Here is a 49,390-nt window from a genome sequence, read left to right on the forward strand (position 1 = left end):
TCACCGACAACGGCGGAATCTTCGGACCCGGACGACTCATACCGAACCAACGACGAATCTTCGACTCAGGTCACTAGCCTCGGCGGGTTCGTCGGATCGGCTGGGCTGCGTACGGCAAATCGGCCTGGCCCTCAGCCGGACTGGGTGGCAGGGGCGGGTCCTTGCGCCAGGTCAGGGTGATGGCGGGGTCCGCGGAGGCGTCGCCCCGCTACGAGGAGGATTGTCAGTTGTCCGGCATTCGCGGAGACGCTGATGCAGAGCTGGACCGACATCTCGCTCGGCCGGGCTGCTTGGATCGCGGTCACGACGCTCTGGGAGATGCATGTCAGTACGTCGGACACTTGCCCGTAGTCGATCGGACCGGTGCGGGGGACAACACCGCTATCTGCTCCTCGGAGGCCGTACCGGCCGGCAAGGCCCGCGGAGATGCGTCGGCCGCGGGCGGGCACACCAGGGCGAGAGTGCCGACGGTGCGCTGCAGCGCACCAGCCGCGCGGCCCCCGCCGGCCGGACGGCGGGGTGATTCTCATGTGCGCCCCGTGTCGCGTGATCGGTTCTGTCGGCCAGGCGGGGAACGCGAGCCGGGGGCAGCCCGCACCTTGCGGTGCTGCCGCAACGCATCGTCCACGCGTTGCAGGTCACGAAGGTGCCGTACCAGGCGTTCGTGGACGTCGGAAGGGCCCGGCCGAGGCCTCCTGGGCCTGAGGCGGCTGCGCCGACGGGGGTGAACCGGCCGGGTCGGCGGGGCTGGGGCCGCCGCGGGTGAGGCGACTGCGCCGACGGGGCGAGCTGACAGCCCGCCCGTCAGCAGGTGACCGAGCTCCTTCCAGGGAGCCGCTCCCGGGTCCGCGCCGGGCGGCGCGGTGACGGGCTCAGTATTGGTCCACCTCCGGGCTTCCCACTTATAGCCCTGGTGGGAGACGGTTCTTCCCGCCGCATAGGCCGTACCGGCGGCCCAGGCGGTCTCGGTGCCGGGGGCGGTGCCAGCAACCTTGCCGTCGTTGTCGAAGTCCAGTCGGGTGGTCTGCTCGATCCACGGCAGGCTGTGGGCGACGCTGGCGAATCTGCCCGGCTCCGGACACCTCCCGACCTGCTTGCCGTCGATCATCAGGGGGCCACCGGAGTCCCCGCCCCTTGTGATGCCGGTGATCCCCGTGACGCACACGCTGGGCCCGCGTCGGCTGTCCTTGCAGGGACCGCCCACTTCGGTGACCTCCATACGCGCGGTCTTCAGATTGTCTGGCAGCCTCCCGGGGGTCTCGGTCCCTCCCCAGCCGTAGATTTCTCCCCTGGAGGCGACCGCGGGGTCGGCGTCGCCGAGCCTGAAACCGGAGCAGGCCCGGCCTCGCCGCTCAACTCAAGCAGGGCGATGTCGGCATCCTGCCACGTGTGCTTGGCCATAACCGAGAGGGCCGTGGCCTCGCTCCGCTTCAGGCTCCCCACGCGGACCGTTATCACCTCCGGAGACTTGTTGTTGAGGCAGTGGGCCGCTGTGAGAACCCACTTGGCGTGGATGAGCGTTCCCCCATAGCTGGCATTGCCTAGCCTGCGCGTTTCAGTTGCGGCCGTGTCCGGATCTTGAACGGAGAGACGAAAGTGCCTTATGAGCTGGGATGATGAGGCTTGTCTAGGGCTTCTGTCACCACAGCAGGAAGGCACTTTCTGCGTGCACACTACCGGGTCGCGTCCCAAGCTTGTCATCTCGGCCGACAGTCGCGGAGTGGTCATCCACGCTGGATCGCGCCTGCTGGCCGATCTCGCCGACGCAACGGGCTGACCGGCTCCTTTGCCGACGCGCTGCGCCGGTTGCGGCCGCGCGGCACCGGCCACGATCCGGGCCGGGTGGCGGTCGACCTGGCGGTGATGCTCGCCGACGGCGGCGAAGCTCGTTGAGGACGTCATGATGCCCTTGACCGCGGCCTCGCGGGGTCTCGGTCTCGAACTGCTCGGCGGTCTTGCCCTGGATCTCCAGGGCAATAGCCGACCTGACCCTCCTGCGCGATCAGCGTGAAGTGTTCGGTCCGGCGGCCCCCACCCCCACCGCTTGGTGCGTCCTCTACATGAGGACCTGGAGTACCCGACCGCGCGTCGGGCCCCAGCCATGCCCACCCGGCGAGAAACAGCCGACAGCCACGGTCATTGCGACCAGTTCGGGTCAGCCGAGCCAACTGAAACGGGGAGGTAAGGAATCAATGAGCATAGATATCTGCCTCCGCGGCGGGGCATACGCCAAACCAGCGGGACTGCTCCCTGCTGATGTTACTGAAGTTGTGCACGGCACCCTCGGGAATCCTGATGTATTCGCCTGCCGAGACCCGGAAAGATTCCTCGTCCACGATCCACTCGAATTCGCCGTCGAGGACCCAGATGTACTCCGCGCGGTCGGCGTGGGTGTGCGGGCCGGGGCCGCGAAATCCGGGCTCGGCGGTGAACTCCACGACAACGCAGTCGTCCATGATGCCGGGCAGCCGGTCCTTGATGACGACCGAGGCGCCTGGCAGGGTGATGATCTCGCCCTCTCCGGCTTTCAACACGTTGGTGGTCGGCATGGCGCTTCCCCCCTGTCGTAGGGTGATTCCGCGACAGCGAACTGGGCGGGTTGATTGTGGCGTGGATTGACGAGCCGCGTCTACGGCACTATTCAGCCGCAGGGGGTAATGAACACTGAATCCCAGGACGACTCTTCAGCATTCGGGAGGCCGTTTACGGATCAGACGTCCCCGGCGGGGACCGTACGCTCGCCTCACCTGCTGGATGCTCTCGTTCAGTTCGGCAACCCGCCGGTCCAAACCCATATCCCTGCACAGTGCTCTGGCCTGCTCCCATACCGCGACGGCCCGTGCCGGATCGCCGCCCTCGAGCGCCGCTTTGCCGATGCCGCTCAGCGCCGTGGCCTGTCCTAGCCTGTAGCCGATCTGTTCGCAGAGGTCATGGGCTGCCTGGTAGTGCGTGACCGCGGCCTCACCGTTGCCGACCGCTTCTTCCAGGCTGCCCAGCCCGAGCAGGGCGCCGGCCTGGCCTCGCAGGTTTCCGATCTCCGCGCAGATCGCCCGGGTGCGGGCGTAGTCGTCCCGGGCCCTGTCCCAGTCGTGGGTGACGCGGGCGACCTCCGCCAGGCCGTACCTGGCGTTCGCGAGGCCGCGGCGGTTCCCGATGGTGCGGCAGATGGCTTCGGCGTGTTCGAAGCGCTCTCGCGCCGCCGGATGGTCCCGTGCGCCTTGCTCCACCTCTGCCAGGCCCAGGTAGGCGTACGCCTGTGCGTAGAGGTTGCCCGAGTCCTCGCTCAGGGCGAGGGACCGGCCGTAGTGGCGACGGGCGGACTCCAAATCGCCGAGCGCCTGTGCGACCTCCCCCATGCCCCGCAGGGCATCCGCCTGGCCCGGCGCGTCATCGGCCTCGCAGCAGACGGCGTGCGCGGCCCCGTGGTACTCGAGGGCGGCGCCGAACCGCCCCGCCGTCCGCTCGATCTCCCCGAGGCCGTAGAGGGCACGGGCCAAACCTGCCGCGTCCTCCAGATCCCCACAGAGCGCTCGGGCGGCCTCGAAGGAGTCGCGCGCTGCGCCGACGCGGCCCGCGAACCGTGCCACTTCGCCGAGGCCGAGCAGCGCGGCTGCCTCGACCGTACGATCCCCCAGCGCGCGAGCGGCCACAAGGGCGGTCTCGTAGAGCGCTCCGGCGTCATCGGCGTACCCGAGCAGCAGCAGAGGGCCTGCCGCGACGGTGAGGCCGAGGGCATGCACGCTCCGGCTCTCAACGGCGGATCGAGCGCAGGCGACGATGTTGGCGTGTTCCGCGACCAGCCATTTTCGGGCCGCGGAAGGGGAGAACGGGGCAGCGCGTGCCTCCAGCTTGTGGTCTCCGCCCGGGTCCGGCGTGCCGCTGCCGGCAGGTGCTCGGGCAGACAGGGGGGACAGCACCCGGTCGGCTTCCGCGGCGCGTTCGGCGTAGCGCCTGAACAGGCGGTCAAGAGCAGCCGCCCGCTCAGGGGGCCGCTCATCCTGCCGGGCACGGTCGCGCGCGTAGTCCCGCAGGAGATCGTGCAGCGAGAACCTGCCATTGTGCAGTTCCTGGACCAGGTTGTCCCCGAGGAGCTCCTCCAGGAGCCACTCCGTGGTGTCCCGGGGCAGTTGTGTGAGCTCCGCGGCGTCCGTCACTGTGGCGTCCTGGCCAGGGTGCATGCCGAGACGCCTGAACAGCCTCCGTGCGTCGGGTTCAAGTGCCTCGTAGGACACGTCGAATGCGGCGCGCACGTCCCGCTCTGAGCTGCGGAGTGCGCCGAGGCCACCGTGGGCACCGGTCAGTTCGGTGATCAGGCCGGACAGTCCGAGCTGCGGCCGACGCCGCAGCCGGGCGCCGGCGATCCGGATGGCGAGCGGTAGGTAGCCGCAGAGCCGGACCACCTCGCGCATCCGCTCGTCATCCTCGTCAGCCACGGGGATCGCTCCCGCGATGATCCGCTCGAGCAGTTCCACGGCAGAGGACTCATCGAGCGTGTCCACGGTCATGAACTTCGCTCCCTCCAGATCGATCAGACGGCGTCGGCTGGTGATCAGAACGGCGCATCCGCTTTTGCCCGGCAGCAGGGGCGTGACCTGTTCGGCGGAGATGGCGTTGTCGAGGATCAGCAGGGCACGGCGGCGAGCCAGGGTTGCACGCCAGAGTGCAGCGCGCTGTTCCAGCCCGGCAGGCACCTGTTCGGGCGCGATTCCGACCGCGATGAGCAGTGACTCCAGTGCGGTGTGCGGCGGCACCGGGGACCGGTCCCGGCTGAACCCCTGGAGATCGACGAAGAGCTGGGCGTCGACATGGTGGGCGGCCATCCGGTGCGCCGCATGCAAAGCGAGTTCCGTCTTGCCGACCCCGCCCATGCCGTCGATGGAAGCGACGCAGGCGGCTCCCTCATCCCTCGCGGCATCGAGCAGTTCCCTCAGCGCGGTGTCCCGTCCTGTGAAGTCCGGCACCGATCGTGGCAGCGTATTGACGACGGAGGTGACGGCTGCGGTGCCGGCCGCGGTCAGGACCGGCAGGTTTGCGGCGTCGTCCACTCCGAGCATCGCCCAGAAGGTCTTCCGTGCCTGGGGAGGCAGCAGTTCGAGCGCGGTCAGCGGGGTCACCGTCAGCGAGTTCTGCCCGGCCGCCACGTTGTGGCTGCGAACCACGCCGACCACCGTTTCACCGCAGACAACGCCCGCTCCCGACATGCCTGCCCACGGCGACCCCGCATCCGCACAAGCTCCCGCGCCGAGTCCCGTGTCCAGCAGGGAACCCGTGGTGATCCGAGGTGTGCCCGGCTGACGGTTGCCCACGAGAGTCAGCAGCCCTTCCGTTTCGCAGGACGGCGCCGAGTAGGCCAGACCCTCAGCCGTGGGGATCGTGCCGTCCACCTGCGCTGTGCGCCGATATTGGTTGTCTCGGCGCCAGCGCGGGAATCCCACCGTGCAGGCCTTGAGGACGCCGACAGAGGCCCGGTCGACACGGGCCAACGTCAGCGCGTCGAGGCCCTTTACCGGCTCGGTGAGGGTGAGCAGCGCGAGATCGACGGCCGACGACCCCGGTCGCAGCACCGAGGCGACGCTGCGGGGTCCGTCCGCGCATTGGACTCGGTGGTCTGTTCCCTCGGTCACGTGGTGGGCCGTCAGAACCGTACGGTCATTGACAAGCAGGCCGGACCCCACTCCGGTGTGTCCGTCGTGCGTCCTGAAGTGGATCAGTGCGATCCTGTCAGTGTTCAACGCCCTTCATCACTGCTCGGGGACTCGGGACGGTCAAGGTCCTCGACGTCGGAGATGAGCTGTTCGCCATCATCGAGACGGTTCCGCTGCAGGTCGTGCAGGATGGGTGTCAATTGCAGTCGCAGTGTCTGGAGGGAGGACAGCTCCCTGCTGCGCTCGCCGCCCAGGGTGAGTACCTGCCAGCGGACGCCGGCCGATCCCTTGCCGACGCGGGTCACTCCCACCTGGACCGTCAATTCCACCGGCTCCGGCTTGAACCGGATATGGCGGTCACGGCCGCTGAGCCAGGCCCGTTCCAGATTGTCGCGGAGCGCCTCGATCGCCTCCGCAAGGTCGACCCCGGTGCCCTCGCCGCTTTCCCTCACCCGCGCTCCTCGGGATGTACCGATGCTGACGACGCCCAAGTTATTCCCTGATCCGGCCTTGCGCACCCCGCTGCAGGCGCACTGTTACTTTCGCAAGATTCGAGCTTCTGCCGCGTCATTAACGGCAAGAAGTGAGCGTTTAGAACCGAGTTTGACCGAACCACAGATGTGTTCTTGTGTCCGGTCTTCATGATGCGGAAGGCTGCCGGGCGCTGACCACATGAGGGGATGGCGTCGGCAAGTCGAAGTGGGGGGCCGTACGATGACTCTAAGTTCGCTTGAGAGGTCGCATGTTGTTATCCACTCGTGTGCCGTAGGGGCGGCCTTCTGGTCCGGTGCGTGGGGGAGCGTTCCCGTGCTCGGGGTGACCCCGGATACGACAGGGCTCCTTGTGATATGCAGTGTCATGGGCGGACTGCTGGCCCACGTGAACGGACACCAGTCCGACCGCTGGCGGTTCATGGGGGTGGCCACTGCCGCTGGGCAGTATTTCGCCGGAGCCTTGATCATCAAGGGCTTGTCCTCGTTCATTCCCGTCTTCGGGACTGCCGTGAACGCAGGCGTATCCCTAGTCACCGTGGAAGCGATCGGGTGGGCTTTCTACCTCATCCTGAAGGACGGCGCCGATCCGTCGGTGCTCTCGAAGAGCGAGATCGAGGACTACCTTAGACGCGGCAAGAAACTGAGAGAGGAGAACTCTCGATCCGGCAAGTTCGCGTGGATGGACAAGATGTCCGCAGAGGACAAGAAGAGGCACGCGGACCTCGCGAAGGAACTGACGAACGCCGACCTCAACCCCGAACGCCGTAAGGAGATTCTCCGGGAGCTGGAGCTCCTCTTCGAGGCCTATCGCCCTCCGGGCGACGAGCCGCAGGGGGCATGAGGGACATGCACCCCGAGGCCGCGGAGCGTCAGCTCGCACGGATCGGCCAGGAACGCAGCACTCCCGGTCGCGTTCAGCGATGCCAACAGGGTCCTGGCTTCTGTTCGCATACGGCGACGGACGCTTCCGAATGCGCCGATCAGCGGCCGCCCCGTGACGAGTTCCTCGCAGAGCGCGGAGGAGAACGTCCCTGCCAGACCGTCTTCGACGGACCCCAGGTTTCGCGGTGATCGGCTTGCTGCCCGGGTCCAGGAACGCTCCGACGAAGGCCGCGTCGCCGACCGGACTCCGCGGCCCGGGGAGGCGACCTCGCAGGCGCTGAGCACGACTAGCATGCTCGTTTCACTTGCGGTGGTGTCGAGTCTTGATCAGAAAAGCGAAAGTGCCTTTCTGAGCTGGGAAGATGAGGCTTGTCGAAGGTCTCTGTCATCACAGCAGGAAGGCACTTTCTGCGTGCACCCTACCCGGTCGCGTCCCAAGCTCGTCGTGTCGGCCGACGGTCACGGGGTGGTCAGCCACGCCTGATCCCCCCTGCTGGCTGATCTCGCCGATATCACTGGCCTGACCAGTGCCTTCACGGACGCACTACGTCGGCTGCGACCGCGTGGCACCGGGCACGATCCCGGCCGGATCGCGGTCGATCTCGCCGTCATGCTCGCTGACGGCAGCGAGGCGATATCTGACCTGGCCCTGCTGCGCGACCAGGCGGAGGTGTTCGGCCACGCCCGCCTCCACCCCGACCGCCTAGCGGCTGCTGGCCAGCATCGACTCGGCTGCACTCGCCCGCCTGCGCTCGGCCAGGGCCACCGCGCGGGAGGTCGCCTGGCTGCAGGCCGCCGACACCAGAGCAGGGATACCCGCAGCCCGCGCGGGCGGACGCGATCTGCCCGGTCTTGTCCTGGACCTCGACGCCACCCTGGTGACCTGCCACTCCGAGAAAGAGCGGGCAGCGGCGACCTACAAGCGGGGCTTCGGCTACCACCCGCTACGGTGCTTCCTGGACAACACCGGCGAAGCTCTGGCCGGCCTGCTCAGGCCCGGCAACGCCGGTGTCAACACCGCCGCGGACCACATCACCGTCTTCGACCAGGCGCTTGCCCAGATCCCCGACGCCCACCGCCACGGCACACCCATCCTCATCCGCGCGGACAGCGCCGGAGGAGCAAAAGCGTTCCTGGAGCCCGTGCAGGCCCTGAGCTCACGGGGGATCCTCACCCACTTCTCCGTCGGATAGGCCGTCACCGAGCCGGTCCGCCAGGCGATCCGAGCCCTGCCCGAGCAGGTCTGGCATCCCGCACTCGAGCAAGACGGCACCCTGCGTCAGGGCGCGGAAGCCGCCGAGCTGACCGGCATGATCGACTTGGCCGGCTACCCGGACGGCACACAGGTCATCGTGCGGCGCGAGCGTCCGCACCCCGGTGCCCAGCTGTCGCTGTTCGACCTAGACGAGGGCATGCGCCACCAGGTCTTTCTCACCGACACTCCTACAGCGAGGGCTCCTTGCAGCACCTGGAGGTCCGCCATCGCGCACACGCCCGCGTCGAGGACCGCATCCGCAGCGGCAAGACCACGGGCTTCGGCCGCTTCTCCTCCCGCCACTTCCAGATCAACGCTGCCTGGCTGGAGCTGACCCTGACCGGCGCCGACCTGCTCGCCTGGACTCAGCACTACTACTGAAAGGCGAGTTGGCCACAGCCGAGCCGAAGAAGCTCCGATACCGACTGCTGCACACAGCCGCCCGCATCACCCGGGGCGGTCGCCTTCTCCGTCTGCGCATCTCCGCAACCTGGCCCTGGCGAAACGAGCTGACCAGCGCGTTCGCCCGCCTCACGGCCCAACCCCGGCCAGCCACCTGAACCTTGACAGCGCCCCTGCCCGCCCACGGCCCAAGGAACCTGGAGCACCCGACCCGCGCGTCGGGCCACGGCCATGCCCGCCGACAACGACCCGACAATGCGCGCCCGAAGCCACTACTGCACACCCGCTCACCCACCCGAAGCGAAACAGGGAGGCTAGCTGCAGATGAACCATGCCGACCGGGCCGTTGTCGGCCGTGGCGGCCTCCTCACCGTCCTTGATGGCAATGGCCGAACCGCAGAAGGCCGAGACGACCGCGAGACCGGTGGCCAGCCAGACCGCAATGAATCCATGATTACGACGCACGAAGTGTCTTTTCGACGAGGGCTCATCGCGAGTACTGGGAGGCTCATGGGCTTGGCCGCCGAATCCGCATCTGGGAGGGGTAAGCGGCCGCGGTACGTCACGAAAGCCCGTAACAGGTGCTGTCCCGTTGAAGAGACACACCTGGCCGTGCCATCCCGCCAAACCGCGATGAGGCGCACGCACATGCAGAAGACGCCGCTGTCGGCGTACACGTGAACGTGCATGGCCGCGTACGGATGAACGTGCAGAGTTCCTGATGTGCTGAGGTTCGGGATTCGGCACTCTGCTACCTGTTGGTCGAGGTCGCAGAGATGGGGTGGCCGTGGTCCTGGATCCGCAGCGCTGGCTGGAACTACGGCGTTTTCGTGGCCTGGTCGAGTCCGGAGCCATGAGCCTGACCGAGGTCGCCAAGGAGACCGGCCTGAACTGGCGGACGGTCAGCAAGTATCTGTCAGCCGATGGACCCGCCTCGCCTCCGCGCCGGTCGCCGAACGGCCGGTCCCGGGCCAGGGTGATCGACGAGTTCGCGCCGCTGGTCGACTCGATGCTGCGGGCGGAGATCCTGATGAAGGCCGCTGTCATCCACGAGCGGCTGGCCGCGGGGTACGGGTTCACCGGCAACTACCAGCGGACCAAGCTCTACGTCCAGGAAGCCCGGCCCCGGATCGCTGAGGAACTCGGCATCACGCCGAAAGAGCTGGCGGGCATGCACCGCCGATTCGAGGTCATCCCGGGCGCCCAGGCCCAGGTGGACTGGGGTGACGAAGGCAAGATCCTCGCCCACATGGGCATCGCGAAGGTCTACTCCTTCCACATGACGCTGTCGTACTCACGCGACCCGTTCTGCTGCTTCACCACCAGCCAGGACCTGCAGACCTTCTTCAACTGCCACCGCCGCGCGTTCGCTCACTTCGGCGGGGTCCCGATGACGATCGTCTACGACCGGACCAAGACCGTCGTCCGACGCCACGTCGCCCCCGGCGAGGCGGTCCCGCTGCACCCGGAAGCGGTCGGCTTCGCCGGTCACTACGACTTCGACATCGACGTCCTGGCCGCCTACCGGCCCACTGGGAAAGGCCGCGTCGAACGCCAGGTCCTCATCGTCCGCGATCACGTCCTGTCCGGCCGGGCCTTCTCCTCCGTCGAGGAGATGGACGCGGCCTTCGCCGCCTGGGTGCCGCAGCGGCGGGCCCAGACCCACAAGACGCACCGGGAGGTCATCGGCGAACGGGCGGCCCGTGACCACGCAGCTCTCAAGCCGCTGCCGCCCACCCCCTATCTGGTGGCCGAACGGCATCTGCGGCCGGTCGGCAAGGACTGCCTGGTCGCCTTCGGCGGCAACCTCTACTCGGTGCCCGCCCGCCGAGTCCGCCCCCGCCAGCTGGTCGAGATCCGGGCCACGAAGTCACAGATCATGGTGCACTCGACCGCCGCGGACGCCAGCGGCGAGACGCTGCTGGCCATGCACCCTCGGGCGGTCGGCCGCGGCGTCCGGGTCGTCGAGGAGACCCACTGGGACGGCCTGCCCACCGGCAAGGGCCGCCGCACCACCACCGGCGACGTCCCCCAGCCCCGGCGCGAACGTCCTCTGGGCGAGGAGGCCGGACCGCTGCAGGCCCTGCTGAACCGGGCTGCCGCCACCCGCATCGAGGTCGGCCGCCGTCCACTGTCGGTCTATGACGAACTGACCGGCACCCGTCCCTTCACCACCCACCCGAGCACGAGGGAAATGTCTTGAGCGAGCTGGTCTCCACCCGCATCCGCAACACAGCCGGCAAGCTCGGCCTGCCCCACCTGACCGAGACCATCAGCGAGTACATCCGCGGGCTGACGAGGGCAAGATGGGCTATCTCGACTTCCTCGATCTGGTGCTGTCCGAGGAACTTGCCGTCCGCGACGACCGCCGCTTCCGCCAGGGCCTGCGGCTGTCCCGGCTGCCCCACCACAAGACTCTGGACGAGTACGACTTCTCCTTCCAGCCCGACCTCGACCCGCGCAAGGTCAAAGACCTCGCCACCCTGTCGTTCGTCGAGGCCAAGGCGAACGCCGCCCTGCTGGGGCCGCCCGGGGTGGGCAAGACGCATATCGCTGTCGCCCTGGCGGTCGCGGCCTGCCGGGCCGGCTACTCGATCTACTTCACCAGCCTCGACGACATGGTCCGCCACCTCAAAGCCGCCGAGGCCGCCGGCCGTTTGACCAGTAAGCTCGGCACCTACCTGCGGCCCAGCGTCCTCGTCGTCGATGAAGTCGGATACCAGCCGCTGGAACGAGCCGAGGCGAACTTGGTCTTCCAGGTGATCTCGAAGCGCTACGAGAAGGGCTCGATCATCCTGACCTCAAACAAGACCTTCAGCGAATGGGGACAGGTGTTCGGCGACGAGGTCCTGGCCACCGCCATCCTCGACCGCCTCCTGCACCACTGCGAAGTGATCTCCATCAACGGCCCCAGCTACCGCCTGAAGAACCGCCTCAAGGCCATCGAGCGAGAGACCGAAGTCGCTTAAGCGCTGCCGCCCAAAGACCACGGGGCACGCTCTAGTGGCGGCGGGCCAGCAAGTGGGCGTCGAGGAAACCCCGGTCGGAGGCCGGGTCGTGGAGCAGCCGGGCGAACGTGGTGAGCCCGGCCTCGGCCAGCAACTCGGCGAACCGGTCCGCCGGCCAGCTATAGGCGGGCGTTACCTTGTGGTCGAAGCGGACCGGCTCCGGTCCGTCGGTCGCAAAGAACGAGACCAGCAGCAGGCCGCCCGGCGCCAGGACACGCACCTGCTCGGCGAGCAGCGCAGGCAATTCTTCAGGCGGGGTATGGATCATAGAGTAGTGGGCCAGCACGCCGCCGAGCGCGCCGTCCTCGACCGGCAGGTCCTCCATCCGCGCCTCGTCGAACCGCAGCGCAGCATGCGCCCGCCGGGCGTGGTCGACCATGCCCGGAGAGAGGTCGAGCCCGAAGGCGTCCAGCCCCAGGTCGTGCAGCATGGCTGTCAGATGTCCCGGGCCGCACCCGACGTCCGCTGCCCGCGGGTTCCCCGTCCCGCGCACCAGCTCGGCAAAGGTGCCGATCATGTTCCGCGAGAACGGCTGCGTCTCCAACCGATTAGCGAACAGCGACGCATACAGCTCGACGACCCCGTCGTAGGCCGCCCTAGTGTCGTCCTGGTGCTCCATCACGGCAAGCGAAGCTAACATCCGCGCACGTTCGCAGCTTCTCCGGCCCCGTGCCGGGGACAGGCCCTAACAGCTCTGCACATTCATCTGTACGCGGCTCTGCACTTCAGCTCGTACGCCGACAGCCGCATCCTGTGCATCCGGGGTGACGGAAACTGGTGCAGCATTGGTCGGCGAGATCCGGCAACGCCAGAGCCCGACAGGGGCTGAGCCCGGTCTCGGCACCATCCCTGACCCTTACGAGGGCCCGCCTATGACGATGACGGACTCAACTACCCTCGACACGGGCCCTTCAGGGAGGACGGTATGGAGCCACTGGAACTCCGTCGCGCAGTTGAGGCAGGACGGGCGACCGCTTCCGAACTGGGCTTACAGGTCGACGATGTGATCGTCATCCACAACTCGGACCGCGTCGTGCTGCGCATGATCCCGTGTGGTGTTCTGGCTCGGGTTGCGCCTTCGGAGCATCTGGCTGCTTCTGAGTTCGAAGTAGAGGTTGCTCGCAGCCTGGCCGACGCCGGCGCTCCGGTGGCTGAGCTCGAGCCTCGGGTCGAGCCCCGGGTCCATGTGCGTGATGCCTTCGTCATCTCGTTCTGGACCTACTACGAGCCTGTGGGATCAAAGATCACGCCGGCCGACTACGCGGACGTACTCATGCGGCACCACGCCGCTCTGCGCCAGATCAATCTGGACGCACCGCATTTCAGCGATCGAGTCGCTCGGTCCCTGAGCGAGGTGAACGATCGCGAGCGCTCCCTTGAGCTGCTCGATTCTGACCGGGAATTCCTCAGCAACACACTCAGTGGTCTGAGCGCTGCTGTCAGCATCGGGAAGGCAGGCGACCAGCTGTTGCACGGCGAGCCGCATCCGGGCAACCTCTTGAACACGAGGAGAGGGCCGCTCTTCGTAGACCTCGCCACGTGCTGCCGTGGGCCGATCGAGTTCGACCTTGCCCATGCCCCCGAGGACGTGGCCAAGCACTATGCGGGAGCTGACCCAGACCTGATTCACCAGTGTCGCGCCCTGAACTGGGCGATGTTCTCGGCCTGGCGCTGGCGCCGAAACGACCAAATGCCCGACCGGAACCATTGGAGGGTGGAGGGGCTCAACCGGCTTCGTGCCGCATGCTTGCGAATGTCGGGTACTTGAGGCAATGGGCAGGTGCGGGCTTCAGAGGGGCAGGGCGCCCTTGAAGCGGGAGTTGGGCACGTCGGGACGAGTGGTGGCGAGCCATCCATGGCCGTGGGTGCCGGAAGCGGGCATACGGCCGGGTTCAACGGACAGGTAGTCCGCCGCCGTCATGGCGTAGGGGACACCCTCGGCGTATTCCTCAGCCTCGTCCTCGTCCGCGTCTTCCCTGTGCTCCACCTCGAATGGCAGAGGTTCTCCCTGGAACTGCGGCTCGTCGTAGGTGCCGAAGCTTCGCACACTGCGGCCGTCACGGGATACGTACCAGTTCTCGGCGCGGTTGTAAGGGTCGAGAACGTAGAGGTGGGCCTCACCGCACCGCTCGCTCAGCCTGTCCGCCAGCGCAAAGCCGTCGAGCTGGTCGATGAACGAGTTTCCCCACAACATGCACCAGTTCTGAATCGGAACCTCCGAGAGCCACGTCTCGAAGGCCGGCGTGATGAACACGCGGTAAGCGGTCTGTGTCTTGCCCTGGGACTCCTTGAACTCGATGGAGTCTTGGGATTTGGTGGCGGCTGCCACGCCCATGACCGTAGTCGCCGGCCGTAGGTCGTGGAGGCCGAGAGCGGCTACGGCGTCGTCGAGCCGGTCCGCCGGGAAGGCCAGCCAGCGGCCGGCCTCCGACGGGACCCTCACAGGGCGCTCGTCCTTGAGCCTGATATGCACGAGGCGTTCCACAGCACGTCGGTCACGCTCATCCAGGTGCTCGGCACCCCCCAGGTCCAGCAGGACTGTCAGAGCGTCGCTGCGCAGACGTCCGGGGCCCTGTCGCCGGATCTCCCGCAGGCGCGGCAATGCTTCGTCACCCAGCCTCTGGAGGACGGACTCGGCCCCCCACTTCAGTCGGGACGGGTCGCGCTCTGCGGCGTAGGGCAGCAGAGTGTCGACCGCCTGCACGCCGAGGGCCACCAGACGGTCCTCCGCAGCCTGCCTCACGTTGCGATCATCGTCGCAGAGGTCCCGAACGGAAGCGTTGGTGCCATCTGACATAGTGCACAGCCTAGTTGTGCGGAGGGTGAGGTCGAATTTCCCCTACTCATAGGAGAGATCGGGCAGCTGGGTTGTCTGGGACGGGACTACGGGACTACTGGATGCGCCCAAGGCCGTTCGTCGGAACTGCTGCACGCGTCTCGATCAGCCCTTCCCTCTTGAGTCGGTCGTGATGGGCTGGCTGCCATGCTTCCAGGAGCCCTTTCGGCTCTCCTTGCTTGTTGGGCGAGCCGGTATTCGTCGGCCTCGGCGATGAGTTGCTGAAAGCGGATCCGATGCAAGTCGAAGTGCATTTCTCCCGCCCTACTGCTGGAGCTCCATGACGTCGGCGATTACGCAGCTGACGTTGTCGGGGCCGCCGGAGGCGTTGGCGAGGGCGATGAGTTGGCGGACGGCCTGCTCGGGCTCACCGATCTCGGAGAGTACTCGGTGGATGTCTTGGGTCGGCACGACGGTCGACAGGCCGTCGGAGCAGAGCAGATACCGGTCTTCCCGCTGGGCGTCGTGAAGGCGCATGTCGGGGGTTGCGTCGGCTCCTGGGCCCAGAGCTCGGACCAGCAGCGACCGCTGAGGGTGGGAGGCAGCTTCTTCCAGGCTGAGGCGTCCTTCGTCGACCATCGACTGGACCATGGTGTGGTCGTGGGTGATCTGGAACAGCTCTCCGCCGCGCAGGAGGTAGACGCGGGAGTCTCCGATGTGGACGAGGGCCAGCTGTGATCCGGTCCAGAGCATCGCGGTGAGTGTCGTGCCGGTGCCTTCGGATGCAGAGTCGTGCCCGGCGATGTCGTGCACGGCTTGCTTTGCGTGTTCGATGACGTCTTCGAGGACGTTGAGGAGGTTGCCGACCGGGAAGCTGCCGGTTTCGAGGCGCTTGAGCGCGTCGATGGCGGCTGCACTGGCCGGGGCTCCTTGGCTGCCGCAGCCGTCGGCGACGGCGAGGAGCCGGGGCCCGGCGTAGGCGGTGTCCTGGTTACTCTCACGGACGAGGCCGGTGTCGGAGAGAGCGGCGTAACGGATTCCCAAAGACTTGGTGGTCGGGGACATGATGGGGTCCTTCCGTGACAGGTGGTCGATGAGGAAGGTGGCCAAGTCCCGCCGTGCGGCGGTGTCGGCCTCGACCTGGGCCCAGAACGCGCGGACCTCCTGGGCTGCAGCGACTGCATTCAGCGTGCGGACGTGCTGGATGCGGGCCAGGGGCATGCCCAGGCGGCGGAGCCAGGCGACCAGTCGGGCCTGGTCCAGCTGTTCCGGTGCATAGAGGCGGTAGCCGGTCACCGGGTCGACGCGGGCGGGGGTCAGCAGGCCGAGCTCGTCGTAGAGACGCAGTGCCTTCGGCGACAGCCGGGACGCCTTCGCGAACGCCCCGATGGTCAGCAAACCCATGCTCGCTCCTCCTCATGCCGAGCGCGTCGCCCGGCCCCACTGATGCTGTGGGCTCCCCCAAGGTGAAGGTCAACCAAGGTTCTTGCGCAGCCCGTCCGATGGTCTCCCACTCCGCTGGCCTGGGCTTGCTCGGCCAGGGCTTTGGTGTGGGCGAGGCGGTCGGACTCGCGCCGGTGCGGCGGCCGATGAAACGGGTGGGGACCGAGTAGGTGTTGCAGCGGACGACGAGGACTAGCCGAAACGGTTCACCCGCGGAGGGAACCAACGTCCAGTCTTGAACACCCCGCGGGGCGGAAGCCGCGGCAGCGGCTCTTCCGGGGCGAAGGGCTCGCCGAAGGTGCGGGTCTTCGACCGCGAGCGCCGGCTCCCCTCGTCATCTGGGTCCCACCGGTCGAGCATGGCGTTCAGCTCGGTCAGCAAGGCGACCTCGAGACGGGGACGGAGTGGTTGCGGCGGTCGTAGCGCCGATCTGCACCTCGACCCGCCGTTTTCGTGAGCGCTTTCGTTGCCGGGGCAGCAGCAGAAAGCATCCATGCCCCAGGGTGAGGGGAAGGCCGTCCAACGGTCGTTCTGCACTCGGGTTCTGGACCTTGCCCAAGACCGCTGACCGCGGCCCGCGGCACGCGGCACGCAGGTCGTCGTAACAGATGCGACCGCAGGCTGTGCCGCCCAAGCACCCGGAATGCGTGTACGTGCCGGATGAGCCCACCGCGCATCAGTCAGGCTGTCTGTGCCGACCGATCTGGCCGATCGCTCCCAGCGGGAAGGGGGTTGCCCGGCTCTCCTGCTGGAATTGGCTTGTCGGTGGTGGGGTGATCGGAGGCCGACCGTCTCACCGCACGTAGCGCACAGAGCGATGAATAGCACATCCTTCACCTGGGATATAAAGGAGCGGCGCCTACCTCAAGGCCCTCGTGCGGCCGGACGACCTTCTCGTCGCCAACGCGCGGTTCGAGTCCACGAACTGGAGCTCCATCGCAGTGGGGCCACCGCTGGGCGGGGCGGCGATCGGCCTGTTCGGGCCGGTCACCACGGTGGTGGCCGACGCGCTCAGCTACCTGCTCTCCGCGCTGGGCATCACCGCCATCCGCGGCCAGGAAGAAACGCCGCGAAGAACCGCAAAGAGCCCGGTCCGGGCAGGCGCACTGCTCGACGGCTGGCGACACATCATGGGCCACCCCGGTCTACGGCCGCTCTACCTCAACCAAATGCTCGTCGCCGGTCTGATCATGGCCACCGAGCCGCTGCTGGCCGGGCTCCTGCTTCGCCAACTCGGTTTCCCGCCTTGGCAGTACGCCCTCGCCTTCGCCGCACCCTGCCTCGGCGGACTCATCGGCTCGCGATTGGCCCGCCGTGTCGTGGCCCGCTTCGGCCGGCACCGGGTCTTCCGGACCGTCGGCACCCTGCGCGCCGTCTGGCTGATCGGCCTGGTCTTCGTTCATCCGGGCGTCGTCGGCCTCGTCACGGTAATGGCCAGGCGAGTTTCCAGCCCTTCTTCACCAACCGCTCGCGCACGCGCCGCTGTGCGTCACGTGCAGTGGCTTCGGGGACGCCGGGCACGCTCCAGCGGAGGCCGAAGCTACGGACGTCGTTACGTGCCTGACCGATGTGGGCAATGCTCCTCAGCCCTCGGTCCACGGTGTGACGCATGAGTAGCGGTACCCAGGTGACGTCGGGAGCACCTACGAAGTGGGGGCGCGACCACGCTACCGGTCACACGTGACTGCCCGTCACATGTGCTGCATCCACACGTTGGGCTCCACGTAGATGCCCTGATCGCTGTCCTTGTCGACATGGAGCAGGCTGAGCCCCTGCGGGATGACGTAATCGCCCGGCTCCGGGAAGGCCATTCCCGTCCACTGCTCCCATTCGGAGACCGTGCCGGTCATAGTCTGCGAGGCCGGGGCGGCGGCGATGATGCGCGCGCCGAGACGTTGGTGGGTACGGATCCAGGGGTCGAGCGAGGTACCGTCCGGGCGGGTCCATCCCATGAATGACTCGATAGGCGCCAGCGGATACTGCGACTTCAAGGTTGGGCGAACCGGGGCGAGCACCCGCGGCCAATTCTGCTCCACGGCGAGTCGCCGCAGCGCAGTGAGCGTCTCCCCGGCCAGGCCGCGGCCCTTGAGGGAGGGTGTGACCACGGCGCCGCAGATCACCAGGGTGTCGGGCTCGATGCCCTGCTCGCGGTTCTCGACGGCGCGAACAATGGCGTCCGTGTAGCCCGAGGGCAGCGTCTTCGCATTCCCGTCCCAGCGGATCGGTATCCCCCAGCCGGTGGCGACCGGCACGCCGCGCTCGTCGACGAGCATGAGGTTGAGCTCCATGAACCACTCCCGGACCCGGCCGATGTACTGCTTGGCCAGCCGGTCAGCGGTGATGAACTCTGGGAATCCCTCGCTGAACAGCTCTTCCAACTGCTCGTCGGGCCACTCGTGCGCGTCAAACAGCTCCGTGATCAACTTCATGGGCGGTTTGTAGCGCATCTCAGCTCACACTGGCTAGGCGGACCGGCACCGCGATGTGCTGTGCTGCGACGCTGCCTGACCGAGTGGGGCTGACTCAGTTCAGGACTGAAGGCGAGGACCCAGATCTTCTGAGTGGCATCACACGCGATCCTCCGCAGGCGGCTGGAGCCCGACCTGTGGGCTCTACCAGCGCCTCTCGTATCCGGCACTGCGTTTGCCGACCGCAGGTCCAGGGTGTGAGCTGGTGGGAGGTATGGCAATCACGGACTGGGTGGTGTCGGCCATGGGACGGCCCGCGTTGTTCGACGACACAATGCTTGAGGATCCCTACGCACGGTATGCGCTGCTGCGAGAGACAGATCCCGTGTACTACGCGAGTCAGGTCGGAGCGTGGATCGTCACTCGGCATGACGATGTCGAGCGGGTTCTCAAGGACCCGTCCTTCTCGTCAGTGATCACCTTCGAAGCCTCTGCGGCGACGCGCGACCCGCTACGGCACCTGTATGCCTTCGTCCACTCCAGCCTCGTCTTCTCCGACCCGCCCGATCACACCCGCCTGCGGCACCTGGTGAGCAGAGCCTTCACCCCAGCCAGTGTTGGCCGTCTGCGGCCTTGGATCGAGCAAACCGTGGATGAACTGCTCGACGGGGCCGAGCCCCGGGGCCGGATGGATTTCGTCGCCGATTTTGCCGCGCCCCTGCCCCTACGGGTCCTCGCAGGGGTGCTCGGCATGACGCTCGACCCGGTGGAGCAGCGGCGGCTGAAGGACGCGTGTGACAACTTCCTTCTGCCATTCGGACGCGACCCGGCAACCCTCGCGGACGACGAGACCGCACGGGCCGCGCGCGCCGGCGACGCGCTGGCCGGGGCTGTACGGGAGGCCCTCGATCAGGCGCAGGACCGTCCGGAGAGCCTGCTGTCCACCCTTGCCGGGGCCTCGGAGGACGGTGACCGGCTCAGCCGCGACGAACTCTTCGCGACCGTGGTGCTCTTCCTCATCGCCGGTCACGAAAACCTCACCAGCCTGCTGTCCAACGGACTGGTCGCCTTGCTGCGTCACCCCGGCCAGCTGCGGTCGCTGCGGGACGACCCCACGCTCTGGCCGGCGGCCGTGCGCGAGCTGCTTCGTCTGGTCGCGCCCAACCAGTTCATCCGCCGTTCCGCCACCATGGACTCGCGAATCGGTGACGTGAATGTGCGTAAGGGCGATGCCGTTGTCCTGGTGCTTGCGAGTGCCTGTCGTGATCCCTCCGTTTACCCCGACCCCGACCGGTTCGACATCAACCGCGAGAGAGAATGGCCGATTGCCCTCGGCCGCGGCATCCACTACTGCGTCGGTGGACCACTCGCCCAGATCGAGGCCGAAACCGCGTTCAGCCGCCTGTTCACCAGGCTGCCGACCATTCGCCTGGACACGGAACACATCGAGTACGCCAAGAACTTCAATGTCAGGCTCGTCGCACGGCTTCCTGTCACGTGGTGATGCAGCCTGTCAGCCGAAGAACCTGACCCGCCAGGCGGGGTGGCTGGCGTCGCCCGCCGGAGTCGACACTGCGAGGGTGACGACTCGCCAGCAAGTAGAGTGCAGGCTGCTTCATTCGAAGATCAGGGGGACTTGTGGCATTCCCGTTCGACCCGAAGGATCCGCTGCCCGTTCCGTTGTCCACGGACGCGGCGGCGGACGTGCTGGAACAGCGCCGGGCGCTGCTGCCCGAATGGATTGAAGCCAGTCGAGCCCTGCTCGTCCGGCTGGGCGAGCTGTCCCGATGGGACCCGCCCGAGATGCTTCTGGAATCGCCGAGCCACGGCCTCATGCACATGAGCACGATCAGCTCCTGTGGAGACCTCGCTCCGTTCGAGATGATCGGCTACAAGCCCTTCGACCTGTATCTGACCGTGTACTGCGCCGAGTACATGTTCAGCGACGTCGGCGGCACCTGGGTACTCGACGAGGACACCGGGTCGCCGACCTTGGGCCGTTTCCTCATCGGCGGTTACGACGGCGATGCGACGGTGGACGTGTATGAGGCCGTGACCGCGTTCCTGAAGGAACCCGAGGGCCGTCAGCTGAGCTCGCTCCTGGAAGCCCTGCAAGGGGCCATGGGCGCGCCTGTGGGCGTCCACGACACCTCATACCCATGAGGTGACCTTCCGGACGCGACCGGGAGAACGGTTGGGTAAGGCCGGTCTCCCGGGATCAACGTCGGCAAGTCGTTCCGCTGCTCCGGCGCGGTGAGCGGCAGAAGGTGATGGGTGGCTCCGGGGAGCAGTGCCACCTCGAACTGTGGTGGATCCGCGAGGCTGGTTCGGCACGTGGTCGAGTGCGGCATCAACGAGCGGTTGCGGCGTACTGGTTCGCCCACAACTCGAACACCCGTACTCGCCGACCGCAGGTCGGATTCACGGTCTCATGGACCGGATGCATCCCCAGCTTGGTCGTGATCCGTTCGGAGGCGGCGTTGCCCGCTTGAACGATGCTGACGATGCGCTCCAGTCCTCGCTCTTCGAACCCGAACCGTACTGCGGCAGTAGCGGCCTCGGTGGCCAAGCCCTGTCCCCAGTGGGAACGTCCCAGCCGCCAGCCGACCTCGACCGTCGGCAGCACCTCCGGCAAGTAGGTCGGCACCGAAAGGCCGGTGAACCCGGCCAGCTCACCAGTGGACCGGATCTCCACCGCGAACAGACCGAAGGTCTTTGATTCCCACTCCCCCTCCCATGCCTGGATCCCGTCGCGCGTCTGCCGCTCGTCACGGACGCTGCCGTCACGGATCCACCGCATGACCTCGGGGTCGGCATTGATGCCGGCCATGGGCGCAACGTCATCCTCGCGCCAGCGACGTAGGATCAATCGAGGAGTCTCCAGTGTGACCATCCAATTATTTTGGATCACGTCACCGGGCAGGGCCGGCTGGGGTGCAAACCGGGGTGAGCACTCGCCGTACAGCGGTCCCCTTCAAGGGCGGCTTCCGTCGGCCGTACGGGATGAAGGGTCAGTGGGGGAATGCCCGCGGCGGTCGCTGACGGGGCAGCGTGGTGCGGAACTCCTCGATCACGGAACTCACCTGGCGCATCAGAGAAGTCCGTTCCAGCAGACCGAGGTAGAGATTGCGGCGGGCCAGTCCGGGCAGGTCCACACAGAAGTACAGTGCCATCAGCGGGTTGACGAACAGCTCACCGTCCTTGGTTCTTTCCGTGAACCGGACGTCGCCGAAGTCACCACGCACGGCGGCGGCGACGGATCCGTTCACGATGCTCGGGTGGCTCGCGGTGTGGCGCTGGGCGTGCGCCACCGCGTCGAGATACAACGCGCCCTCCCGCGCCGCCCCGAGCAGCGAGAAAGCGCCGAGATAGGCGCCGTCCCGGTCCAGGGCGGCCAGGTTCTCCAGCACGAGCGAGTGGTTCACACCGTGATACGCGTCCACTCCGAAGCCGAGGCAGGCCACCAGCCGATGCGGGACCTCGTCGAGCCCGCCCACGGCGGCCAGGCTGGCCATGTCCTCCTCCGGGGTGCCGAGGCCGTGTTCGTCGCCGCGCATCAGGATGTCGGTCCCGCCGTCCACCAACACGACCGCGTCGACACCGCCGAGATGCGTGATCAACTTCCGGTAAGCCGCCCGCAGCGGACCGACCCCGATGCTCGGGAAGGCGTACACGGTCGAGGGCAGATCCTGCGTCACGAGCCACTGAGCGAGGGTCCGTTCAGGGAAGTAGTCGCCGCGCAGGGGTGTGTCGGGTCCGACGGCCGCGACGTCCTGGTCCACCCAGACATCGAGGTCCAGGCCGTACAGGTCGGCGAAGGACAGGTTGGCGAGGTGCACCTCCTTGCCCGCCGACCACAGCGCGAGCGCGAGCGGCAGACCCGCGTATACGTCGAAACCGCCACCCGCACCGGCGATGAGCACCCGTCGCGCGTCGCGCAGGCGGGTGAAGAAAGCGGGCTCCCCCAGAGAGATCACCGCAGGACGGTAGCAGGAGGGCGAGCCGGCACCCAGCCCGAATTCACCCTGCAGCACCTGCGGCCTGACGCTCACATCGGCGTCTGACTTCTCGTCACAGGCTCAGGGAAGCGGAGTCGCTGGGGCTGAAGGTGCGGCGGTAGGTGGCGGGTGAGACGCCGAAGGTCGCTCTCATGTGGGCGCGCAGGGAGTTCGCGGAGCCGAAGCCGGAGCGGTGGGCGACCAGGTCGATCGACAGGTCGGTGGTCTCCAGCAACTGCTTGGCCAGTTCCAGGCGTTGCGCGGTGAGCCACTGCACGGGGGTCATGCCGACCTCGTCCCGGAATCGGCGGGTGAAGGAGCGCAGGCTCATCCGGGCGTGTTCGGCGAGGCGGTTCAGGGAGAGGGGTTCGCCGAGGTGCTCCAGGGCCCAGGCGCGGGTGGCGGTGGTGGTGGCGACGGTGGGTTCGGGGACCGGGCGGTCGATGTACTGAGCCTGCCCGCCGTCCCGCCAGGGCGGTACGACGCACATGCGGGCGGCGCGGTTGGCGGCGGCGGCGCCGTGGTCGCGTCGGATCATGTGCAGGCACAGGTCGACGCCGGCGGCGACGCCCGCGGAGGTCAGGACGTCGCCGTCGTCCATGAAGAGGACCTCCTCGTCGACCTTGACGCGGGGGTAGGCGCGGCGGAACTCGGGGGCGAGGTTCCAGTGGGTGGTGGCGGGCCGGCCGTCGAGGAGTCCGGCGGCGGCCAGGACGTAGGAGCCGGTGCAGATGGACACCAGGCGGGTGCCGGGCCGGATGCCGGCGATGGCCGCGGTGACCTCGGGCGGCAGTGGGCCGCCGCGGCCCAGCTCGGGCATGGCGTGCGTGGGCGGGACGATCACGGTGTCGGCGGCGGCCAGGGCCTCGGGGCCGGCCGCGGGCTGCACGGTGAACCCGGCGTCGCTGAGCACCGGGGCGCCGTCGGCGGTGCAGACGGTGACCTCGTACAGCGGGCTTCCGTCGGTGGCCAGGACGGCGCCGAAGACGCGGGAGGGGATGCCGAGCTCGAAGGGCGGGACGCCGGGCAGGGCGAGGACGGCGATGCGGTGCGGTCCTGGTGCCGCGCCGGCGCGGACGAGGTGGTGGTCGGTGGGCGGCCACTGCTTCTCGCTCATGGCCAGATCCTGTCACATAGTGGCCAAACGGCCAACACCGTGAGGGGGGCGGGTGCCGGATCGTGGACTGCGTCGCGCCGGGAACGGTCCGGGCGGCCACCTTCGATCGAGATGAATGAGTGAGGCGGACAGCATGCGTGCAGTGGTCGTGGAGCAGTGGGGCGGTCCGGAAGTGCTCGTCGAGCGCGAGGTCGCCCGGCCCGAGCCGGGGCTGAACGAGGTCCTGGTCCGGGTCCACGCGGCCGGAGTCAACCCGGTGGACTTCAAGACCCGGGCCAGTGGCGCTCTGATCGAGTGGGGCGAGATCCCGGCGGTCGGCTGGGACGTCTCCGGCACCGTCGAGGCCGTCGGGCCGGGCGTGGGGATGTTTCGCCCCGGGGACGAGGTGTACGGCATGCCGATGTTCCCGCGGCAGGCCGGCGCCTACGCCGAGTACGTCGTCGCCCCGGCCCGTCACCTCGCGCCCAAGCCGGCGAACCTCACCCACGTCGAGGCGGCGGCGCTGCCGCTGGCCGCGCTGACCGCCTGGCAGGCCCTGGTGGACACCGCCGGTGTGCGCGCCGGTGAGCGGGTGCTGGTGCACGCGGCGGCCGGCGGGGTCGGCCATCTGGCCGTGCAGATCGCCAAGGCTCGTGGCGCCTACGTCATCGGCACGGCCAGCGCCGGCAAGCACGACCTGCTGCGGGAGCTCGGTGCGGACGAGGTGATCGACTACCGCACGGTCCGCTTCGAGGACGTGGTCGAGGACGTGGACGTGGTGCTGGACGGGCTCGGCGGTGAGAACGCCGAGCGCTCCGTGACGGTGCTGCGGGCGGGTGGTCGGCTGGTCACCCTGCCCGGACCGGACGACGTCCCTGCCGACCTCCCCGATCACGTGCGGGCGATCTGGATGCTGGTCGAGCCCGACCACCTGGGCCTGCGCGAGATCGCCGCCCTGGTGGAGAAGGGCGCACTCAAGCCCGTCGTGGAGACCGTCGTACCGCTGGCCGAGGCCGCGAAGGCGCACGCGATCGGCGAGCAGGGCCGCACCACCGGGAAGATCGTCCTCAGCGTGGACTGACCGCATCCCGCCGGACAGTGGTCAAGAGTGGCCACTCGAGCATGTCGGAGCCCTGGGCGCATCGGCCCAGGGCTCCGGGCGAGTGAGGTCAGTTGGCTGCGGCGGAGGGACGGGACGCGGTCTGCGATGAGACCGGGAGGGCCCGATTCTCCGTCAGGAGGTCTTCGCTGCCGGGCCGGTCATCTCACTGCGAGGGGCGAGTGCCTTCCAGAAGGCGTAGTGGTGGTCGGCCGCGAAGTCGGTCTGGCCGGTGCGGCCGGAGGCGAGCCGCTGCACGTACGGGCTACTGGTCGTGAAGCGCTTCCAACGTGGCGTTCCGTGCCCGTTCACGTGCCCGGTGCTCGCGAACCGGCTCCAGTAGGCGATCACCGTGTCCGACAGGCCGGCTTGCTCGGCGTCGAGTGGCTCGAACAGGTCGTTCTCGAAGAGGTAGGCCAGGTCGATCATGTGGCCGCTGCCGAGCGGGAAGCTCTTCGGCCGCGGCACGTTCTTGAAGTAGGGGGCGTCGGCTTCGGCGAAGTCGTAGGCATAGACGGGGGTGTGGCGGGCCAGCGCGCGCTGGGTGTCGAGTGCCGCGGTCGACCACTCGGAGTCGGTCAGTACGGCCGACAACGCGGCCCCGGGCGCCGGGTGGTTCGCGACCGGGTACTCGGCCAGGACCGCGGGAGCGTCCTTCCCGAACTCCTCGGTGACCTTCTCGGCGTACCCCTCGGCGGTCAGCGGCTCCCCCGTCATGATTTCGTCGAGTCCGGCCAGTCCGCTCATCTCGTCGTGAGTGGAGCCGTGCAGTACTGGCACACGGGCGAACCGGCCGGCGGCGATCGCCCGCGACGGGGCTTCGGGCAACAGCGTGCCGTCCACCACTGGCCGGTAGCCTTCGTGCCCTGAGGCGGACGCCTTGATGAGCTCGGCGGTGGATCTGCGCCGCAGGCAGGAGTCCGCGGTGCGGGGCTCGTCGCAGCCCGCGGATTCGGCGACGGCGCGGCCGTTGGTCTCCGCCTGTGCGCGGGTGACCGAGCCGTCCGGTCCGACGCAGCCCGCACTCTGCACGATCGCCTTGCTGAAGAGCCCGCGGGCTCGGGGCGAGACCAGCTGGGCGCAGACGCTGTAGCCGCCGCCCGACTGCCCCATGATCGTGACGTTCCGGGGGTCGCCGCCGAAGGTTCCGGCGTTGCGGTTGACCCATTTCAGTGCGGCCTGCTGGTCGAGAAGGCCCAGGTTGGCGGGTGCGCGCAGGCCGGGTGCGGAGAGGAAGCCGAACGCTCCGAGCCGGTAGTTGATGGTCACGACCATCGCTCCCTGCCGCGCTGCGGCCAGCTTGGCCGCGCGGTAGGTGGCGCCGTCGCCGTAGGTGAAGCTGCCGCCGTGGATCCAGACGATGACCGGCAGCCTTTCCGTCGTCCGCCTGGCCGGAGTCGTGACGTTCAGGTAGAGGCAGTCCTCGCTGCCGCCGTCCTCGATCGAGATGGGCTGGTCGGTGGGCTGCGCGCAGGCGCTTTTCGGGGCGCGGGCGTCCAGCGGCGACGACCAACGGCGGACCGGCTGAGGCTCCTTCCACCTGCGATCGCCGGTGGGCGAGGCCGCGTAAGGAATGCCCTGGAAGGTGCGGACTGCGCCGGCGGGCGTGCCCTGGACCGGGCCCTCGGCCGTCATCACCCGGAGGGGGACGTCTTGGGTGCTGGGGTGTGCGGAGAGTGAGCCGGCCGTGATCAGCGTGGCGGCGAGTGTGGCGGAGACTGTGGCCGCGGCAAGGACCGCTGTGCGGGGTTTCGTGGTGCTCATCTGGGCTCCCGGGCTCGGTGTGGTCTTCGGCGCTCGGAACGGTAGCCAGGATTTGGGCAAACGCGCAAGACGTTTGCCTAAGGCGGATGCATAAGGCGTTTGCCTGAGGCGAGCGCCTGGTGCAAACGCGCAGGTGGTTGCTATGGTCCGCGTCATGGGAAACCGGGAGAAGCTGCTGGAGGCCGCCAGGCAGTGCCTCTTCAGCAAGGGCTACGAGCGCACGACGGTCCGCGACCTCGCCTCCGCGGCGGGTGTGAGCATGGCGGCGATCGGCTATCACTTCGGCTCGAAGGAGGCGCTGCTCAACCAGGCGCTCTTCGAGGCTCTCGACTCGGGGGGCCAGGCCTTCGGGCCGGCGGCGGGCGACGACGACCTCGGCGCGCTGTGGCGTCGCCTGATCGAGGCGTTCTCAGCCAACAAGACCTTCTGGATCGCCAATCTGGAGACCGTGCTGCGCGCACAGCGCGATCCGGAACTGCGGGAGCAGATGGCCGCCGGACTGCAACAGGGACGCAGCGGCATGGCGCGAGAGGTCACCGGAACCGCCGAGGCCGAGCTGTCCGACGCGACGATCCGCAGCCTCGGCTCGGTGCAGCTCGCCCTCGTCAGCGGCCTGATGATGCAACATCTCACCGACCCCGAGTCCGCGCCCACCGCCGACGAGGTCCTGACGGGTCTGCGGGCGCTGGCCGCCCACCTGCCCGAGGAGGCGTGAGACCGCTCCCCCGAGGGCCGGGGCGATGGGCCGACCACTGCTAAGCCGGGGGCCCAACTCGCGGAAGCCGCCCCCCTTTACACGTCTTGTATCGAGTGTTTGACACAAGATGCCGACCAGGGCATCTTGTACCCATCACTTGACACAAGAGGATCCGGGGGGATCTCCATATGCTCGACACCGTCCCGCTCCGGTCCCGTTTCCTCGACCACGCCGACCACTACGCCCGCTGGTCCGGTCTGGCCATCGGCATCGTGGCGGCACAGCAGTTGGTCACGATGGAGAGCGGCGACATCACGATGCCCCTCGTGTTCGCCATCACCGCTTTCGGCCTGTGCGCGGTGGGCGGTGTCCTGTTCGGCGACGCCCTGACCCTGCGCACCCAGGAAACCGTACGCTCCGCGAGTCTCACCCCGCGCCTGGTCCGCGACCAGGTTCCGCCCCGCATGGCGCCGTTGCTCCTTGTGCAGGCGGCATCCCTCGTCACCCTGCTGGTGATCGGAGCGGTCACCGCCTCCTCCGAGCCCGACCGGATCGGCAGAGCGGGGCGTGTCATCACCGTCACCTGCGAAGGGCTGCGCACCTCCCTCGGTCCGTGGCCCGGTCTGTACTACAGCGGCCCGATGTTCGCCGCCCTCGCGGTCGGAACCCCCATCTGCGCCTGGGCCCTGCGCCGCATCGCCCACGGCCCGGGCGACGACCAGCAGCGCCGAGACCGCGCGTGGGCGATCACCGGAGCCTGGGGGCTGCTGGTGTCCAGCCAGGTGCTGCTCGTCGTGGTGATGATCTTCGTCGCGCTCACGGAGAATGCCTGCGCCGGTCCCCTGGGCGCCGCCACCCTCGTGGTCACCTTCCCCCTGGGCCTGCTGAGCCTGTTCTCCTTCGGATGGTCCCTGGTCACCGTGGTGGCACCCCGGGCGGTCGACGACGAGGCAGCGGGCGAGGGGGGTTTCGCCGGTGAGTGACCCTGCCGTACACGTCGACACCACCAGCCAAGTACCGCCGTACGAGCAGATCCGTGCACAGCTGGCCGCCCTGATCCGGACCGGCCGGCTGGCCGAGGGCGAGCGGCTGCCGACCGTACGTCAGCTCGCCGCCGACCTCGGTCTGGCGCCGGGCACCGTGGCTCGCGCCTACCGCGAGCTGGAGGGCGCCGAACTGATCCGTACCCGTCGTGGCGCGGGCACCCGGGTCGCGGCGCTCCCGTCCGCGCCGTACGCGCACGATGCCGGCCACCTCACCACTCTGGCCCGGGACTTCACCTCCGCCGCCCGAGCGCTGGGCGCCGACACGGACGACATCCTGGCCGCCGTGCGCGACGCCCTGGACCCGGGGCCCGCCCCCGCTTCGGCCACCGCCGACAGCGGAAGAGGCGGCCCCGAGACGGTCGAGGCGTCGGCACACGTCACAGGCTTGAGCAGCAAACGTTAGTAACTGGCCGTCGTCGAACGGCTCTAGGAACGGGTTGCGGTCGCGCAGTCGTTGTCCGTGGGCGTCGTGCCGTCGCTCGTGTCGATCGGCTTGCTGCGGTCGTACGGATCGACCCGAGTGGGGTCGGCGGGCTGCTCGTCGGCCGTGCCGAAGGGCGGCACGAAGTAGCCGGTCGGGGCCGAGCAGCCGCCGTTGGTCATGTCGAGCGTGTACGAGACGAGGGACATGGTGCCCGGTTCGGTGATGACCTTGGCGGGGTCGTCCCAGCTCATCACCACCTCGCGCCGCACGATCGTACGGACGACCTCGGCGTCCCGCCCGCTGTCGCCGGCCGGGGTCACGGGATACACGAAGGTGACGTCCGCCGTCACCTCGACCGCCCCCCGTTTCCCCTCCTGATACATGAGCCGGCCGCGCGTCTTGACCACGTCACCGACCAGCCGGGTCTGCCCGGGCCGGAAGCGGCTGAACAGCAGCAGCGGGTCCGTCTCCGGAGTGGGCGCCGTCGACGAGAGGGCGGTGCGGAGATAGTCCTGGACGTCCTGCTGGTGCGGGTTCAACAGGGCGATCGCCTTCGTGGGCCGCTCGCCACGCAGCACACGGGAGTCGAGCCCGGCGGCCACCAGGAAGTCCCGGCTCTGGCGCAGCGCCCGCTCGACCTGAGCAGTGTCCATCCAGCCGGTCGCCTTCGCCGGCGGCACCGTGATGCCTGCCGCTCCGTCCGCCCAACGGGCCGCAGGTGAACCCCGGAAGGGTTCGGCGAGGGTAGGGCGCCCACTCGGCCCGGCTCCGGGCGCCTCCCGCGGACGTTGCGACTCGGCGGCCAACGGCCCCCCGTCCTGCCCGGCGTCATCACCACCGAACCAGCCGACGACCTGCTGCGGGAGCAGCGCCACGGCCAGGAGGGCCACTGCGGCCACCAGCCCGGTCACGTACCAGCCGGTCCTGCGCCGGGGCCGGGCCGGTGAGCACGTACGCCAGCCCTCCGGCTGCCCGGAGCGCTCCCGCAGCCGCCGCCCCACCTCACGAGCACGCGCCGACGGCTCCACCGGGGCCCCGGCCGCGCCCTTCACCGATTCGCTGAGGAACCGCTCCCACTCCTCGTCGGGCACCGACGACCCGTCCTGCCCCCCAGACCCGCTCACACCGACTCCGTCCTCGCCTGATTTGCCCGATGCCCGATGGCACGCGGGCCCTTTCGCTCGACCCTCTGATCAATGACATGCACTGTCGATCGAGAACAGTCCGCATGATCGCATGCGCTTGCTGCCGCCTGCCGGGCGGTGGGGGAAGTCAGGGTCGGCGGGCCGTCCGCTACTGACCGGCGCCCAGAAGTGGTTCGCAGTCCGGCGCGCAGTGGTGGTTCGCTGCCGCCGATGTCAGGCCTTCCGGATCCGGTCGGCGATCTCCGGCCTCGCCGCGAACCCGGCCGCCCTGTATGTGGCGACGCCGCCGACGTTGGAGCTCGGCGTGCACACGCGCACGCTCGACGAGCCCAACTCCCGCAGTGCGGCGGCCCCGGCGACGGTGATCGCCCGGCCATGGCCGCGCCCGCGGTGGTCCGCGTGGACGCCCATCGGCTCGACCAGTCCCGGCTTCCCAGGGCCGGCCGACCAGACCGTCACCACCGCCGTGGCGTTGCCCTGGTCGTCGTAGGCACCCAGGCATCGGGAGTCGGCGTAGAACGGTGCCGCGGACATCTTGTGCCGGTATTCACGCGTGGGCTTCGTGGTGTCGAACGCGGACCGCAGGACGTCCGCGAAGTCCTGTGCCTGCTCCGGGCCGATCTCCTTGATCCGCACGCCGGGGTCCTCCACCGCCTCGGCGAGGTCGCGGAAGAGCGGCGTCCACGGCTCGTCGACGCCCCAGCCCTCCTCGGTCAACAGGTCGTGGAGCAGCACACCTTGCGGCGCCTCGACGGACACCGCTCCTTGCGGCAGCACACCGCGCTCGGGCAGCGAGAAGTCCTCGACGAGCCGCCGCGCCAAGTCCTCGTCCTGTAACGCGTCGGGAGCGACCGTCATTCGCACGAGCGTCGGCGAATCCAGCATTCCGACGGCGAGGATCCGTCCGTCCCGGCTCCAGGTCCGCATCGCCGCGGCCGTCTCGGCCGTCCCGAACCGGTGGTTCCAGCCGATGTCCCCGGGATGCAGCTGCATCGGTGCTTCGTCGTGCTGCCACTCCCGCAGCACCGCAGTGGCCTGGTGCACTCCGTCGGCCGTCGGCGTCCTCAGCTCGATCGTCATGGACGGGATCCGACACTCCGGTGTCGGCGGCGTGCAACCGATTAACCGACCGAACGCTTCCAGGTGGTCGGCCGCTCCCCCGGCACTGCGGCGCGACAGCTTGCAGCGCTACCCGCTCGCGCCCCACGAGGCCGACGCACTGCTCGGCCGATGTGCATGTCGCGATATAGCGCTAGTCTTCTGGTCGCGCCGCCGGTTGCGTCGCGCCGAGACGTTCGACAGGAGCAGGACGGAAGCATGTCGGGAGAGAATTCACCCACCGGGAAGCCCTCCGGATCCGGCTCGTCGCCCGAGCTTCGGGCCTCTCATGCGGACCGGGACCGGGTGGTGGATGTGCTGCGGATCGCCGCGGGGGACGGCCTGCTGACTGCGGACGAGTTGGACGGACGCCTGGAAGCCGCCCTGTCGGCGCGGACTCTGAGCGAACTCGCCGTGCTCACCGCTGACCTGCCGCCCGTATCGGCTACCGGTGCCATGTCTGAGGCAGAGGTCAAGGACGTGGTCCGGATCGAGCAGGTCCACAGCAGCCCTGTCGAGCGGCTGGGGCGCTGGGTGGTGCCGCGAAGGATGGAGCTCGCGGTGTACTGGTGCGAGGTGACGCTCGACTTCACCGAGGCCGTGATCACGCAGGACACGTTGCGGATCGATGTGGACATGGCCGGGAAGACCCTGACGCTGGTCACGCGGCCGGGCGTCGTGGTCGATACCGATGGTCTGCAGCTCGTGCACAGCAAGGTCAAGTACCGTCAGGATCCGACTCGTTCCGCTGCCTCGGTCACTCTGCGAGTGGAGCTCGTCGGTCAGAAGGCCCATGGCCGCGTGGTGGTGCGGCCTCCGCGTCGGACGTTCGGGGAGTGGCTGCTGCGCAGGCCCAAGTCGCTTCCTGCGGGCGATTGACATCAGTACCCCCTGCTGACGCGTCGTGCAAGGTCACGAAAGCGCCTACGAGGTCGCCGTCACGGGCACGTCCGGTTCCGACGGCGGTCTGGGGCCCGCCGCTCGCGGCAGGCTCAGCACCATCGTGAGGCCGCCGCCCGGAGTGTCCTCGGCTTGCAAGGTGCCGCCGATGGCCTCGGCGAAGCCGCGGGCGACCGCCAGGCCCAACCCCACTCCGGCACCGCGCGGGGCGTCGCCGTAGCGCTGGAAGGGTTCGAAGATGCGGTCCTTGGCCTCGTCGGGGACACCGGGGCCGCGGTCGACGACACGTACCTCGACCCGGTTCGCGATGGCGCTCGCCGAGACCAGGACCGGGGTGTTGGTGGGGCTGTACTTCACCGCGTTCTCGACGATGTTGGCGACGGAGCGTTCCATGAGGCCGCGGTCCACGGCGACCATCGGCAGCGTTTCCGGGATGTCCAGATCGACGCTGCCCTCGGGGACGCCGCCGAGGGCCATCGGGATCACCTCGTCGACGTCGGTCTCGCGGATGATCGGCGTGACGGTGCCGGTCTGGAGGCGGGACATGTCGAGGAGGTTGCCCACGAGGAGGTCGAGGCGGTCGGCGCCCTCCTCGATGGCTGCCAGCAGCTCCGCCTGGTCCTCCTCGGACCATTGGACGTCGTCGGAACGCAGGGAGGTGACCGAGGCCTTGATGCCGGCGAGGGGGGTGCGCAGGTCGTGGCTGACGGCGGCGAGCAGGGCGGTGCGGATGCGGTTGCCTTCGGCGAGCTCCTTGGCCTGGTCGGCCTCCTGCTGGAGACGCCGGCGGTCCAGGACCACGGCGGCCTGTGCGGCGAAGGCGGCGAGGACCCGGCGGTCCTCGGCCGGCGGTACCCGTCCGGTCAGCGCCAGGGCCATGTGGTCGCCGACCGGCACGTCGACGTCCGCCTCCTCAGGGGTGGCACATGGCCGGGGTCCCACGCTCCCGGCGCACGTCCAGGGCGCCACGTCGTTTGCCCGCTCCAGCAGCGCCGCCGATTCCATGCCGAAGGTCTCTCGGACCCGTTCCAGCAGTTCCTCCAGGCTGGTCTCGCCGCGCAGGACGTTGCCGGCCAGGAAGGAGAGGATCTCCGACTCCGCTCTCAGGCGGGCGGCCTGATGGGTGCGGCGGACGGCGAGGTCGACGACGGAGGCGACGGACACCGCCACCCCGACGAAGATCGCGATGGCGACGATGTTCTTGGGGTCGGCGATGGTGAGGGTGCGGACCGGCGGGGTGAAGTACCAGTTCAGGAGCAGCGATCCGGCCGCCGCCGACGCCAGCGCCGGAAGTAGTCCGCCCAGCAGCGCCGCCGCCACCGTGGCCGTCAGGAAGAGCAGCATGTCGTTGGCGAGTCCCACGTCCGGGAAGACTCCGCCGAGCAGCCAGGTCAGCAGCACGGGGCCGCCCACACCGACCAGCCAGCCCCAGATCAGCCGGGACCGGCCGAGGCGGGCGCCCCGGTTGACCGGGAGTCCGCGGCCCTTGCCCGCCTCGTCGTGGGTGATCAGGTGGACGTCGAGGTCGGGTCCGGAGTCGCGGGCGACCGTGGCGCCTACGCCCGGTCCGAAGACGTACTGCCAGCTCTTGCGGCGGGAGACGCCCAGGACGATCTGGGTGGCGTTGACTCCGCGGGAGAAGTCCAGCAGCGCGTCCGGTATGTCCTCGCCGACGACGTGGTGGAAGGTGCCTCCGAGGTCCTCGACGAGCGTGCGCTGGACGGCGAGTTCCTTCGGGGAGGCCGCGGTGAGGCCGTCGCTGCGGGATATGTACACGGCGTGCACCTCACCGCCGGCACCCTTCTCCGCGAGCCGCGCGGCGCGGCGGATCAGCGTCCGGCCCTCCGGCCCGCCGGTCAGCCCTACGACGATCCGCTCCCTCGACCCCCAGATCGTCGACACCCGGTGTTCGCTGCGGTACTCGGTCAGATAGGCGTCCACCCGGTCGGCCACCCACAGCAGCGCGAGCTCGCGCAGGGCGGTGAGGTTGCCGGGGCGGAAGTAGTTCGACAGGGCGGCGTCGACCTTGTCGGGCTTGTAGATGTTGCCGTGTGCCATCCGTCGGCGCAGCGCCTGCGGTGACATGTCGACCAGCTCGATCTGGTCGGCCCGCCGTACGACCTCGTCGGGGACGGTCTCCCGCTGCCGTACGCCCGTGATGGACTCCACGACATCGCCGAGGGACTCCAGGTGCTGGATGTTCACCGTGGAGATGACGTCGATCCCGGCGGCCAGCAGTTCCTCGACGTCCTGCCAGCGCTTGGCGTTGCGGGAGCCGGGGACGTTGGTGTGGGCGAGTTCGTCCACGAGTGCCACGTCGGGTCGGCGGGCGAGGACGGCGTCCACGTCCATCTCGGTGAATGTGGTGTCCCGGTAGTCCAGCTCCCGTCGCCGTACCTGTTCCAGCCCGTGCAGCATCACCTCGGTGCGCGGCCGGTGATGGTGCTCCACGATGGCGACCACGCAGTCGGTGCCCCGCTCCACACGGCGGTGCGCCTCGGACAGCATGGCGTAGGTCTTGCCGACGCCGGGGGCCGCGCCGAGGTAGATCCGGAGCTTGCCGCGTGCCATGTCGTCCCTCGGTCAGCCTTCGAAGCGGTAGCCCATGCCGGGCTCGGTGATGAGATAGCGGGGGTGGGCGGCATCGGTCTCCAGCTTGCGCCGCAGCTGCGCCATATAGACCCGCAGGTAGTTGGTCTTACTGCTGTGGGACACCCCCCCAGACCTCCTGGAGCAGGTGCTTCTGCGTGATCAGCCGTCCCGGGCTGGTGACCAGGATCTCCAGCAGATGCCACTCGGTGGGCGTCAGGCGGATGTCGTGCCCGCCCCTGTTCACCTTCTTGGCGAGCAGGTCGATGGTGAAATCGGCCGTCTCGACGAGCGTCGTCCCGGGTGCGTGCGAGGCGTCCTCGGTGCGGCGGACGGCGGCCCGCAGCCGGGCGAGCAGTTCGTTCATGCTGAAGGGTTTGGTGATGTAGTCGTCGGCTCCGGCGTCGAGCGCGGCGACCTTCTCCTCGGACGCCCGGCGGGCGGAGAGGACGAGGACCGGTACCCGCGTCCAGGACCGCAGGGCCTTGATGACGTCGACGCCGTCCATGTCGGGCAGTCCCAGGTCGAGCAGGACCACGTCGGGCCGGCGGGTGGCGGCCAGGCGCAGGGCGGTGGCACCGTCCGGGGCCGCGTCGACGCCGTAGTGGCGCGCCTGAAGACTGATGACGAGGGCCCGTACGAGCTGCGGATCGTCCTCCACCACCAGCACCCGAGTCATGGGTGTACGCCTTTCCTGTCCTACGTCGGGCTTGTGCACCGCGAGCGGTGCAACCGGTCTCCTCCCTAAGGGAGTTGACGGTCGGGTATCTCTCCCGGACCGCCAACTCCCCTGTGTGTCGCGTAACGCCATCAGCTCTTGGCCAGGAGGTCCTTGAGCGCGATGTTGAGCTCCAGGACGTTCACCCGGGGCTCGCCTATGAAGCCCAGAGTGCGTCCCTCGGTGTGGTCGTCGACGAGCTTCTGCACCTGGGCGACCGGCAGGCCGTTCTTCTCGGCGATCCGGTGGACCTGGATGTCCGCGTACTGCGGGGAGATGTCCGGGTCCAGGCCCGAGCCGGACGACGTCACGGCGTCGGCGGGCACTTCGGCCTGCTCGACCTTGTGGTCGGCTGTCGAGTTGTCCTTGACGACGGCGGCCTTGGCGTCCTTCACCCACTGGATGAGCTCGTCGTCGTCGCCGGACCGGTTGGTCGCGCCGGACAGGATGAGCTTGTACTGGGTGTTGACGCTGTTGGTGCCGAGGCCGTTCTGCGGGCGGCCCTGGAACCACTTCAGGTCGGGCGCCGGGGTCTCCTCGCCGTTCTTCAGCGGCAGGTTGTAGGACTGCCCGATCAGGGACGAGCCGACGACCTTGCCGGTGTGGTCCTTGACCTGGGAGCCGTTCGCCGTGCTGTTGAACAGCCCCTGCGCGATGCCGGTGACGACCAGCGGGTAGATGACGCCGGTGACCAGGGTGAGCACGAGGAGAGCACGCAGGCCCGCCCCGAGCAACCGGGCAGTGTTCGTAACGGAGTTGTTCATGTCCTTCATCCGATCCCGGGGATCAGCGAGATGAGCAGGTCGATGAGCTTGATGCCGATGAAGGGCGCGATCAGGCCGCCGAGACCGTAGACGGTCAGGTTGCGGCGCAGCATCTTGTCCGCGCTGACCGGCCGGTACTGCACGCCCTTCAGAGACAGCGGGACCAGCGCGATGATGACCAAGGCGTTGAAGATCACCGCGGACAGGATCGCGGAGTCCGGCGAGGACAGGCCCATGACGTTGAGCTTGTCCAGGCCCGGGTAGACCACCGCGAACAGCGCCGGGATGATCGCGAAGTACTTCGCGACGTCGTTGGCGATGGAGAACGTGGTCAAGGCGCCCCGGGTGATGAGGAGTTGCTTGCCGATCTCGACGATCTCGATGAGCTTGGTCGGGTTGGAGTCGAGGTCGACCATGTTGCCGGCCTCCTTGGCGGCCGACGTGCCCGTGTTCATGGCCACGCCGACATCCGCCTGGGCGAGCGCCGGCGCGTCGTTCGTGCCGTCTCCGGTCATCGCGACCAGCTTGCCGCCCGCCTGCTCCCGTTTGATGAGGGCCATCTTGTCCTCGGGAGTCGCCTCGGCGAGGAAGTCGTCCACGCCCGCCTCCTCGGCGATCGCCTTGGCGGTGAGCGGGTTGTCGCCCGTGATCATGACGGTCTTGATGCCCATGCGGCGCAGTTCCTCGAACCGCTCCCGCATGCCGTCCTTGACGACGTCCTTCAGGTGGATGACGCCCAGAACGCGGGCTCCCCGGTCGTCCTCCACGGCGACCAGCAGCGGGGTGCCACCGGCCTCGGAGATGCGGTTGGCGACCGTGTCCGCGTCGTCGGCGACGGAACCGCCGCGCTCCTGCACCCAGGCCATCACCGAACCCGCGGCGCCCTTGCGGACCTTGCGGGACACACCGTCCTCGGTGAGGTCGACGCCGGACATCCGGGTCTGTGCCGTGAAGGTGATCCACTCGGCGCCGGCCAGCTCGCCCTGGTGACGCTCGCGCAGGCCGTACCTCTCCTTCGCCAGTACGACGACGGAGCGGCCCTCGGGCGTCTCGTCGGCCAGCGACGACAGCTGGGCCGCGTCGGCGACCTCGGCCTCGGTGACACCCGTGACGGGGACGAACTCGGCGGCCTGACGGTTGCCGAGGGTGATGGTGCCGGTCTTGTCGAGCAGCAGGGTGGAGACATCGCCGGCGGCCTCGACCGCACGGCCGGACATGGCCAGGACGTTGCGCTGGACCAGGCGGTCCATGCCGGCGATGCCGATCGCGGAGAGCAGGGCGCCGATGGTCGTGGGAATCAGGCAGACCAGCAGGGCGACCAGCACGACCATCGTCAGGTGCGTGCCCGCGTAGTCCGCCAGCGGCGGCAGCGTGGCGCAGGCGAGCAGGAAGACGATCGTCAGCGAGGCGAGCAGGATGTTGAGCGCGATCTCGTTCGGCGTCTTCTGCCGGGCCGCGCCCTCGACCAGGTTGATCATCCGGTCGATGAAGGTCTCGCCGGGCTTCGTCGTGATCTTGATGACGATCCGGTCGGAGAGGACCTTCGTACCGCCGGTGACGGCAGACCGGTCACCTCCGGACTCACGGATGACGGGCGCCGACTCACCGGTGATCGCCGACTCGTCGACGGAGGCGACGCCCTCGACGACGTCGCCGTCGCCGGGGATGATGTCGCCGGCCTCGCAGACCACCAGGTCGCCGATCTTCAGCGCGGTGCCCGGAACCCGCTCTTCACCGGACCCGCCGAGCCGACGAGCCACCGTGTCGGTCTTGGCCTTGCGCAGGGTGTCGGCCTGCGCCTTGCCGCGGCCCTCGGCGACCGCCTCCGCGAGATTCGCGAAGATCACGGTCAGCCACAGCCAGGCGCTGATGGTCCAGCCGAACCAGTCGCCCGGGTCCTTGAAGGAGAAGAGCGTGGTCAGCACCGACCCCACCAGGACCACGAACATCACGGGGGACTTGATCATCACCCGTGGGTCGAGCTTGCGGAAGGCGTCCGGCAGCGACTTGACCAGTTGCTTCGGGTCGAACAGGCCGGCACCCACGCGGCCCTCGGCGGGCTTGTGCCCGGTGGGTACGTCGCTGTGCGGCGCCCGGGTCGGAGTGGCTGTGGACATCGAGTCCTCTTGGTTCTCAATACGGGTCGTCATGACGCCAGCCCCTCGGCCAGCGGGCCCAGCGCGAGCGCCGGGAAGTACGTCAGACCGGTGATGATGATGATCGTGCCGACCAGCAGACCCGTGTACAGGGGCTTGTCGGTGCGCAGCGTGCCCGCAGTCTCCGGCACCGGCTTCTGCTCCGCGAGCGAACCGGCCAGCGCCAGCACGAACACCATCGGCAGGAAACGGCCGAACAGCATGCACAGGCCCAGCGTCGAGTTGAACCACTGCGTGTCCGCGTTCAGACCGGCGAAGGCCGAGCCGTTGTTGTTCGAGGCGGACGTATAGGCGTAGAGGATCTCGGAGAACCCGTGCGCCCCGCTGTTGGTCATCGAGTTGCCCGGGGTCGGCAGCGCCATCGCCGCGGCGGTGAAGACGAGCACCAGCGCCGGGGTGATGAGCATGTAGCAGGCCGCCAGCTTGATCTCACGGGAGCCGATCTTCTTGCCCAGGTACTCGGGCGTACGGCCGACCATCAGACCCGCGATGAACACCGCGATGATCGCCATGATCAGCATGCCGTAGAGGCCGGAGCCGACACCGCCGGGCGCGATCTCGCCCAGCATCATGCCGAGCATGGTGATGCCGCCGCCGAGTCCGGTGAAGGAGGAGTGAAAGGAGTCCACCGCGCCGGTCGAGGTGAGCGTGGTCGACACCGCGAAGATCGACGAGGCGCCCACGCCGAAGCGGACCTCCTTGCCCTCGTACGCGCCACCGGCGATGTCGAACGCCGGGCCGTGGTGGGAGAACTCGGTCCACATCATCAGGGCGACGAATCCGACCCAGATGGTCGCCATCGTGGCCAGGATCGCGTAGCCCTGCTTCACCGAACCGACCATGACCCCGAACGTCCGCGTCAGCGCGAACGGGATGACGAGGATCAGGAAGATCTCGAAGAGGTTCGTGAACGGGGTGGGGTTCTCGAAGGGGTGGGCGCTGTTGGCGTTGAAGTAGCCGCCGCCATTGGTGCCCAGCTCCTTGATCGCCTCCTGCGAGGCGACCGCGCCGCCGTTCCACTGCTGCTGCCCGCCCATGAACTGGCCGACCTCGTGGATGCCGGAGAAGTTCTGGATGGCACCGCAGGCGACCAGCACGACCGCGGCGAGCGCGGCGATCGGCACCAGGATGCGGACGGTGCCGCGCACCAGGTCGGCCCAGAAGTTGCCCAGCTCACCGGTGCGCGAGCGGGCGAAGCCGCGCACGAGTGCCACGGCGACGGCGATACCGACAGCGGCGGAGACGAAGTTCTGCACGGCCAGACCGGCGGTCTGCACGACGTGGCCCATGGCCTGCTCGCCGTAGTAGGACTGCCAGTTGGTGTTGGTGACGAAGGACACGGCGGTGTTGAACGCCTGGTCCGGGTCGATGGACGCGAAGCCCAGCGAACCGGGAAGCACACCCTGGAGCCTCTGCAGCAGGTACAGGAACAGGACACCGACGGCCGAGAACGCGAGGACGCCGCGCAGGTACGCGGGCCAGCGCATCTGGGTGTCGGGGTCGGCACCGATGCCCTTGTAGATCCACTTCTCGACGCGCCAGTGCTTGTCGGAGGAGTAGACCTTGGCCATGTAGGTGCCGAGGGGCTTGTAGGCGAGCGCCAGCGCCGCTATCAGGGCGAGCAGCTGGAGCACGCCCGCGAGTACGGGACCCATCTCTTGTCTCAGAACCTCTCCGGGAAGATCAGGGCGAGGACGAGATAGCCCAGCAGGGCGACGGCCACGACCAGGCCGACGATGTTCTCGACGGTCACAGCTTCGTCACCCCCTTGGCGACGAAGGCCACCCATGCGAACGCGGCGATCGTGGTGACGACGAAGGCCAGATCGGCCATCGCGGACTCCTGGAGTGAGGTTCGGAAAGTACGGACGCTTAGAGGAAAGCGCCTCTCTGGCTGGATCCGGTCGTCGTTGACGGCTCCCTTACGGCGGCACCCGCGGCTTTGACGGGACTTTTACGGCCCCTGTTACGGCCCCTGTCCCTGAGCGGTGCTCGAGTGCCGCAGATGCCGCTGGTGACGCTGGAGACGCTCGCCGACGGCGTAGGAGGGGCCGATGCGCGACTGGTACAGGGGTTCCGCGTGCAAAGGATCCGGAAGGCTCCGGTGGTAGCGGGCCGACCGTTTGCTGAGCTGTTTCAAAGAAACAGAAAGGGAGATCCGGCTTGTAAGGAACAAAGGGGGCGGTCAGGAGGTCGGCCGATGTCAACCGGGACACTTCTGGCGATCATCATCCCCATCGCGGCGGTGATCATCGTCGTAGCCTTGGCAACCTTGCTGATGATGCGCCGCCGAAAGCTGCGCGAGCGCTTCGGTCCGGAGTACGAACGCACGATTGAGGATGCCGACAGCCGCACGGCCGGCGAGCGAGAGCTCAGGGCCCGTGAGAAGCGGCACGACTCACTGGAGATCAAGCCGCTGGACAGCGAGGTCAGGGATCGATACACCCGGGAGTGGACCAGCGTGCAGGAAGAGTTCGTGGACCAGCCTGAGGAGGCGGTGCACGACGCCGACCAGCTGGTGACCTCCTTGATGCACGAACGTGGCTATCCGACCCAGGACTTCGACCAACAGCTCAAGGACCTGTCGGTCCAGCACAGCCGCACACTCGAACACTATCGGGCCGCCCACGATGTCGACGTGCTCAGCCGCCGGCACGAGGCGACCACCGAACAATTGCGGGGGGCCATGGTCCACTACCGGGCCCTGTTCGACGATCTACTCACCGACGGCGGCGAACCTCGCCGCGCCGCACCGGCCTGAACCGCTCAACCGGCCGGGCCGCCGCCCAGACCCGGTGCCTCAGGCCTTCCGGGAGCGGAGGAGACATGCAACAGAAGCACACACCGGATGCCGCCACCGCGAGTGGCCTGTCCACGGACGACCTTGCACAGCCTCGCGACAGGTCCACTCACGAGGAGGCCGCGGGAACGCCTGCCGACGTGCCGACGTTCCCCGGGGAAAGCACTGCCACGCCGATCAAGCGCACGGGTGACGAGGCCACGGGAGCCGACGCCGGCGCTCGTGAGGAGGAGGTGGCGGCAGCCGACGATCAGGTCACCCGACGCCAGGACGGGGCCCATTCCGAGGAAGAGGCACCCCAGCTGCTCACCCCGGAAGACGAAGAGGGTTTCCGCACGCGCTGGCACGACATACAGAACACGTTCGTGGACGATCCTCGCGATGCCGTGCACAACGCCGACGCACTCGTCGCCGACGTGATGCAGAGACTGGCCACGACATTCGCCGACCACAAGCAGGAACTGGAAGGACAGTGGAACCGAGGTGAAGAGGCGAACACCGAGGACCTGCGCCAGGCCCTGCGCCACTACCGCTCGTTCTTCAACCGCCTACTGGTGACCTGACGGCCCCACCCCGAACGCCCCACTCACAGGGCGGGCGGTCTCGTCGACCCGTGAGTCGACCATGTCGGCAGCCCCACGCATACACCCTGCCGCGGACAGGTCGATGACGACCGTGTCGGGGACCGGTGACGTAGTCGAACCGACCGACGAGGTCGTTGGAGGAGGCGGAGAACAGCTCGCCGGTGACCCGGTAGACGACCGTGGAGTTGTCGGGGTCCATGATCGCGGTGACCTCGGCGAGGTGGGCGACACGTTTGGCGAAGATGACCATCGCGGTGATGCTGCCGATGACGACACCGATGGCAAGGTTGTGCGTGGCAACCACACACGCCACGGTGACCACGAATCGTCGCCCTCTGAGATCGCCCGGTGGCGATCTCTGCACGAAAGGGGGTCGCGGTGTTGACGCGCAGCACGCGAAGGTCCGGGTCGAAGAGGTGGAGCCCGATCGGGGGCCGGCTGGTCGTCGATCGGCAGGAAGACGGCCGCCCGGTCGGCGGGAAACGCGGCCACTAGATCCCTGGGGTACAGCAGGACCTGCCGCGTCGCCCGCGGCGCACGTCCGTGGTGCGATGGAAGTGGGGGCGGAAGGAGAGCGATCATGCCCGCAGCGAAGCGAACGAGTGTCGCCGCCTCGGTGTCGGTCCGCCCGCTGGTCGAGCCGGACCTGGATCGGGCCGACGAGATCTTCAGGGTCGCTTTCGGGACCTTCCTCGGGGCCCCTGATCCGAAGACGTTCTTCGGCACCGCCGACTACGTCCGCACCCGCTGGGCGGCAGATCCACACGCAGCCTTCGCAGCGACCGTCGAGGACGAGGTCGTCGGGTCGAACTTCGCCGCCAACTGGGGCAGCGTCGGGTTCTTCGGCCCGCTGACCGTACATCCGGATCTGTGGGACCAGGGCATCGGCATGCGCCTCATGGAGCCGGTCATGGCCTGCTTCGACACCTGGGAGAACCGTCACCTCGGCCTGTTCACCTTCTCGCACAGTCCCAAGCACCTCGAGCTCTACCGCCGGTACGGTTTCTGGCCCAGATTCCTTACAGCCATCATGAAGAAACAGGTCACCGTCAGCGCCGCAGTCCCCGGCCGATTGCTGTACGGCGAGCTGACCGCCGCAGAGCGGTCCGACGCACTGAGCCTCAGCCGCGCGCTGACGGGGGCCGTGTACGAGGGCCTGAGCCTGGAGCGCGAGGTCATGGCCACACAGGCGCAGGGGCTCGGTGACACCGTCCTCCTCGAAGGCGCCGACTCCGACCTGGACGGTCTGGCCGTCTGCCACTGCGGAGCGGGGTCGGAGGCCGGTGAGGACGTGTGCTTCGTCAAGTTCGGCGCCGTACGCCCTGGCCCGGACGCCGGCGTCCGGTTCGAACGGCTGCTAAATGCGTGCGAGCAGCTGGCCACCGAGAACGGACTGGGGCAACTGGACGCCGGAATGAGCCTGGCCCGACAGGATGCCTACCGGCGCATGGTCGACCGCGGTTTCCGTACCTGGCTGCTGGGCGTGACCATGCACAAGCCCAACGAACCTGGCTACAGCCACCCGGACGCCTACGTGATCGACGACTGGCGCTGAGTCCACCGCCATATGAGCCGGCATTCACTCCGCGGCGACCGCCGCGCGCATCGCTGGGCGGTGGGCTCGGGCTTCCGGGCGCCAGGTGGTGACCAGAGCAAGGGCCAGGAGCAGTTCGGCGATGTCGCCGCCGTAGTACATGATCTCCGCACCTCCCTGGACCTGGCTGATGGGCGCGTGGACTTGGACCCAGAAGCCGCCGTACATCAGCTGGGCGATCACCGCGTGCCCCGCGATGGCGACGCCGAGGTAGACCAGCCGTGCGCGTACACCTGGCCGTCCTGGACCCGGGTCCGGACCGGCGATGACGTAGGCGAACAGAATCCCCGACAGCAGGAAGTGCGCGTGCAGCGGCCAGTGCGCCACCGGATTGCTCGAGATCGCGTTGTAGAGAGGCGTGAAGTAGAGCACGGCGAGGCTGCCCGTGGACAGCGCCAAGGCGACCAACGGGTGAGCGATCACTCGGACGGGCGGGCTGTGCAGTACGGCGGTCAGGCGCCGCCCTCCGGCCGCGGGCAGCGTGCGCAGGAGGAGGGTGACAGGGGCTGCCAGAACGAGCGCGAGCGGCGCGTACATGCCGATGAGCATGTGCTGCACCATGTGGCCGCGGAAGTCCTCGTGGGCGAAGCGCACCATCGGCGGCAGAACCGCCACGCCGAGCAGGAAGATGCCGGCCAGAAAGGATGCCGTCCGCCATCTGCTCCAGCCCAGGGCGCTGTTACGGCGGCAGGCGCGGCGAGCCAGCAGGACGTAGGCGACGGCCGCGGCGAGCAGCGCGAGCGCGGGCAGCAGTGACTCCAGGTCGTTGCCGGGCGTCGTGTGGCCGTCCACGGGCATGTTGTGGTTGTGGTCCATCAGGCGCCAAGGCCGTCACGCTGCTCGCCGGCGTCGAGGGGCCGGCCGCTGCGCTGGAGCAGGAAGCCACCGACGACCAGAACGGCGCCCATGAAGAGGAAACCGAGGTCCCACCAGACCTGGCCGTCACCGGCGTACACGTGATGGATGCCGAGGATGTGATGGTCCATCACACCTTCGACCAGGTTGAACAGGCCCCAGCCGACGAGCATCCAGCCCCACAGGACCCGGGAGCCCCACACCCGCAGCCGATGGTGGGTGACCCGCGAGTACAGGATCGCCAGTCCGATCAGTACCGCGAGCCAGCAGACGGTGTGGAAGATACCGTCCCACAGGGTGTTCATCTCCAGGCCGGAAACGGTGTGAGGGTTGTAGTACCTCAGCCCGATGCGGTCCTGATTCGTGCTGCTGAGCATGTGGTGCCAGCGCAGCAGTTGATGGAGCAGGATCCCGTCGAAGAAGCCGCCCATTCCCACCCCGAGCACGATGCCCGGCCCGCGCAATCTCACAGTAGGCGCGATGCCCGCCCGAGCCTCATCCGCAGTGTTGGCCATCGCTCGTCTCCGCTCCTCGCCCGGGTACGTACGCGACAACTTCTCAGAGCAGCCGGGCGATCCGTAAGCGAGCAATCTTGCCAGGAGCGCCGTTGACAAGGATCGAGCCACCCCGGCTCGGGCTGTAGGGGGCCGATGCGAGAGGTGGCGCTATCGCCTGCCAGGTGTTCCTTCGTGCCTGTCCAACTCGGTCAGCAGTCGGCGCAGTGAGTCTCGGGTGGCGCGGATTTCCTCGACGGGAATGGCCGCGAACAGAGCGCGATGGAGCGTCGTGGCCCTGTCATTGAGACGGGCGAGTGACTCCTCACCCCGAGGCGTGAGGGTGAGGAGAGGGGAACCTCGGTGATCCGGGTTGGCCGTATAGGCGGCGAGTCCGAGCGAGGCGAGATCGTTGGCGACCCGCTGGATGTTCTGGCGACTGACACCGAGGCGGCGAGCGGCCTGCGGGATGGTCAGCGGTTCCTCGGACACGACGCTCAGGACCTGCCATCGGGCTTGGGTGAGCCCCTCGGCAGCCGCGGTCTGATCACCCAGCCGACGCAGCGCCCCCGCTGCCTCCAGTACGTCCGCGATCAGCAGGGCTGTCTCGTCGGGCATCGCACACACTCCTCTATTGACAATAGATTGTCAGTCTAGCAACATGTTGCCTGTTACGGAAACACCCACCCCGAGGACAGGCCATGCCCAAGATCGACCTCTACCGCAATGTTCATATGGGGCAGCGAGCGCGACTCTTCACCCTTGCCACCGAGCTCGGCGCCGCGGACATCTCGTCCAGCGGCTGTGCCGCCGATCAGGCGGACCGCTGTCTCGCCATGACGCGGGAGCTGCGCGAACACGCCGACCACGAAGACACCTTCATCCACCAGCTGCTGCGGGAACGAGCACCGCAGGCAGCGGACGCGCTGGAAGCCGAGCATGTGCGCCTGGACGCGGCCTTCGTCGCCCTCGACGAGCGGGCGCGCGAGCTTCCGAGCGCACCGGCCGAGGATCTGCCGGAGGCGCAGCACGCGCTCTACCTGGCCCTGAACGACTTGATCAGTGCGTACCTCGCGCATCTGCACGCGGAGGAGACCGTCGCGATGCCGGCACTGTGGAGTCATGCCGGCGCCGAGGAACTGGAGGCGGTGATGTCCGCCTTCCGTGCGTCCCGCACCCCCGAGGAGGCCCTCACCGACCTCCGCAGGATGCTGCCCGCCCTGCCGCCCGCGCCCCGGGCCGCGATCGTCCGCGATGTCGTGGAGAACGCCGTACCCGGCCGGGCGGACGACACGCTCGCCGCGGTGTCCAGCACCCTCGGCCCCGACCAACGCCACCGGCTGTACGAAGACCTCGCCCCGGTCCGAGACGTCGTCCCGACGGAACCACTGCCCCAGTCGGCCGGCTGATTACATTTCAGGCTGAGCGCATATCGCTTGCCGATGGGCGCCCAGCGAGGAGCTGCAGGACGGACAGCGCCAGGACGGCTGCCGCGACGGCGAGCAACGCACGTCCGGTTCCCCATGGCAGCATCAAGGTGCCCACTACTCCCCCGACGACCATCCCGCCCACGGTGGCGGTGAGGCGCATACGTACGCGCCGCTGCCTCGTGTCCACACCGTGCAGCGCGTGCGGTCGCGTGACGACCTCTGCGATCAGCTTCACCATGGACGTCTGAGCAAGCAGTGTCGGCATGTCCGATACGCCGACCAGCATCACGGTGACAGCCCGCATGCCCATCGCGAAGGCAACGACGGCGATGACCCCCAAGTCCGGGTCGTCCGTCAGTGAGCCGGTTCCGTGACGCCACAAGGCCCACGCTCCCGCCGCCCCCAGAAGCAGCGACTCGGAGACGAGCGCCGCCGAGAGCCATCCTCGTCCACGGCTGTCGAACCGCCGAGACGCCGCAGCGGTCGCCGCCGCGCCGCACGCGAACGCAACCAGTGCTGCGGCGGGCCGGGCGACCGGGAGTTGCCCTTCGCCGGCCAGGGCGAAGGAGAGAAACAGCAGGTTGCCCGTAGTGAGCGCCGCGAAAAGGTGCCCCATGGTCAAGAAGGTGATCGCACCCACCGCGCCCGCGACCACGGTGAGGCCGGCCATGATCACGAGGCTGCGCGGATCCGTTGCCTGCGCCGATGGCACGGTGGACGTCTCGTCGGGCATGGGTCAGTCTGACCGGATGCCCGGCCCGCCTCTCCCGGCGACACGCCGGCGCACAACGACCCGCGGACACCCGCTCACGGAACACGGCGCTGCCGCTCGCGTAGGCCCCGCTCCAGCAAGTACACCTTGAGGGAGGCAATCGATCCATGGATCCCCGCGGTTGATGGGTACTCGGCGGCCTCACGTCACGCCGTGGTCGACAGACCCCCGCGTTCCGCCGCCGCACGAGGGGAAGGGAGATCCGCCGCATGACTACCCACGATGGCGGTGTGGAGGGCGCGTCGCCCACGACGGGAAAGGGGCAGGACCCCGAGGCCAGGGCCGGGGCCAGGACCGGGGCCAGGACCGGCGCCGGGGCCGATGACGAGGCCGTCGGCTCGTCCGTCCTGGCCATGGCGCGCGATCTGGCGCCGGAGACCGTGGTCCTGCGACGCGAGCTGCACACCTGGCCGGAAGTGGGCCTGGATCTGCCGGGCACCCAACGCCGGGTGCTCGCCGCGCTGGACGGCCTCGGCCTCCACATCAGCACCGGACATCGGCTGTCCTCCGTGAGGGCCACCCTGACCGGGGCGACCGAGGGACCGACGATCCTCCTGCGTGCCGACATGGACGCCCTGCCGCTCACCGAGGACACCGGGCGGGACTTCGCCTCACGGACGCCCGGAGTGATGCACGCCTGCGGACACGACGCTCACACCGCGATGCTGGTCGGTGCGGCGCGGCTGCTCGCGAAGCGGCGCGCCGAGCTGTCCGGCCGGGTCGTGTTCATGTTCCAGCCCGGCGAAGAGGGCGACCACGGAGCCCGGCACATGATCGACGAGGGGGTGCTGAAGGGCGTCGACGCGGCGTTCGCGCTGCATGTCACGCCGAATCTGCCCAGCGGTACGCTGCATCTGCGCCCGGGGACGCAGATGGCGGCCTCGGACCGAGTGCAAGTGACAGTGCAAGGGCGGGGCGGACATGCCTCAGCGCCGCACACGACATGCGATCCGGTACCTGTGGCCTGCGAGATCGTGCTCGCGCTGCAGACCACCCTCACCCGTATGGTTGCCGCCGACGACGCGGCCGTCCTCAGCATCACACGTCTTACGGCCGGCACTGCGCACGGCATCATCCCGGACACCGCCCAACTGGCCGGCACATTGCGGACGTTGAAGCCCACCACACGCGAGAGGCTGCTCACGGCGCTCCACCGCGTCGCCGACGGCGTGGCCGCGGCCCACGGGGCGAAGGCAGACGTGCGCATCGACACGGGTTACCCCGTGACCGTCAACGACCCCGCCTTCACCGACTTGGTCCTGCGCACCGCGGCCGACGTCCTCGGCCGACGGTCCGTGGACGTGCTGCCCGCCCCTCCGATGACAGCGGAGGACTTCTCGTACGTCCTCGGCACGGTACCCGGCGCGCTCGCCTTCCTCGGAGCCTGTCCGCCCGGTCTGACGCCGGAGGGGGCGCCGTCGCTGCACTCGTCGCGCGCCGATTTCGACGAGGCCGCGCTCACGGCCGGGATCGCCTGCCACGCGGCGGTGGCCCTGGCGTACACCTCCACCAGCCACGCGGAGCGGCCACGGTGAGGCGTCCGCATGACCGCCGTGCCGCGCGGCTCACAACCCCCGGTGCTCGGTCGATGCCGGTCCTCGCCCGGCCCGTTCGACGGAATTCGGCAGGGTAGTGGCGATCAGGTGATCGACGACGTCGGTGAGGCATGAACGGCGGCTGTGCGCGGCACGCTGTCCCTCCGCACGGCTGCCGTGGGCGCGTATGGCGGTCCAGAGTCCGTTGACCAGGGCCGCGTCGCCATGCTGACGGAGTGCGGGTTGCAGCCGGTCCAGCAGCCCGTCCAGCTGGGTCGTGGCCGGCATCAGGCGGCCGGTGGCCAGGTCGATGCCGTCACCGGCCAGGCCGTTGCGGGCGGCGTGCCAGCAGGCGGCGCGCAGCAACTCCGGGGGCGGTCGCAGCGCCGGTTCTCCGGCGTCGATGGCGACCAGGGCAGCGGCTGTCATGGCTTTGACGATGCCGGCGAGAAGCACGGTGTCCTCGGCGGTGGCGGTGGCGTCGGCGGCCCGTACTTCGAGGGTGGGCATATGGTGGGAGGGCCTGATGTCCCAGTACAGGCCGCCGCGGTCCACGATGGAATCCGTGGCGAGGAAGCCGTCGACCAGGTCCTCGAAGTGAGAGACGGAGGCGAAGAACGGCGGAGGGCCCGCGACCGGCCAGCGCCCCCAGAGGGTCGTGCGCCAGCTGGCATAGCCGGTGTCACGTCCGGCCCAGTACGGCGAGTTGGCCGACAGGGCGATCAGCAGGGGGATCCACGGTCGCAGGTGGTTGCTGATCCGAAGGGCGGTGGCGAGGTCGGGCACGCCGACGTGTATGTGACAGGCGCACGCGATCTGCTCATCGTCCAGGGCCCGGAACATCGCCGCGCTACGGGCGTAGCGAGGTCCGTCGGTCAGTTGCGGGGGGCTCGGCGGGGCGAGGACGGGCGTGCCGGTGGAGATGATGCGCAGGCCCTGGCGTGCGGCGGCATGGGCGAGGGCCTGGCGTGTGGAGCGCACTTGGTCCGCGAACTCGGTCAGGCTGGTGTGGGGCTCGGTGCGGGTCTCCACCTGGTAGCGGGTGATCTCCGGGCCCGCACGGTCGCCGAGTTCGCGCGAGGCATCGGACACCACCCTCTGTGCGTCGGCGCGCAAGGCCCTGGAGACGGGATCGACCAGTAAGAACTCCTCTTCCGCGCCGATGGTGAGCGGGACGGCCATGTGTGCGGAGGGCGGGGTCCGGCCGTAGCCGGGGTCGGGTGGTGGTGTGACGGTCGGCGGGTGACCTGTACTCGTCATGTTGGTCATGCTGGCACCAGCAGCGCCGACCGGGCAGACGGCGAAGACGCCATTCGCCTCGTTCGCATCTCGTCGGCGGCACCCTCCGTGATCAGCTCGCGAGGCTGCCGGGACCCGGGACGGCAGAACAGCCACGGAGAGCCGGTCACCACACATGGCCCGGCCGGGCAATCGAAGGCCCCTCTAGGGCCTGTCGTCAAATTCCCGTCGTCCGCCCGCAGGGCGGGCCGCGCGGCGTCAGGTGCGTGCTCTCGGCGTGC

Annotated in this window: 38 protein-coding genes and 8 pseudogenes; 19 read left to right on the top strand and 27 right to left on the bottom strand. The window is 68.6% G+C overall.

Translation table 11 applies throughout. From position 1 onward, the window contains the following. Positions 1-526 precede the first annotated feature (526 nt). Positions 527-1,108 carry a carbohydrate-binding protein gene (locus ACHBTE_RS33900; protein WP_394729324.1) on the bottom strand — a complete coding sequence of 194 codons (582 nt, stop codon included), beginning with the start codon at positions 1,106-1,108 and terminating at the stop codon, positions 527-529. After that, a pseudogene (locus tag ACHBTE_RS33905) lies at positions 1,097-1,701 on the bottom strand (trypsin-like serine protease); the annotation flags it as partial. The pseudogene ACHBTE_RS33905 and the gene ACHBTE_RS33900, both read right to left, overlap by 12 nt. On the opposite strand from ACHBTE_RS33905, the pseudogene ACHBTE_RS33910 reads away from it, so the two are divergent. Continuing rightward, a pseudogene (locus tag ACHBTE_RS33910) lies at positions 1,604-1,887 on the top strand (hypothetical protein); the annotation flags it as partial. The pseudogenes ACHBTE_RS33905 and ACHBTE_RS33910 overlap by 98 nt on opposite strands. A 302-nt stretch (positions 1,888-2,189) precedes the next feature. Here the strand turns inward: ACHBTE_RS33910 and ACHBTE_RS33915 are convergent. The 3 genes from ACHBTE_RS33915 to ACHBTE_RS33925 all read right to left on the bottom strand — a co-directional run bounded on the left by ACHBTE_RS33915 (position 2,190) and on the right by ACHBTE_RS33925 (position 6,097). Then, the gene (locus ACHBTE_RS33915; protein ID WP_394729259.1) at positions 2,190-2,549 is read right to left on the bottom strand and encodes a cupin domain-containing protein; all 360 of its coding nucleotides are present in this window, start codon (positions 2,547-2,549) and stop codon (positions 2,190-2,192) included. A 135-nt stretch (positions 2,550-2,684) separates the two neighbouring features. Further along, positions 2,685-5,675, bottom strand: a complete 2,991-nt coding sequence (locus ACHBTE_RS33920) for a tetratricopeptide repeat protein (protein WP_394729326.1) — start codon at positions 5,673-5,675, stop codon at positions 2,685-2,687. A gap of 53 nt (positions 5,676-5,728) precedes the next feature. After that, complete coding sequence (locus ACHBTE_RS33925) at positions 5,729-6,097, bottom strand: trypco2 family protein (protein ID WP_394729261.1); 369 nt, start codon at positions 6,095-6,097, stop codon at positions 5,729-5,731. A gap of 355 nt (positions 6,098-6,452) precedes the next feature. Between ACHBTE_RS33925 and ACHBTE_RS33930 the strand changes: the two genes are divergently transcribed. The 4 genes and pseudogenes from ACHBTE_RS33930 to istB all read left to right on the top strand — a co-directional run bounded on the left by ACHBTE_RS33930 (position 6,453) and on the right by istB (position 11,647). Beyond that, the gene (locus ACHBTE_RS33930; protein ID WP_394729263.1) at positions 6,453-6,980 is read left to right on the top strand and encodes a hypothetical protein; all 528 of its coding nucleotides are present in this window, start codon (positions 6,453-6,455) and stop codon (positions 6,978-6,980) included. A gap of 423 nt (positions 6,981-7,403) precedes the next feature. Continuing rightward, positions 7,404-8,836, top strand: a pseudogene (locus ACHBTE_RS33935) (IS1380 family transposase). A gap of 629 nt (positions 8,837-9,465) precedes the next feature. Further along, entirely contained in the window at positions 9,466-10,881 is a 1,416-nt protein-coding gene (gene istA / locus ACHBTE_RS33940) for an IS21 family transposase (protein ID WP_394729265.1), read from the top strand. Continuing rightward, positions 10,878-11,647, top strand: a pseudogene (gene istB, locus ACHBTE_RS33945) (IS21-like element helper ATPase IstB). Before istA ends, istB begins: the two are co-directional and overlap by 4 nt. 31 nt (positions 11,648-11,678) lie before the next feature. Here the strand turns inward: istB and ACHBTE_RS33950 are convergent. Continuing rightward, positions 11,679-12,308 carry a class I SAM-dependent methyltransferase gene (locus tag ACHBTE_RS33950; protein ID WP_394729328.1) on the bottom strand — a complete coding sequence of 210 codons (630 nt, stop codon included), beginning with the start codon at positions 12,306-12,308 and terminating at the stop codon, positions 11,679-11,681. Positions 12,309-12,611: 303 nt separating this feature from the next. On the opposite strand from ACHBTE_RS33950, the gene ACHBTE_RS33955 reads away from it, so the two are divergent. Continuing rightward, on the top strand, positions 12,612-13,454 hold the full coding sequence (locus ACHBTE_RS33955) for a phosphotransferase family protein (RefSeq protein WP_394729267.1): 843 nt from the start codon (positions 12,612-12,614) through the stop codon (positions 13,452-13,454). A 21-nt stretch (positions 13,455-13,475) separates the two neighbouring features. Here the strand turns inward: ACHBTE_RS33955 and ACHBTE_RS33960 are convergent, their stop codons facing one another. Beyond that, entirely contained in the window at positions 13,476-14,483 is a 1,008-nt protein-coding gene (locus ACHBTE_RS33960) for a hypothetical protein (protein ID WP_394729269.1), read from the bottom strand. A 303-nt stretch (positions 14,484-14,786) separates the two neighbouring features. Then, positions 14,787-15,866 carry a MerR family transcriptional regulator gene (locus ACHBTE_RS33965; RefSeq protein ID WP_394729271.1) on the bottom strand — a complete coding sequence of 360 codons (1,080 nt, stop codon included), beginning with the start codon at positions 15,864-15,866 and terminating at the stop codon, positions 14,787-14,789. An 890-nt stretch (positions 15,867-16,756) separates the two neighbouring features. Here ACHBTE_RS33965 and ACHBTE_RS33970 point away from each other — a divergent pair. Then, positions 16,757-17,341, top strand: a pseudogene (locus tag ACHBTE_RS33970) (MFS transporter); the annotation flags it as partial. Between the two features lie 255 nt (positions 17,342-17,596). On the opposite strand, the gene ACHBTE_RS33975 reads toward ACHBTE_RS33970, so the two are convergent. Then, complete coding sequence (locus ACHBTE_RS33975; protein WP_394729273.1) at positions 17,597-18,334, bottom strand: hypothetical protein; 738 nt, start codon at positions 18,332-18,334, stop codon at positions 17,597-17,599. Positions 18,335-18,587: 253 nt separating this feature from the next. Between ACHBTE_RS33975 and ACHBTE_RS33980 the strand changes: the two genes are divergently transcribed. Then, positions 18,588-19,817, top strand: coding sequence for a cytochrome P450 (locus ACHBTE_RS33980; RefSeq protein WP_394729275.1), 1,230 nt, complete (start codon positions 18,588-18,590; stop codon positions 19,815-19,817). A gap of 134 nt (positions 19,818-19,951) precedes the next feature. Then, on the top strand, positions 19,952-20,476 hold the full coding sequence (locus tag ACHBTE_RS33985; RefSeq protein ID WP_394729277.1) for a hypothetical protein: 525 nt from the start codon (positions 19,952-19,954) through the stop codon (positions 20,474-20,476). A 187-nt stretch (positions 20,477-20,663) separates the two neighbouring features. Here the strand turns inward: ACHBTE_RS33985 and ACHBTE_RS33990 are convergent, their stop codons facing one another. From ACHBTE_RS33990 to ACHBTE_RS34000, 3 genes are all read right to left on the bottom strand, one after another. Beyond that, positions 20,664-21,206: a GNAT family N-acetyltransferase gene (locus tag ACHBTE_RS33990; protein ID WP_394729279.1), complete on the bottom strand. Its 543-nt coding sequence runs from the start codon at positions 21,204-21,206 to the stop codon at positions 20,664-20,666. Positions 21,207-21,324: 118 nt separating this feature from the next. Further along, positions 21,325-22,290, bottom strand: a complete 966-nt coding sequence (locus ACHBTE_RS33995) for a DUF1152 domain-containing protein (RefSeq protein WP_394729281.1) — start codon at positions 22,288-22,290, stop codon at positions 21,325-21,327. 94 nt (positions 22,291-22,384) lie between these two features. After that, the gene (locus ACHBTE_RS34000; RefSeq protein WP_394729283.1) at positions 22,385-23,428 is read right to left on the bottom strand and encodes a GlxA family transcriptional regulator; all 1,044 of its coding nucleotides are present in this window, start codon (positions 23,426-23,428) and stop codon (positions 22,385-22,387) included. Between the two features lie 133 nt (positions 23,429-23,561). Here ACHBTE_RS34000 and ACHBTE_RS34005 point away from each other — a divergent pair, with 133 nt between their 5' ends. Next, positions 23,562-24,488, top strand: a complete 927-nt coding sequence (locus ACHBTE_RS34005) for an NADP-dependent oxidoreductase (protein WP_394729285.1) — start codon at positions 23,562-23,564, stop codon at positions 24,486-24,488. A 153-nt stretch (positions 24,489-24,641) separates the two neighbouring features. Here the strand turns inward: ACHBTE_RS34005 and ACHBTE_RS34010 are convergent, their stop codons facing one another. Next, entirely contained in the window at positions 24,642-26,270 is a 1,629-nt protein-coding gene (locus ACHBTE_RS34010) for a carboxylesterase/lipase family protein (RefSeq protein WP_394729287.1), read from the bottom strand. Between the two features lie 154 nt (positions 26,271-26,424). Here ACHBTE_RS34010 and ACHBTE_RS34015 point away from each other — a divergent pair, with 154 nt between their 5' ends. The 3 genes and pseudogenes from ACHBTE_RS34015 to ACHBTE_RS34025 all read left to right on the top strand — a co-directional run. Beyond that, positions 26,425-26,985 (top strand): TetR/AcrR family transcriptional regulator, encoded by a 561-nt coding sequence (locus ACHBTE_RS34015; protein WP_394729289.1) that lies wholly within the window; start codon positions 26,425-26,427, stop codon positions 26,983-26,985. Between the two features lie 170 nt (positions 26,986-27,155). Then, positions 27,156-27,950, top strand: a complete 795-nt coding sequence (locus tag ACHBTE_RS34020; RefSeq protein ID WP_394729291.1) for a hypothetical protein — start codon at positions 27,156-27,158, stop codon at positions 27,948-27,950. Continuing rightward, positions 27,943-28,317: pseudogene (locus tag ACHBTE_RS34025) on the top strand (GntR family transcriptional regulator); the annotation flags it as partial. The gene ACHBTE_RS34020 and the pseudogene ACHBTE_RS34025, both read left to right, overlap by 8 nt. A gap of 122 nt (positions 28,318-28,439) precedes the next feature. Here ACHBTE_RS34025 and ACHBTE_RS34030 read toward each other — a convergent pair. Together ACHBTE_RS34030 and ACHBTE_RS34035 are read right to left on the bottom strand one after the other, a co-directional pair. Continuing rightward, a complete protein-coding gene (locus ACHBTE_RS34030) occupies positions 28,440-29,528 on the bottom strand; it encodes a hypothetical protein (protein WP_394729330.1) in 1,089 nt (362 codons plus the stop codon). Positions 29,529-29,795: 267 nt separating this feature from the next. Beyond that, complete coding sequence (locus ACHBTE_RS34035) at positions 29,796-30,662, bottom strand: GNAT family N-acetyltransferase (RefSeq protein WP_394729293.1); 867 nt, start codon at positions 30,660-30,662, stop codon at positions 29,796-29,798. 237 nt (positions 30,663-30,899) lie between these two features. Here ACHBTE_RS34035 and ACHBTE_RS34040 point away from each other — a divergent pair, with 237 nt between their 5' ends. Beyond that, positions 30,900-31,559 (top strand): DUF1707 domain-containing protein, encoded by a 660-nt coding sequence (locus ACHBTE_RS34040; RefSeq protein WP_394729332.1) that lies wholly within the window; start codon positions 30,900-30,902, stop codon positions 31,557-31,559. 45 nt (positions 31,560-31,604) lie between these two features. On the opposite strand, the gene ACHBTE_RS34045 is transcribed toward ACHBTE_RS34040, so the two are convergent. The 6 genes and pseudogenes from ACHBTE_RS34045 to kdpF all read right to left on the bottom strand — a co-directional run bounded on the left by ACHBTE_RS34045 (position 31,605) and on the right by kdpF (position 39,560). Next, positions 31,605-34,151 carry a DUF4118 domain-containing protein gene (locus ACHBTE_RS34045; protein ID WP_394729295.1) on the bottom strand — a complete coding sequence of 849 codons (2,547 nt, stop codon included), beginning with the start codon at positions 34,149-34,151 and terminating at the stop codon, positions 31,605-31,607. Positions 34,152-34,163: 12 nt separating this feature from the next. Beyond that, a pseudogene (locus ACHBTE_RS34050) lies at positions 34,164-34,848 on the bottom strand (response regulator). 131 nt (positions 34,849-34,979) lie between these two features. Beyond that, positions 34,980-35,651, bottom strand: coding sequence for a potassium-transporting ATPase subunit C (locus tag ACHBTE_RS34055; protein ID WP_394729297.1), 672 nt, complete (start codon positions 35,649-35,651; stop codon positions 34,980-34,982). A gap of 5 nt (positions 35,652-35,656) precedes the next feature. Continuing rightward, positions 35,657-37,801, bottom strand: coding sequence for a potassium-transporting ATPase subunit KdpB (gene kdpB, locus ACHBTE_RS34060; RefSeq protein WP_394729299.1), 2,145 nt, complete (start codon positions 37,799-37,801; stop codon positions 35,657-35,659). After that, entirely contained in the window at positions 37,798-39,462 is a 1,665-nt protein-coding gene (kdpA, locus tag ACHBTE_RS34065; RefSeq protein WP_394729301.1) for a potassium-transporting ATPase subunit KdpA, read from the bottom strand. The genes kdpB and kdpA overlap by 4 nt, the downstream gene beginning before the upstream one ends. 8 nt (positions 39,463-39,470) lie before the next feature. Continuing rightward, positions 39,471-39,560, bottom strand: coding sequence for a K(+)-transporting ATPase subunit F (gene kdpF / locus ACHBTE_RS34070; RefSeq protein ID WP_067057375.1), 90 nt, complete (start codon positions 39,558-39,560; stop codon positions 39,471-39,473). A gap of 446 nt (positions 39,561-40,006) precedes the next feature. On the opposite strand from kdpF, the gene ACHBTE_RS34075 reads away from it, so the two are divergent. Then, positions 40,007-40,567, top strand: a complete 561-nt coding sequence (locus ACHBTE_RS34075) for a hypothetical protein (RefSeq protein ID WP_394729304.1) — start codon at positions 40,007-40,009, stop codon at positions 40,565-40,567. Positions 40,568-40,746: 179 nt separating this feature from the next. Then, complete coding sequence (locus ACHBTE_RS34080; protein ID WP_394729306.1) at positions 40,747-41,169, top strand: hypothetical protein; 423 nt, start codon at positions 40,747-40,749, stop codon at positions 41,167-41,169. Positions 41,170-41,256: 87 nt separating this feature from the next. Here ACHBTE_RS34080 and ACHBTE_RS34085 read toward each other — a convergent pair. Further along, positions 41,257-41,512 (bottom strand): annotated as a pseudogene (locus ACHBTE_RS34085) (sodium-independent anion transporter); the annotation flags it as partial. Between the two features lie 258 nt (positions 41,513-41,770). Between ACHBTE_RS34085 and ACHBTE_RS34090 the strand changes: the two are divergent. Continuing rightward, positions 41,771-42,745, top strand: coding sequence for a GNAT family N-acetyltransferase (locus tag ACHBTE_RS34090; protein WP_394729308.1), 975 nt, complete (start codon positions 41,771-41,773; stop codon positions 42,743-42,745). Between the two features lie 24 nt (positions 42,746-42,769). On the opposite strand, the gene ACHBTE_RS34095 is transcribed toward ACHBTE_RS34090, so the two are convergent. From ACHBTE_RS34095 to ACHBTE_RS34105, 3 genes are all read right to left on the bottom strand, one after another. Continuing rightward, the gene (locus ACHBTE_RS34095) at positions 42,770-43,600 is read right to left on the bottom strand and encodes a cytochrome c oxidase assembly protein (protein WP_394729310.1); all 831 of its coding nucleotides are present in this window, start codon (positions 43,598-43,600) and stop codon (positions 42,770-42,772) included. Next, positions 43,600-44,154: a DUF2243 domain-containing protein gene (locus ACHBTE_RS34100; protein ID WP_394729312.1), complete on the bottom strand. Its 555-nt coding sequence runs from the start codon at positions 44,152-44,154 to the stop codon at positions 43,600-43,602. The genes ACHBTE_RS34095 and ACHBTE_RS34100 overlap by 1 nt, the downstream gene beginning before the upstream one ends. Before the next feature lie 150 nt (positions 44,155-44,304). After that, entirely contained in the window at positions 44,305-44,751 is a 447-nt protein-coding gene (locus ACHBTE_RS34105; protein ID WP_394729314.1) for a MarR family winged helix-turn-helix transcriptional regulator, read from the bottom strand. An 83-nt stretch (positions 44,752-44,834) separates the two neighbouring features. Here ACHBTE_RS34105 and ACHBTE_RS34110 point away from each other — a divergent pair, with 83 nt between their 5' ends. Further along, complete coding sequence (locus ACHBTE_RS34110) at positions 44,835-45,542, top strand: hemerythrin domain-containing protein (protein ID WP_394729316.1); 708 nt, start codon at positions 44,835-44,837, stop codon at positions 45,540-45,542. A 7-nt stretch (positions 45,543-45,549) separates the two neighbouring features. Here ACHBTE_RS34110 and ACHBTE_RS34115 read toward each other — a convergent pair whose 3' ends face one another. After that, positions 45,550-46,296, bottom strand: a complete 747-nt coding sequence (locus ACHBTE_RS34115) for a DUF1275 family protein (RefSeq protein ID WP_394729318.1) — start codon at positions 46,294-46,296, stop codon at positions 45,550-45,552. Between the two features lie 248 nt (positions 46,297-46,544). Between ACHBTE_RS34115 and ACHBTE_RS34120 the strand changes: the two genes are divergently transcribed. After that, a complete protein-coding gene (locus ACHBTE_RS34120) occupies positions 46,545-47,870 on the top strand; it encodes a M20 family metallopeptidase (RefSeq protein WP_394729320.1) in 1,326 nt (441 codons plus the stop codon). 30 nt (positions 47,871-47,900) lie between these two features. Here ACHBTE_RS34120 and ACHBTE_RS34125 read toward each other — a convergent pair whose 3' ends face one another. After that, positions 47,901-49,130 carry a glutamate--cysteine ligase gene (locus tag ACHBTE_RS34125; RefSeq protein ID WP_394729322.1) on the bottom strand — a complete coding sequence of 410 codons (1,230 nt, stop codon included), beginning with the start codon at positions 49,128-49,130 and terminating at the stop codon, positions 47,901-47,903. Between the last annotated feature and the right edge of the window lie 260 nt (positions 49,131-49,390).

Origin of the sequence: Streptomyces sp. M41 (genome assembly GCF_043673425.1) — a bacterium.
Taxonomy (GTDB): domain Bacteria; phylum Actinomycetota; class Actinomycetes; order Streptomycetales; family Streptomycetaceae; genus Streptomyces.

What these genes read in the sequence shown, in the direction of transcription:
- ACHBTE_RS33900 (WP_394729324.1), bottom strand. Translation starts at nt 1,108, where the DNA reads ATGATCGACGGCAAGCAGGTCGGGAGGTGTCCGGAGCCGGGCAGATTC.
- ACHBTE_RS33915 (WP_394729259.1), bottom strand. Translation starts at nt 2,549, where the DNA reads ATGCCGACCACCAACGTGTTGAAAGCCGGAGAGGGCGAGATCATCACC.
- ACHBTE_RS33955 (WP_394729267.1), top strand. Translation starts at nt 12,612, where the DNA reads ATGGAGCCACTGGAACTCCGTCGCGCAGTTGAGGCAGGACGGGCGACC.
- ACHBTE_RS33960 (WP_394729269.1), bottom strand. Translation starts at nt 14,483, where the DNA reads ATGTCAGATGGCACCAACGCTTCCGTTCGGGACCTCTGCGACGATGAT.
- ACHBTE_RS33965 (WP_394729271.1), bottom strand. Translation starts at nt 15,866, where the DNA reads ATGGGTTTGCTGACCATCGGGGCGTTCGCGAAGGCGTCCCGGCTGTCG.
- ACHBTE_RS33975 (WP_394729273.1), bottom strand. Translation starts at nt 18,334, where the DNA reads ATGAAGTTGATCACGGAGCTGTTTGACGCGCACGAGTGGCCCGACGAG.
- ACHBTE_RS33980 (WP_394729275.1), top strand. Translation starts at nt 18,588, where the DNA reads ATGGCAATCACGGACTGGGTGGTGTCGGCCATGGGACGGCCCGCGTTG.
- ACHBTE_RS33990 (WP_394729279.1), bottom strand. Translation starts at nt 21,206, where the DNA reads ATGGTCACACTGGAGACTCCTCGATTGATCCTACGTCGCTGGCGCGAG.
- ACHBTE_RS34000 (WP_394729283.1), bottom strand. Translation starts at nt 23,428, where the DNA reads ATGAGCGAGAAGCAGTGGCCGCCCACCGACCACCACCTCGTCCGCGCC.
- ACHBTE_RS34005 (WP_394729285.1), top strand. Translation starts at nt 23,562, where the DNA reads ATGCGTGCAGTGGTCGTGGAGCAGTGGGGCGGTCCGGAAGTGCTCGTC.
- ACHBTE_RS34010 (WP_394729287.1), bottom strand. Translation starts at nt 26,270, where the DNA reads ATGAGCACCACGAAACCCCGCACAGCGGTCCTTGCCGCGGCCACAGTC.
- ACHBTE_RS34015 (WP_394729289.1), top strand. Translation starts at nt 26,425, where the DNA reads ATGGGAAACCGGGAGAAGCTGCTGGAGGCCGCCAGGCAGTGCCTCTTC.
- ACHBTE_RS34020 (WP_394729291.1), top strand. Translation starts at nt 27,156, where the DNA reads ATGCTCGACACCGTCCCGCTCCGGTCCCGTTTCCTCGACCACGCCGAC.
- ACHBTE_RS34035 (WP_394729293.1), bottom strand. Translation starts at nt 30,662, where the DNA reads ATGACGATCGAGCTGAGGACGCCGACGGCCGACGGAGTGCACCAGGCC.
- ACHBTE_RS34040 (WP_394729332.1), top strand. Translation starts at nt 30,900, where the DNA reads ATGTCGGGAGAGAATTCACCCACCGGGAAGCCCTCCGGATCCGGCTCG.
- ACHBTE_RS34045 (WP_394729295.1), bottom strand. Translation starts at nt 34,151, where the DNA reads ATGGCACGCGGCAAGCTCCGGATCTACCTCGGCGCGGCCCCCGGCGTC.
- ACHBTE_RS34055 (WP_394729297.1), bottom strand. Translation starts at nt 35,651, where the DNA reads ATGAACAACTCCGTTACGAACACTGCCCGGTTGCTCGGGGCGGGCCTG.
- kdpB (WP_394729299.1), bottom strand. Translation starts at nt 37,801, where the DNA reads ATGACGACCCGTATTGAGAACCAAGAGGACTCGATGTCCACAGCCACT.
- kdpA (WP_394729301.1), bottom strand. Translation starts at nt 39,462, where the DNA reads ATGGGTCCCGTACTCGCGGGCGTGCTCCAGCTGCTCGCCCTGATAGCG.
- ACHBTE_RS34075 (WP_394729304.1), top strand. Translation starts at nt 40,007, where the DNA reads ATGTCAACCGGGACACTTCTGGCGATCATCATCCCCATCGCGGCGGTG.
- ACHBTE_RS34090 (WP_394729308.1), top strand. Translation starts at nt 41,771, where the DNA reads ATGCCCGCAGCGAAGCGAACGAGTGTCGCCGCCTCGGTGTCGGTCCGC.
- ACHBTE_RS34095 (WP_394729310.1), bottom strand. Translation starts at nt 43,600, where the DNA reads ATGGACCACAACCACAACATGCCCGTGGACGGCCACACGACGCCCGGC.
- ACHBTE_RS34100 (WP_394729312.1), bottom strand. Translation starts at nt 44,154, where the DNA reads ATGGCCAACACTGCGGATGAGGCTCGGGCGGGCATCGCGCCTACTGTG.
- ACHBTE_RS34105 (WP_394729314.1), bottom strand. Translation starts at nt 44,751, where the DNA reads ATGCCCGACGAGACAGCCCTGCTGATCGCGGACGTACTGGAGGCAGCG.
- ACHBTE_RS34110 (WP_394729316.1), top strand. Translation starts at nt 44,835, where the DNA reads ATGCCCAAGATCGACCTCTACCGCAATGTTCATATGGGGCAGCGAGCG.
- ACHBTE_RS34115 (WP_394729318.1), bottom strand. Translation starts at nt 46,296, where the DNA reads ATGCCCGACGAGACGTCCACCGTGCCATCGGCGCAGGCAACGGATCCG.
- ACHBTE_RS34120 (WP_394729320.1), top strand. Translation starts at nt 46,545, where the DNA reads ATGACTACCCACGATGGCGGTGTGGAGGGCGCGTCGCCCACGACGGGA.
- ACHBTE_RS34125 (WP_394729322.1), bottom strand. Translation starts at nt 49,130, where the DNA reads ATGACGAGTACAGGTCACCCGCCGACCGTCACACCACCACCCGACCCC.